Origin of the sequence: Pseudarthrobacter sp. J1738, assembly GCF_050490315.1 — a bacterium.
GTDB lineage: Bacteria > Actinomycetota > Actinomycetes > Actinomycetales > Micrococcaceae > JBNPEO01.
Map to the genome: position 1 here is coordinate 57,672 of NZ_JBNPEO010000007.1, position 57,671 is coordinate 115,342.

Below are 57,671 nucleotides of genomic sequence, written 5' to 3' on the forward strand. Positions count from 1 at the left end.
GCTCGCGTGCTTCTTTTTCTTCGAGCCGGAAGGTATCAACGTTGGCTAGAATCGGTTCTTCATTCAGGTAGTAGCGGATCAGATCCGGAACATAGCTGTAAACAAGCTTGTCATCGGCAACACCGTTACCCACCGCGTTAGCGATGGTCACGCCCCCGGCGCGCGCAGCATTCACTAGTCCGGGACAACCGAGCATGGAATCTGAACGGAACTGCAAAGGGTCCAAAAATTCGTCGTCAATGCGCTTGTAGATCACGTCAACGCGCTGTTCACCGGCGGTGGTCCGCATATAAACACGGTTGCCGCGGCAGACGAGGTCGCGCCCTTCAACCAATTCCACACCCATGTAACCGGCCAAGAGGGTGTGCTCAAAGTAGGCGCTGTTAAAAACACCCGGAGTCAACACCACAACAGTAGGGTCATCAACGCCCGCTGGGGCGGTCTTACGCAATGCCGAGAGAAGACGCCGCGGGTATTCCTCCACGGGCCGGATGCGCTGCTGTCCAAAGGCCTCTGGAAGTCCCTTGGCCATAGCTCGCCGGTTCTCCATCACGTAGCTCACACCGGAGGGAACACGGACATTGTCCTCGAGCACGCGGAATGTTCCAGCAGCGTCCCTCACCACGTCAATACCGGAGATGTGAACGCGGACTCCCCCAGACGGTTCAAAACCGTGGACCTGCCGGTGAAAATGGGCGCTAGTGGTGACGAGCTGCCGCGGGATAACCCCGTCGGAGACAACTTTCATGTTGCTATAGACGTCATTCAAAAATGCTTCCAGCGCGCGTACACGTTGCTTAACACCGGATTCGAGATCCACCCAGTCATCGGCCGGAATAATTCTGGGCACAATGTCCAAAGGAAAAGGCCGCTCTTCGCCGGCGAAGTCAAAGGTGACACCGCGGTCAAGGAAGGTGCGTGCCATTGAATCGGCGCGTGAGCTGACGTCGGCAAGGCTGAGTTCGCGAAGCGCCCCTGCCACTTGTCCGTAGGACTCTCGCGTTACTTGGCCCGGCGCAAACATTTCGTCGAAGGCACCGGTGCGGTCTACCGCTGTGGAGTAATCCTGAAATAGCTCTGACATGAAGAAAAGACAACCACCTTTTTCGTCTCTTTGCATCAAAGTCGGCTTTGTGGCGTGTTGTTTGTTCTACGGAAAGTCAGGTGATATTTAGATGCTGGGGCACCAAAAAATACTTAGGATCATCAACTGAGCTACTACGCAACATCGCTGGAACACAACGGCAACAAGATTGGTACATAAACGGGTGTTCACGCTTGGATAAAATCGGTGGACCTTCGGGCATTTGAGGCCAGCGTGGTTAAATAACGTGGTGTCTAATCAGAATCTTGCTCGTGACGTTGCCGCTACTCGTTCATCCGTGATCTCCACTCACAGCTATGACGTATCAATCGATATTCGTCAGGCTGAGGACCCCACCGTAGAAAGCTTCCACACCCAAAGTGTGATTACCTTTGATGCCGAGCCCGGCAGCAGCACGTTTCTGGATTTTATTGGCGCCGAAGTGCATAGCATTTTCCTCAACGGCAAGGGTGTGGACGTAGCCGCAGCCGTTCAAGACGCTCGCATTGAACTCAAAGACTTGCAGGCTGTTAACCAAGTAACGGTTATTGCGTCGGCTCTGTACAGCCGCTCGGGTGAAGGACTCCACCGGTTCGTGGACCCGGCAGACAATAAGACCTACTTGTACACACAATATGAGCCAGCCGATGCGCGCCGGGTTTTCCCCAACTTTGAACAGCCTGACCTCAAGGCCCGCTATACGTTCCACGTGATTGCCCCGAGCCATTGGGAGGTGGCCTCCAACGGTGAGGAAGTTCAGCGAACTTCGCTAAACTCAGCCCCGGACGTTAGCCGCTGGGACTTTGAAGAAACAAAACCCATGTCCACTTACATCACAACGCTCTTGGCTGGACCGTACTTCAAGGCCACGGACCTGTGGGTTGGCACGATGTCTGACGGTACGGAGTTGCAGGTTCCGCTGGGACTGTACTGCCGCGCGTCGTTCGCTAAATCTTTTGACACCGAAGAACTATTCCGCCTGACCAAAAGCGGGTTGACGTTCTTCAACGAACTCTTTGACTACCCCTACCCATGGGGCAAGTATGAACAAGCGTTTGTGCCCGAGTACAACCTTGGCGCCATGGAGAATCCGGGACTTGTCACCTTCACCGAGGACTACGTTTTCACCTCCCGTGCCACCGACGCTCAGTACCAGGGCCGAGCCAACACTCTGATGCACGAGATGGCGCACATGTGGTTCGGCGACCTTGTCACTATGTCCTGGTGGGATGACTTGTGGCTCAAGGAATCGTTCGCCGACTACATGGGAACTTTGGCAGTGGACCAGGCAACTGATTGGGATAGCGCCTGGGTGAACTTTGCCAACAAACGCAAAGCGTGGGCCTACCTCCAGGACCAGCTGCCCACTACCCACCCGATTGTTGCTGACATTGTTGACTTGGAAGCGGCGAAGCAAAACTTTGACGGAATCACGTACGCGAAGGGCGCTTCAGTTCTCAAGCAACTCGTGGCGTTTGTGGGTTTTGAGGCGTTTATTGCTGGGGCCCGCAGCTACTTCCGCGCCCATGAGTTCAGTAACACCACATTGACGGACTTGCTGGTTGAGCTCTCAAAGGCATCCGGCCGGGACCTAACACAGTGGGCGCAGCAGTGGTTGCAGACCTCCGGGATTTCCACCCTGAGTTTGGAGATGGACGTGAACGACGGCGTCATCACCGCAGCCGGAATCGTTCAGACGGCTACCGACCCGGTAACAGGACGCAAGGCAGAGAGACCCCACCGCCTGCGCATTGGCGTCTATAACTTTGATGAAACTGGGGCGTTGCTGCGCACCAAGAGCATTGAATTAGATGCAGCTGGCCCCGAAACTGCAGTGGATGCTCTGACCGGACAGGACGTTGCACCGCTACTGTTACTCAACGACGATGACCTAAGCTACGCCAAAATTCGTTTGGATGCTGCCTCTGAGGCCACAGTACGTTCGGCCATGGACCGGATTGAAGATCCCATGGCCCGTGCCCTCGCATGGAACGCACTGTGGGATTCTGCCCGTGATGGCGTCACACCCGCCGAACTCTATGTGGATGCGGTGACGCGTTTTGCGCATCACGAAACCGGGGTTGGGGTACTCCAAGCAGTGTTGGCTAACGCCCAGGTTGCCCTTGATAATTACGTTCCTGCAGCGCGACGACACGAGTTGCAGGACGCTTTTGCTGCTCATGCGCTGGCACAGCTTCAAGCTGCGGAGCCCAGCTCCGATGCCCAATTGGCGTGGGCACGTGCGCTGGGCTCTGTGAGCCGTTCCTCTGCAGTGGCTCTGAGCACCTTGCACGGCCTCCTAGACAGTTCGGCAGAGCTTCCGGGACTACTGGTAGATTCGCAGCTTCGCTGGCAGTTCTGGCACGCACTGGCCGCCCATGGCCAGGCCACCGAAGCTCAGCTTCAAGCTGAGGCAGCCCTGGACAAAACTGCCTCGGGCCAAGCTGGTCTTGCAACCGCGTTGGCAGCTCGTCCGGATTCATCCGTCAAAGCTGCGGCATGGGCAGAACTGGGAGCGTCCACTAGCCTGTCCAATAGCCTGCTGAGCGCCACGATTGCTGGCTTTATGACGTCAAGGAGCGAACTACTCGCACCGTATCAGGAACCGTACTTTGCGCAGCTTCGATCTGTGTGGGCTTCGTTGAGCATTGAACTGGCTAGCCGGATTGTTCGCGGTTTGTACCCGGCGCACCAGGATTTGGGTTCCGCTGCTAGCCCCGAGGAACACCCGGTCATTGTTGCTAGCGATGAGTGGCTTGCCGCCAACACCGATGCTCCACGAGCCCTGATTCGAATCATCGTAGAGCAGCGGAGCCACTTGCTCCGGGCGCTAACGGCTCAGGCCGCAGCTTAAGCGCTCTGGTCTAGAAACCCTGGCAGGTGTTCTTTAAGGGACTCGGTGTAGCCATTCCTCGGTGCCGAATTTTTCGATGACGCGTTGTTGCGCTGCAGAGAGCTCTGCTTCGGACAGAGTTGTTTCAGTAGCACCGTAGCGTTCCTTAAAGACTTCGATCATGGTGTTGATGATCTCTTCGCGAGGTAGGCCGGTTTGGCGGCGGAGCGGGTCTACGCGCTTCTTGGCGCTGCGTGTGCCCTTGTCGGAGAGTTTCTCTTTGCCGATGCGCAGGACCTCGACCATCTTGTCAGCGTCGATGTTGTAGCTCATCGTCACGTGGTGGAGCATGCCACCGTTGGCGAGACGCTTCTGGGCCGCTCCCCCGATTTTTCCTTGATCGGTGGCAATGTCATTAAGCGGAACATAGAACGCTTCTATCCCCAGCCGTTTGAGCGCAGCCATCACCCAGGCGTCAAGGAAAGCGTACGACTCTTCAAAACTGAGCCCGTCCACGAGCGTCTGCGGCAGGTAGAGCGAGTAGGTGATGCAGTTTCCTCCTTCCATAAACATGGCGCCACCGCCGGTAACACGACGCACCACAGAGATGTTGTGCTTCTGAACGCCTTCGGGGTGCAACTCATTCCGGTAGGACTGAAAGCTGCCGATCACAACCGAGGGCTCTTCCCAATCCCAGAACCTGAGCGTGGGCTGGTGTTCGCCGGCTCCTACGGCCTGAGTGAGTACTTCGTCGAGTGCAACGTTGATGTTGGTTGGCTGCACGGTGGGGCGGATAACTTCCCACTGGTGGTCAGCCCATGAGCTGGCATAGCCCAAGGCCCTGCGAATGGTGATGGCAACAGCCTCGGGTGAAAACCCAAAAAAATGTGCATCTGCAGGGAGAGAATCACTCACTGCTTTGGAGAGCTGGACGTTGCTGGAGTTACTGGGCAAGCGCTCAAGGGCTGCGTTGATGGTGTCGAGAGCTTCGTCCGGTTCTAGGAAGAAATCGCCGCTCAGCGATACCTTGCTGAGCTGACCGCCGTCGTCGTCTAGATCCACCACCACGAGCTTGCCGCCGGGTACCTTGTATTCGCCATGACGCATAACCATAGTTCAAGCCTAGGTCACTCGGCTGGGTGTTAAAACAAACAAACCCCGCACCTATGGTGCGGGGTTTGTAAGAAAAGCTTGAGGCGAAGGAATTACTTCTTGCCGAAGCCCTTGAAGCGAGCGTTGAAGCGCTCCACACGACCGGCGGAGTCCATGATGCGCTGCTTACCCGTGTAGAACGGGTGGGACTCGGAGGAAATTTCGACGTCGATTACCGGGTAGGTGTTGCCGTCTTCCCACTCGATGGTCTTGCTCGAGGAAACGGTGGAGCGGGTGAGGAACTTAACGCCAGAAGCCAAGTCATTGAAAACGACTGCTTCGTACTTCGGGTGTGTATCAGACTTCATAAGTGGACCTTTGTTCACGCAACTGGATTTGGCCAGCCGCCAGGTATGAATGGGATGGCCCGCAGGCCAGCTACTAATACTACCGGATGTAGACGTTGCTCGCGAACCAGTGAAGTAGGGCGCTTCGTCTCTTGGAGTCCTGATCGCGGCGCTTAGAACAGCTTTGGTTTCAACAACCCTCGCCGTGGGGATTCTGGATGCAGTTATCCGCATAGTTCTTGGTGATGGAACGCCAGACCTGGATGGTTTGAGGAGCACTTGTGGCAGAACCTCGGCCGGTGATGGGTAGCGGTGGACCACCGTTCACCGAGTACGTACCGGTAAAGGAGGTAGTGACACTGACGGGATAATTGCCCGTTGCCGTATAGACGTGGCTAGTCCGGGTTTTGGTTCCCCACTCGTCTTCCGGCAACGGTCCGCCGGAGACTGGCGTGGGACCAAGTGTGGAGCCATCGCCGTAGTTATAGGTGTACTCAACGGGTGTAGCTGTCAGGTGCACGGACTGGCCAAGCAAAGCGATGTTGAAGTCTTGTTTGCCCGCTTCCGCATAGACGTTTGTCTCGGCGCCTTTGAGAGTGTGCGGCGCGGGTTGAAGCGATACCTTGGAAGGTGAGAAAGGCAGCTTCTCAAAGGCGCTCGAGATTCGCGCAGCAATAAGCTTTAGCAATTCTTCAGGTCGGATGTCGTAAAGACATGACGCTTCCCCCTTTGAAGACCAATCTGTCCATGCAGGGTTAACGATCGATTTGGGCGCATACTTCCAAACGACCGGGACACCCGGTTTTTCATCGCCCGGTCTCTTTGGGCATTTCAGTTGATTTGGCAGGCACCCGACGTCGAGCTCATCCGTTTGACTTTGGCAGTGAAGATCCGCCTTGTATTGATACGGGTCAGCAGGAACGTAGCCAGGGGGCGCGGAGACTGGCAGATCGCTACCTGGATCAACCATCCAAATCGCTGCCTTCGCACCGCCTTCCTCATAAGCCGCACCACCTCGGATGTCAGAGTCCGCATGCGATGCAGGAATGGCCACCCCGAGCATCGACGCAGCAACGAACACTGCCAGGAGCCCGCGGGGTAGTCTCGATAACTTACTTAAGAAGGCCATAATCGTCGACTCGCCACGAGCCATTTTCGTAGGAAAGATCTAGACCGGACGCACTATTTGAGGCCGGCGAAGGTTTTGCGGCTACTGAGCCGTCTGGGTCGTAGTAGCCAACAGAAGCCTGGAGTATCTGCACCACTACCTTTTGGGTCGGGGAGCCGTCCGGTAGTTTCGCCGATACCGACGGGACGGTAATCTTTCCGCCCGTCATCCACCTCCCTAACTTTGAATTCGTCACAATGCCATCCGTAACAATGTCGCAGGCCTGACACGTCGACGCAGCCAGTGACCGCCAAGGCTTCGTAGCACCCGTCTCATATGCGTAGCTCAGGAGCGAGTACCAGTACTTCACGAACGCCTCGGCACCTTCTTTGGTGTTCGTCTTTCCCTCGGATGGCAGAACGGGCAACGGTACGTTCTGCGCTTTGCCCTTCGCGGTGGCGGGCTTGTACACGGCAGTAGCGGTAGGTGCCGCGGTCGGCGTCGTACTGGCAGTAGCAGCCGACGATGAGGAAGCCGAAGAAGCCGAGGAGCCCGAACCAGACGGCGACGGTGCCGGGCTATTGCAGCCAGCCAAGCCCATCATCAGTACAACAGCAGCCGCCCCGAGTGCCGTGCGCTTACTGGTCAATCCCTTGGTGAACGGTGCGAATGTGGTCATAAGAGGAGTCCCCCGGTCGTCGGCTCTGGCCTAGCTTCACTCAGCCTAATCAATTTGGAAAATCGATGTAGAAGTTATCCACAGGCTCCTTCGGTTGTAGCACGCCCTCGCCTAGGGCGAAAGTCACATGGCCTCCAAATGCCCCAATATGGGACAAACACGCAGCCTTAAAGCTCAAAGTTCGGAGATCAAATTCTCGGCCTCAGTTCCCAAAACGCCACGGCTGAGGCAGCAGCGACGTTGAGAGAATCCACGCCATTTCGCATAGGAATCTTGACAGCCAGGTCGGCAATGCTCAAGGTTTCCGCGCTCACCCCAGCGCCCTCCGTGCCCAAGACCAGGGCAAGCCGCTCCGGGCGACGAGCTGCGAGGTCATCCAGATCAATCGCATCGTCCGCGAGCTCCATTGCCGCAATAGTGAAGCCCCGCCGTCTAATAGCCGCTAAGTCAGCTTCCCAGTCCAGCAAGCGCAACCACGGCACCTGAAATACCGTCCCCATACTCACCCGAATACTGCGCCGGTACAAAGGGTCGCCACAGCGAGGGCTAACCAGCACAGCGTCAACGTCCAGCGCTGCAGCGGAGCGGAAGATAGCTCCCACGTTCGTGTGATCAACAATGTCTTCCAAGATGGCAATTCGCGAGGCATTGGCAAGAACATCATCCAGACTCAAAGCCTCGGGACGTTCCATGGCCGCCATGGCGCCCCGGTGCAAATGGAAGCCGGTTATCTCTTCGAGCAATCCGGGGCTCCCCATATAGGCGGGAACATCGGGGAACTGCTCAAAGAGATCCGTCAAATCCTCTTTCCACTTTTCCGCAAGAAAAAAGGAACGCGGAGTGTGGCCTGCGGCGATGGCGCGGCGTAAGACTCGCGAGGATTCTGCGATGTAAAGGCCCTCGCGTGGTTCACGAATTTTCCGCAAATGTACGTCAGTCAGCTGTGTGTAGTCACGAACACGTGGGTCATCGGCAGAGTCAAGATAGTGAAAAGGCACGTTTGATTATTTCATCCGCACGCCACGCTACGGCCAGCTCAGGCAAGCAACTTTGAAATCATGACCACAAGGGCCACCACGCCCAAAGAGAAGATGACCCCGCGCAGCACAGAAGGCTTCAACCTCTGTCCCACCTTAGAACCCACAATGCCGCCGATCAGGGAGCTGACAGCAATCAAAAGAACTACGTGCCAATTGATCCTGCCAAAGGCGAAAAGCAGGTAAGAGATGGCAGCCACCATGTTCACCGCTAGAACAAGAACATTCTTCATTGCGTTAGCGACTTGGATGGAACCAGCCATAAAAATGCCCAGGATGCCAACGAGCAGAATGCCTTGAGCAGCAACAAAATACCCGCCATAGACGCCTGCGAGGAACACCAACGTCACGAGGGCAACGCCGTATTTTCCCTGCTCGCTGACAACCTTGGGGTCATCCCTGCGCAGCTGAACCCACCGTTGGAGCCGTGGCTGAAAGAGAACCATTAAAAGTGCCACAACAATCAGAACTGGTGCAGCATATTGAAAAACAGTTTCAGGTAGGTGCAATAAGAGCCAAGCGCCGGTGATACCACCGAGAACAGACGCTGGCATCAGTTTCAACAAAACATTGCGCGTGCCAACGAGTTGTTTCCGGTATCCCCATGCGCCGGAGACGTTCCCGGCCACCAACCCCATGGCGTTGCTCACCGATGCTGAGACCGGGGCCACCCCAATGGCTACGAGCACGGGGAACGTTACAAGCGTTCCAGAGCCCACCACGCTGTTGATGGTTCCGGCCCAAAGGCCAGCGAAAAATACCAGTAAGGAGTGCCACAACTCCATTATTAGTTGCTGGCTGTGGCGGTGTAACGCCCGTTGTTCTCCACTAACGTCAGAGAAAGACCAAAAGTCTTACTCAAATTTTCTTGCGAGAGGGTCTGCGCTAACGGTCCTGCGGCGACAATTTCGCCGTCGCGCAGAAGCAGTGCGTGAGTGAATCCTGGCGGTACTTCTTCAAGGTGGTGCGTTACAAGCACCATCGCAGGCGCCAGCGGATCCTTGGCCAATTCGCTCAACTGATGGACCAAATCTTCACGACCGGCCAAGTCCAAGCCTGCGCCGGGCTCATCCAGGAGCAAAAGTTCAGGGTCCGTCATCAGCGCACGTGCAATCTGAACACGCTTACGTTCACCTTCGCTGAGGGTAAAAAACTTTCGGTTCAACATGGGGCCCATTCCCCAGTCGTTGAGCAAAGCGAACGCTCGACGCTCGTCGTCCTTCTCGTAGCCTTCTTGCCAACGGCCGGTCACGCCGTAAGCGGCAGTCACCACCACGTTCAGCACAGTTTCGTCGCCTGGGATGTTGTTGGCCAGTGCTGCTGAGGACAAACCGATACGGGGGCGCAATTCAAAAACGTCGACGGCGCCAAGCACCTCATCAAGGATGCCCACTTCGCCGGAAGAAGGGTGCAGCCGGGCCGCAGCAATTTGGAGAAGAGTGGTTTTACCTGCACCGTTGGGCCCAAGCACTACCCAGCGTTCGCCTTCGTTGACTTGCCAGTTGATCTCCGCCAACAATTTTTTCGATCCACGAACAACGTTGACGCCAGCCAGTTCCAAAACATCACTCATAACAGAAGACACTAGGTTAAAACTCGGTTCTTTTGATAACCGCAACGCTCGCTAAGATTGCAGCCATGCCCTCTGTGCTCACCGCTCTCGTTTATGGCCCGTCCGTCTCCCCCGCTGACATTGATCAGATTCAAGCTGTTCTTATGGCTTCCGGGGCCACTGTTGAACCGGAAAAGCATCAGAGAACAGAGTTTTTTGACCTCGTAAGCATGGAACTCAAGCACCCCCAAGACGAGGCAACAGCACTCGCAGCGCTGCGTTCCGCCGTCGCACCTTCCGTAACTGGCGACGTTGATGTTGCCTTGGTGGCAAACACCTTGCGTCAATCTGAGCGGAAACTTTTGATCATGGATGTGGACTCCACACTGATCCAACAAGAAGTGATCGAACTCATTGCCGCCTACGCCGGCAAACGGGAAGAGGTTGCCGCAGTCACCGAAGCTGCCATGCGAGGAGAGCTTGATTTTGCGGAGAGCTTGCGAGCCCGGGTTGCCGTTTTGGCGGGCCTGCCTGAAAGTGTGCTGGATCAAGTCCGCCATGAAGTGGTATTGAGTCGTGGGGCCAGGAGCCTGGTTGAAGCATTCCATCAGGCTGGTCATGTGGTGGCACTAGTTTCGGGCGGCTTCAGCCAAATTTTGGCACCGATCGCCGCAGACCTGGGCATCACAAATTACTTAGCGAATGACCTTGAGATCGTTGACAGTCAGCTAACCGGGCAGGTCAGTGGAGCCATCGTTGACCGCGCTACCAAAGCACGGATGTTGCGGGAGTACTCAATAGCGGCTGGTATTGCGGCCGAGAACACCATTGCCGTTGGTGACGGCGCCAATGATTTGGATATGCTTGCGGCCGCGGGACTGGGGGTTGCGTTTAACGCTAAACCCGCTGTCCGCGCGGCCGCCGATGCTGCCATCAACATCCCTGACTTGGATGTTGTTCGTTACCTAGCTGGCGTCTGAGTTGCTCTCATCGCTGTTTGCTTTTTCGGCTTCAGCGGCGGCTGCAGCTTCGCGGTAATCGTTTCCGCCGACGTATTCCGTGTGACCGGATTCAACGTCTGCCGTAACCATTGCGGCTACCTCGGCGGCGAATTCCTGAACTGAATACAACTTGCCGGCCTGTGCGCGGCGAGCTTCGATTGCACCCGGGTTGGAGCGGTCCAGCAGTGTTGCCGTGACGGTTCCTTCGATCATGTCGCCGGAGACCACAACTAGCGAGATGCCCTTGTCCTCAAGGTTGGGCACCAGCTCACGCAGTGCGTCTTCACCTGCACGCTTGCTGCGGGCCACAGGCTCGTATTCCGGCATGGTGGGGACGCTGTTGATGAAGTGCGCCTGGTGGCTTGTAACAAACACCACTCGTGAGCCTTCCTGCATCAGCGGCACAGCAGCGTTAAGCATGTTGATCTGTGCATCACGGTTCAGCTTGAGTGCGTAATCCTCACCCATACCAGTTTCCATACCGCCAGACGCGTTCAGCACCAGCACGTCAAAAGAACCGAAGTTCTCCATAGCGGCACTTGCCAGAGCCTGAACACCCTCTTGGGTGGTGAGGTCTGCACCAACAGCAGCAGCGCGGCCGCCAGCGGCCTGAATTTCGGCAACAACTTTGTTGGCGCGCGGTGCCTTCTGCCGGTAATTAACGACGACGGCAGCGCCTTCACCGGCGAGGATCTTGGCAATATCGGCGCCAATTCCGCGAGATGATCCAGTGACAATTGCTGTTTTGTTATCGAGCAGTCCCATGTGGGCTCCTTCGTGTTGGCTTGAAAAGTTTTGGATTGTATTGAGCTAGTTTTTGAAATCAGTGACCCATACCAAGGCCACCGTCAACCGGGATCACAGCACCGGAAATGTACGAAGCCTCATCGCTTGAGATCCACCGCACCACCTTGGCCACCTCTTCAGCTTCGGCGTAGCGGCCAGCGGGAATTGTGGAGAGGTACTGCTTCTGAGTTTCCTCAGGTAGCTCGGCAGTCATATCAGTACGAATGAAGCCTGGAGCAACCACGTTTGCGGTGATCCCACGGGAACCGAGCTCGCGAGTCAACGACCGGGCGATTCCTAGGAGCCCGGCCTTGGAAGCGGAGTAATTGATTTGGCCGGGTGCTCCATACAACCCGGAAACGGACGAGATCAACACAACCCTTCCCTTGCGCATACGGATCATGCCCTTGGAAGCGCGCTTAATCACTCGAAATGCACCGCTGAGATTCGTGTCGATCACCGAGGTGAAGTCATCCTCGCTCATGCGCAGCAGGAGAGTGTCCTTGGTGATGCCAGCGTTGGCCACCAATACCTCTACAGGGCCATGAGCAGCCTCAACCTCAGTGAACGCAGCGTCCAATGACGCTTGGTCCGTAACGTCAGCTTGAACGCCCAGAATGCCTTCGGGTAATTCGCTGGGGCTGCGGAAGGTCACAGCAACCTTGTCACCGTTGGCCAAAAACTCTTTGGCAATGGCTAGCCCGATCCCTCGGTTGCCGCCAGTGATCAATACACTCCGGCCCGTTTGCTGTGCCTCTGACATACCTGTCTCCAACTCTTGTGTTCATGGTGCCCACCGAAACCTATGCCCTTGGCATGGTCCCAGCAGAAAAGTCTTTCGCACTGAATCCTATCTGCCCACGGGTTTTTGGCCTCAAGGTCACTGGTGAGAGAATGAACATGTCCTTTGGAGTGTGAATTTTTAGTCGTGAGTCCGCAACACAGCAGGTTCAACAAGAGCAGTGGCAATTCTGGCAACCCAGAAATTGCTGTCCACACAATTACCGACGCCGGCACAGCCCATTCCGAGGAAATGCGCCAACGAATGATTCGTTACGCACTTGCCATGGGAATCCGTATCGTTTGCCTCGGCCTGATCTTTGTGGTGGACGGCTGGTTCAAGATTCTGATGGTAGCTGGCGCCGTGTTTTTGCCATGGTTCGCCGTGGTTATTGCCAACGGTGGAGACAAAGCCGAGGTGCTTAGCGACTCCCTCCTTGACGCGGTTCCACAGCGGGAACTCGATTCCCCACTGACCCCCACTGCAACATCTTTTACGGACGAGCCCATACCCACTCCCGAGACGCTCATTGGTGAAATTGTGCCCAGCGACGACCAGCCCACGGATAAGACCACCGATAAGATCACGGATAAGACCACGGGGAAGTCCGGGCTATGAACCTCTTCGACATGCTGCCTCCGAGCGGCCAGCCCAAGTCATCCGTTTCAGCGGGCAGAACGGCCGTTGAAGATCAACGTTGCTCACGCAAAGGCTGCAAGGCTGCGGCCGATTGGCAACTCTTGTGGAATAACCCCAAGATTCACACACCTGAGCGTCGTAAGATTTGGCTGGCATGCCAGGATCACCGCGCATGGCTCGAAGATTATTTGCAAACCCGGGGGCTATGGAAGGAAACAATTCCTGTGACCCCGCAAGAGTCGAAGGCCTGAATGTACCGCTTTCTTTTTTCCAGCAAGTGGGTGGGCTACTTTGTGCTTGCTCTGATCTTCGCCACAGCCTGTGTCTTTTTGGGCCGTTGGCAAATGGACCGGCGCGCCGAGACGCTTGCCGGAATTGAACGTATTACCCAGAACTATTCGGCAACTCCTATCGAGTTCAGCGCCGCTAAAGAGCAGTTCAAGCAGTTAGATCCCGCCCGGGAATGGACTCAAGTTAAATTGCAGGGTCACTATGACGTTGCCGGCACCCGCGTGGTGCGCAACCGTCCGCTCAATGGCCAGCCTGGCTACGAAGTAGTGGTGCCATTTAAGACCGCTGACGGCAACACAGTGATTGTGGACCGTGGGTGGTTGCCCATCGGTAACCGTGAGGCTGGCCGCCCGGACTCGATTCCAGCACCGCCCTCAGGCGAGGTTACCGTCGTCGTACGTTTGAAACCCGGCGAGCCGGCACTCAACCGCGGCGCACCAGCTGGCCAAATCGCTTCAATTGACCTGCCAGATTACGCCCGCCAACTGGGCTACCCGGTACTCACCGGAGCCTACGGGCAGCTGGCTAGCGAATCCCCTGCAGTTGCGCAGATGCCTTCACCGTTCCCCATGCCATCCGTGGATGAGGGAACGCACTTGTCCTATTCCTTGCAGTGGTTCGCTTTTGGTGTGCTGATGTTTGTTGCCTTTGGTTATGCGGCGCGTCAGCAAGTCAAAAACGCAGCACTGGATGCACTGGACGCTGAAGAAGCAGCCAATGGCGAGGCTGGGTACGTCCATGAGGCGCGTGCATCACGGAACTGGAATTCAAAGCCGTCATCTGCCCGTAAAGGAAAACGCCCCACGGCCGAGGAAGAAGAAGATGCTCTCCTCGACGCGCAGGGGTTCTAAAAGTTCCTGAAAGCGGCCTTTAGGCCAGGGTGATGAGATCCAGGTAATCCTGGTTCCAGTGGTCTTCCACACCGTCCGGTAAGAGGACCACACGCTCTGGGTTAAGGGCTTCAACAGCGCCTTCATCGTGGCTAACCAGTACGACGGCGCCACTATAGTTCCGCAGCGCGCCCAAGATCTCGGCGCGGCTGGCCGGGTCCAAGTTGTTAGTAGGCTCATCGAGCAGTAGTACGTTTGCGCTCGAGGCCACAATGGTGGCCAGTGCCAAACGCGTTTTCTCACCACCGGAGAGAACGCCAGCGGGTTTGTCTACGTCGTCTCCGGAAAACAAGAAGGAACCGAGGATGCCTCGCACCTCCGAGTCTTGCATATCCGGCGCCGAGGAGCGCATGTTCTCAAGCACGGAACGGTTTACGTCCAGAGTGTCATGTTCCTGAGCGTAGTAGCCGATCTTTAGGCCGTGACCAGCAACCACCTTGCCGGTGTCCGGCTTGTCCACCCCTGCAAGCATGCGCAGCAAAGTGGTTTTACCGGCACCATTGAGTCCCAAGATGACCACCTTGGAACCGCGGTCAATCGCAAGATCCACGTTGGTAAAGATCTCAAGCGAACCGTAGGTTTTGCTCAAGCCTTCAGCGGTGAGAGGTGTTTTGCCACAGGGTGAAGGATCAGGGAAGCGCAACGCTGCAACGCGATCGTTTTCCCGGACTGCTTCCAAACCGCTGAGTAGACGCTCGGCGCGCTTGGCCATGTTCTGCGCGGCAACAGCCTTGGTGGCTTTGGCACGCATCTTGTTTGCCTGGTCAAAGAGGACCTGAGCCTTCTTCTCCGCGTTGGCGCGTTCGCGACGGCGCGCACGTTCGTCAGTCTCGCGCTGGAGCAAATAACGCTTCCAGTCCATGTTGTAAAAGTCGATCTGAGCGCGGTTAGCGTCCAGGAGGAAAACCTTGTTAACAGTGGCTTCAAGGAGCTCAGTATCGTGGCTGATCACAATCAGACCACCTTGGTGATTCTTGAGGAAATCACGCAACCAAGCGATGGAGTCAGCATCAAGGTGGTTAGTTGGTTCATCAAGAAGCATTGTCTCAGCATCCGAGTACAAAATCCGTGCCAATTCCACACGGCGACGCTGACCACCAGAGAGCGTCTTCAGCGGCTGGTTCAGGATCCTGTCCGGCAGAGCAAGGTTAGAGCAAATGGCTGCGGCTTCAGCCTCGGCAGCGTATCCACCAGCCGAGAGGAACTCTGATTCCAGACGGTCGTAGGCGTTCATGGCCTTGCGCTGGACTGCCTCATCCTCGCTGGCCATTTCCTCTTGTGCAACCCGCAGTTTGGCCACCGCAACATCCAAGCCACGGGCTGCCAAAATACGATCCCGGGCCAGCTGCTCCATGTCAGGCGTACGTGGGTCCTGCGGCAAGTAGCCAATTTCGCCGGAACGAGTGACTTTTCCTGCCGCGGGAAGACCTTCACCAGCAAGCACCCTGGTTAATGTGGTCTTACCGGCACCGTTACGGCCCACCAGACCAATCTTGTCGCCTTTGTCGATCCGGAAGCTGACCTGATCCATCAGCAGCCGGGCGCCGGCGCGCAATTCAAGATCTTGGACAGTAATCACTACAGAACGAGCCTTTCAAAGGGATGGTGCCGGAGGACGGCCTGTACAAGTCTACCGGCCACATGTGTCTGTTCACTCCAGACTGGGGACCATCCCTTAGTAGTTGTTCTACAAAGTGCGTTGTGTCATAGCCACATAACCTCGTGTTTAGAACGTTTTTACCCCATGAACACAGTTTTTTTGGACAGGACTTCCGTGACCGATTCCACTTCTCGTGCCAAAGACTTGGCGCTTATCGCTGTCTTTGCTGCCATCGTTGCCGCCTCAGTTGCCGTTCCGGGCATCCCCCTGGGGGGAGTAGGTGTGCCCATCACTCTGCAGACCTTTGCCGTGTTGTTAACGGGAATGGTCTTGGGCGGACCGCGGGCTTTTGCCGCCGTGTGTCTTTATGTTTTGCTGGGACTGGCAGGGGTGCCAATTTTCAGTATGGGCCGCGCAGGTTTAGGCGTTCTAGCAGGCCCGTCGGCTGGCTACATCATCGCTTTCCCCTTTGCGGCTGCTCTGGCCGGATTCTTTGCCAGCTATGTTCTCCGCCGCGGCCTCACCCCTAGGGTGCTGTGGCTCTTCGCCTGCGGCATTCTCAGCAGCATCCTTTTGATCCACACTTTGGGTTCTCTAGGGATCGCTATCAATACCAAAGCGACTCTTGGCCAGGCATTTCTTTCCGACCTTGTTTTTTACCCGGGCGATGTGATCAAAAACATTCTCGCCGCAGTGGTTGCCACAGCACTGCACAGGGCTTTCCCGGATGTATTGGTCCAGCCTTCGTTGCGGAAAAGCAAGCAACACCGTAATGGCGAAAACGCCAGGCTTGCTCAGGACGCCCAGTAATCTATGCCGAAAATTTCCTTTGAGGACATCTCGCTGAGTATTCCGCTGGACCCTGCGTCCAACAAAAGACCAGCAGCCTCAGATGTTTACGCGGGGTATAAAACCGTTTTGTCCAAGATTTCACTGGAACTGAGCAATTCTAGGACGGCCGTGATTGGGGCCAATGGTTCCGGCAAATCAACGCTCCTGCGTATGGTCAACGGCTTGGTACTGCCAACGTCCGGGCGGGTGATGGTGGATTCCTTGGACACACAACGGCACGGGCGCGCCATACGGGAAGTTGTTGGTTTTGTTTTCACCGATCCTCTGTCTCAACTGGTGATGCCCACTGGGCGTGAAGATATCGAATTATCTCTACGGAAAAAGCACCGCCACATTGACGATAGGCGTGAACAAGCAAAGGCCGTTCTGGAGCGTTTTGGGCTCAACCGGCTCGCCGATCAGAGCGTGTATGAACTTTCCGGAGGTGAACGCCAGCTCATGGCGCTAGCCTCAGTGTTGGCCACCGAACCTGAGGTGGTTGTTTTGGACGAACCATCCACACTTCTAGACCTACGCAACCGTGAGCTACTTCGCCGAACACTGTCCGCGCTCCCCCAACAACTCATCGTTTCCACTCACGATTTGGAGCTCGCTACTGATATGGATCGGGTTCTGGTGGTTGAGAACGGAACCATAGTGTTCGACGGCGACCCTTCAGCAGGCGTGAACCACTACCGTGACTTGTGTGGTGCCGGATGAACCCCCGCTCTCTAGCTATAGGCAACTACGTTCCTGGCACGTCTTGGTTGCACAGAGCACCGTTGTGGGCGAAGGTCTTGGGCTGCGTGGCGGCCGGGTTGTGCACTTTTGTGGTGCGGGATCCCTTGATCAGCGGCGGACTAGTGCTGCTTGCTCTGCTAGCGTTTCTGAGTTCCGGGATGGGGCTACGTAGTTTAGGGCGCTTAGTTGTGACCTCTGGGGTGGTGCTGGTGTTGATTGGTGTGATCCAGTGGTGGCAGATCGGCTTAGCCGCGGCTGCCACCATAGTGCTGAACATTTTTCTGTGTGTGGTGTGCGCTGCGATTTTGACAGCAACAACGCCTTTGACAGTGCTGATTGATGGGTTGGTCTCCGCTGCGAAGCCGTTTCAACGCCTCGGTGCAGACCCAGAAAGGTTCGCCCTGGCCGTTGCGATTATGCTCCGCAGCATCCCCTACCTACTAGGAACGTTTGCCCAGGTGCGGGATGCAGCTCGTGCTCGGGGGCTTGAACGCAGCCCGCGTGCTCTTCTGCTTCCCACCTTTATTACTGCTGTGGCTTACGCACGGCGTACTGGCGAAGCACTCGCCGCCCGGGGTCTGGGTGACTAGCAGTTTGGGTGACTAGATCGCAGCGAGATCCAGTGCGTACTGAAAGTGGGCGGCCACTCCCAATCCACCTGCCCCGCTCATCAACGCGAGTGCTTCCTGACCGTTTATACGGTTGTGGTGGAGCTGGGACATTAATCGCACTACAAGGATGGCTCCTGATGCACCGTAGGCGTGGCCTAGGGCAAGAGCGCCACCGCTACGGTTGGCCTGCGAAGGATCAAGGCCCAGTTCATACAAACAAGCAAGTGTCTGAGCGGCAAATGCCTCGTTGAACTCGATCAGAGAACCAGCCGGCCAATGACTTTCGTCCTCTATTCCCCCACTGACCCTAAGTTTCTTGGCGGCTGCAGCTGCGCCTAGGCCCAGTAGTTCCGGGCTAACTCCGGCACTTGCAGCCTCAACAAAGACCATGCCGGAACTGATCCCAAATTGTTGAGCTTGTGCAAGGGACATCATCAGAACGCCAGCAGCAGCGTCGGCATCAAAACATGAGTTCCCTGCTGTTACCGTCCCGCCTGAAACAAAAGCGGGCGGAAAACGACTGAGAATTCCAGCGGTGAGACTCGCTCGTGGACCGTCGTCATGCGCGAGGCACCACTGACCCTGGGTAGTTTCTCCCGCGAACGTACCGCGAGTGATCGATTCAAGAGCGTGCTGATGGCTCCTCAAAGCGAATTCGTCTTGGGACTGCCGCGAGATTTTCGAAAATACTGCAACGTTCTCCGCAGCAATGCCCATGTCTGGATCCCCGCTTCCATCGGCGGCAAGTGGTGCAAATTGTGCCCGCGAATACGGCGTCAAAGAATTGTCTGCTCCGCGTGTGGCACGAAGTGGAGCAGTTGAGATGCTCTCGCCGCCACCAGCCAGGTAGATTTCCCCAGCGCCAGCTTGAATGTACCGGGCAGCCATAACGATCGCGTCCAGCCCGGAGGTGCACTGCCGGTCTACCGTGAGAGCAGGAACTGATGGAGGTATCCCGGCTTCTAAAAGTGACAGCCTGGCCGGGTTACCGCTGCCGCCCACAGCATTGCCCATAAGGACTTCTGTGATGCTCGTGCCGGGAATGTCAGTGGTGTTGAGGAGTCCTTCCCACACGGCTGCCATAAGCTCGTGGACCTTGACGTTCCGCAGTTGGCCGCCGGCGCGGCAGATGGGAGTGCGTAGTCCGGCCACCACTACAGGGATTCGCTGCGGGTCCCCAGCTAAAGGTTGCTGAACAGCAGCAGGGAACCGCGTCACAGCATCAGCCGCAGGAATGGTGAGTGGCTAGCAACCCACTCGCGCAAAATAGCACGGCTGACTTTGCCTCGATCGGTCAACGGCAAGGTGCTCAGCGAATAAAACTGGAGTGGTTGTTTGGTCTTGTCCAGAACCGAATCGAGCCCAAGGCGCAGTTGCGCGGCACTCACGGCGCCGTGCGAAGGAACAATCGCAGCAATGATGCGTTCGCCGCGCATTTCATCCTTGACTGACGTCACAACGGCTGCTTCAACACCAGAAAGTGAGCACAGTGCCACTTCCACTTCTTGCGGATAAACATTGCGCCCAGCGGAGTTCATCATGTCTGATGATCGGCCCAAAAAGTGGAGACCATCCTCGCCTATGTAGCCTTTGTCCCCTACGGTGGCCCAGTCACCGTTTCGTCGGAAGGCTCGTCCATCATCGCCCCACAAATAACCGCCGCTGATCATTGGGCTACGCACCGCGATGCTGCCTTCAGTGCCAGGCGGTACTGGTGTCCCGTCGTCGTCCTGAATTCGAAGCTCAACACCGGGGAAAGGTTCGCCTAATAGCGACGCCGGCGCGGGGCCATCCCCCGCTGGGCCTGCCGGTGTTCGGGTACCGCTGACAAAGCTCAACTCTGCTGCACCGTAATACTCAAAGATGTCGGCGTTGGGTGCCCAGCGGCGTGCGGCATCCAGGGTGCGCGCATCAAGCTTGGCACCGGCACACACAATGGTGCGCAGAGAAGAAGCGTCAACAGAACCTTGAATGCCGCGCTCGCTCAAAAGGCGCAGAGGCGTGGGAGCTACAACAAGCCGGGTGATGCCGTCATAAACAATTGACGCATGCGCCTCGCCAACATCAAAGACATCGAGCCCAAAGAACGGTGAGCCAGCATAAAGGCACTCAGAAAGCGCATAAAGATTCAAGCTTGAATACAGTGGGCCCGGAGCGAGAGTCCTGTCACTGTCACGCAGACCAAAAAAGTTGATCGACGAGTCAAACGATGCCTGCCATGAACCGCGTGAACGCAAAAACCCTTTGGGGACCGAGGCAGTTCCGGACGTCAAACCAATCAAAAACGGGCTTCCCGCGGGACCATCTTCAAACGTTCCTGTGGGTGGATTCCCAGGAGAGCTACCATCCGCTGAGTCCCTGACCTCGGAAAGTTTGACGCGTATCTGTTCGGTCACTGTAGCCGGGCTTTTGGGGTCCAGAACAGCGCAAACACCACTTCCTGCTACCCCAGCGACCCAGCGGGCCACAAAGTCTAGGGAGTTCTCTGACTCAAGGATAGTCAGCGGCTCAGAACTCAGCCGCAGAGTGGCTTGCTCAACCAATTGCTCCCAGCTCCAACGAGAATCGCCAATGGCCACGGCTGGCGCGCTTGCACGCTCTTGGCTCCAGCGCCGGAGGCGGTTCAGGAAAGGCATTCCGCAATTTTAGCTGCAGAGTAACGCGCTCAGTGGGGCCCCACCGGCTATTGTGACTTTATGAGCTTCAATGACGGGGTCCAACTGGACCCAACCCAAGTGGAAGACCGACGCGGTGGTGGTGGCGGCATGGGCCGCGGGACAAAGATCGGCGGTGGCATTGGTGGCGGTATTCTGGTGCTTGTTTTGAGCCTGCTCGGTATTAACCCAGGGCTGCTAGACGGCCTCACTGGTTCTGGCGATTCCGGTCCGGTGGTACAAAACACCGGTGCTGGCAGTACCGCTGAGTGCAAAACCGGCGCCCAAGCCGATCAGCGCGTGGACTGCCGCATCACTGGCACGGTGAACAGCCTCAACGCCTTCTGGCCGGCCTACCTAGCGAAATACAACGTGAAGTACACGCAACCCAAGACAGTGATTTTTGACGGCCAAACCAACACCGGTTGTGGAGCGGCTACCTCAGATGTGGGACCTTTCTACTGCCCCACAGACGTCACTGCGTACTTTGATCCAGGCTTCTTTGACGAATTGGTCACCCGCTTTGGTTCCTCAGGTGGACCATTGGCTCAGGAGTACGTGGTGGCACATGAGTTTGGGCACCACGTTCAGGACATTCTGGGTGACTTGGGCGCGGCCCAGCAGGATCCTCAGGGCGCCCAGTCGGCTGCCGTTCGCACAGAACTCCAAGCAGATTGCTACGCGGGAATCTGGACGCGTTACGCAACCACTCAAAAAGACCCCAATACTGGCACCCCCTATTTGGAAGCGCTCACTAAGCAAGACCTCAACGACGCGCTCTCGGCAGCACAGGCAGTTGGTGACGACCGGATTCAGAAGGCAGCCACCGGCCAAACGAACCCGGAGTCGTGGACACACGGGTCAAGTGCTCAGCGCCAGCGTTGGTATTACCAGGGTTACAGCACTGGCGATATCAACAAGTGCAACACCTTCAGCACCACAACGCTCTAGGCAGGAAACTTAAACAAGTACGACGGCGGCCGGTGACCAAAGAATCTTTGGTCACAGGCCGCCGTCGTACTTTAACGCTGGTGACGCTTAGATGTTGAAGCCGAGGGCCCGCATCTGGTCTTTGCCGTCATCAGTGATCCGCTCCGGACCCCAAGGCGGCATCCATACCCAGTTCAGGCGCCAATCATCCACGATGGATTCAAGGGCCTTACCAACCTGCTCTTCAAGCACATCGGTCAAGGGGCATGCTGCAGTGGTGAGTGTCATGTCGATCAGCAGAGCGCCGTCTTCTTCGGAGTACTTGAGGCCATAGAGTAGGCCCAAGTCCACCACGTTGACACCGAGTTCGGGGTCAATCACGTCCTTTAGCGCTTCTTCAACGTCCTCAAGGGACGTCTGCGCTGCATTGACTTCAGTCATCTCAGTTCCTTAGGCCTGAGCCGCAGCAGCTTCGGGAACGCTCGCAGCGCCGGCACCGGGAAGGTAGCGGTCGTAGCCTTCGTCTTCCAAGCGGTCTGCGAGCTCGGGGCCACCCTGCTCTACAACCTTGCCGTCTACGAATACGTGGACGAACTCGGGCTTGATGTAGCGCAAGATGCGGGTGTAGTGGGTGATGAGCAAGGTGCCCATCTCGCCCTTGGAGTGAGCGCGGTTCACACCCTCCGAGACGATCTTGAGTGCGTCAACGTCCAAGCCAGAGTCAGTCTCGTCCAGAATGGCGAACTTGGGGCCGAAGAGCTCAAGCTGCAAGATCTCAACGCGCTTCTTCTCACCACCGGAGAAACCCTCGTTGACGTTGCGCTGTGCAAAGTCAGCGTCGATGCGCAACTTGTCCATGGCAGCCTTGACGTCCTTGGTCCAGGTACGAAGAGCCGGAGCCGTGCCATCGATAGCAGTCTTGGCGGTGCGCAAAAAGTTGGTCATGGAAACGCCAGGGACCTCAACCGGGTACTGCATGGCGAGGAACAGGCCAGCCCGGGCACGCTCGTCAACGCTCATTGCCAGAACGTCTTCGCCATCCAAAGTGATGGAACCGGAAGTGACGTTATAGCGCGGGTGTCCGGCGATGGTGGATGCCAAGGTGGACTTGCCCGAGCCGTTGGGGCCCATAATTGCGTGGGTTTCGCCCGTGTTGATGACGAGGCTAACGCCCTTGAGGATTTCTTTGGTGCCCTGCTCGACGTCAATGCTGACGTGCAGGTCCTTGATTTCAAGAGTAGACATGCTGTTCTTTCTTCTGGGTCAGTCGAAAAATATTGAAAACTTGGTGATCGCCTCTTCGGCGGTCACCTAGAAGTTCGTGAGCGGTGCGCCGTTGAGGACACTTGTAACGTCCACGTACACCTCGTCGTCGAGAATTTCGACGGCGAAAACAGGAACCGGATCATAGGCAGGAAGTTGCAGCGGAGCACCGCTTCGCAGATCGAACTGTGAACCGTGGCCCCAGCATTCAATCGTGCAACCTTCAACTTCACCCTCGGAGAGCGAAACATCTGCGTGCGAGCAAGTGTCGCCGATGGCATGGATCTGGCCCATGGAATCTTTGACGATTGCTACCGGGAAGTCATTGATCAGGATGCGCAACGCTTGCTTTACCTGAATCTCGCTTGCCTTGCAGACCAACTCACCGCTTGGCTTTTCGCCCATAATCGCAGTCCTTGCCTGTTCTAGTTTTCGCTTGCGGCGAGTTCGCGCTCTACGGCTTCGGTGAGTCGTTCTTCAAGCGCCGGGACGTGGATCTGCTGAATGATCTCGTTCAAGAAGCCGCGTACCACCAAGCGGCGTGCAACTTCCTCAGAGATACCGCGAGCCATGAGGTAGAACAAGTGCTCGTCGTCGAACCGACCGGTTGCACTTGCGTGTCCGGCACCTTCAATGAGACCCGTCTCAATTTCAAGGTTAGGTACCGAATCGGCGCGCGCCCCATCCGTCAGGACCAGGTTACGGTTTGCCTCGTAAGTATCAGTGCCTTCAGCTTCCTTACGGATGAGCACGTCGCCAACCCATACGGTGTGGGCGTTACGGCCCTGAAGAGCACCCTTGTACAAAACGTTGGACTTGCAGTTAGCCACTGCGTGATCAACGAACAAACGCTGTTCCAAGTGCTGGCCAGCATCAGCAAAGTACAGTCCGAAGAGCTGTGCCTCTGCGCCAGTACCAGTGAAACGAGCTGAAGGAGTCAGGCGAACCAGATCGCCGCCCAAGCTCACCACAATGTGCTTGAACTTGGCATCACGGCCTAGCTTGGCCTGCTGCGAAGACGCGTGAACAGCATCGTCTTCCCATTCCTGCAAGGAAATGACGGTCAGATCTGCACCGTCCTTAACCAGAATTTCCACGTTCTCGGACAAAACTGCCGAGCCATGGTGTTCAAGAACGATGGTGGCCTTGGAGAACTGCTCAGCAACAATCAGCAGGTGCGAAGCCGCGGGGTCAGTGCCGGCACCGGTAACCACCACGGAGACCTCGCCGCTGGCGACGTGCTCTTTAGGGATGGTGATGACGGTTGCCTGAGCGAAGTTTTCCCACGCATTGGCTGAGACACGGTCCTCCGGGATTGCCGCTGATCCAATGCGAGCGTCCGTGCGGTCAACCGTTTCCACGATGACACCCTCGGGTGCTGTTACCTCAACAACAGGTGCAGCACCTGTCAAAGCATCAGTGTGCAAACCACGCAGACGCTTCAACGGTGTAAAGCGCCAGTCTTCTTCCATACCAGTCAACGCCTTGAAGTCGTTGAGCTTGTAGGACGTCAGGCGGCCAGCGCGTGAGCTGTCCGGGATTCCAACGCCGCCACCGTGGGAGTGGCTCTTAGACGATGCGCCACCTAGAGGGCCTGCCACGGGGGCATTAGCCGCCGGTGCCGAAGCGTCCGCAGATTTGTCCACGTTGATCGGAGAAAGGCTCTCGCCTTCTTCGGTAAAACCGTCAATAAACGGCTGTGCTGAGGGGGCGCCGATGCGCGCCTTTTCTGTAGTGATTTCAGTCATCGCTAACCGACGGATCCTTCCATCTGAAGTTCAATGAGGCGGTTGAGCTCAAGGGCATACTCCATAGGCAGCTCACGAGCGATTGGCTCAATGAATCCACGTACGATCATGGCCATGGCCTCGTCCTCGGGCATACCGCGGGACATCAGGTAGAACAACTGCTCTTCACTGACGCGAGAAACTGTCGCCTCGTGGCCCATAACTACATCGTCTTCGCGAATGTCGATGTAGGGGTAGGTGTCAGAGCGAGAGATGGTGTCCACCAAGAGTGCGTCACAGCGGACGGTGTTTGCTGAGTGCTTGGCACCTTCGCGAACCTGAACCAAACCGCGGTAAGCAGCTCGGCCGCCACCGCGGGCTACCGACTTGGAAACGATCGAGCTCTTGGTATTCGGTGCAATGTGGACCATCTTGGAGCCCGTGTCCTGGTGTTGGCCTTCACCGGCGAATGCGATGGACAGGGTTTCACCCTTGGCGTGCTCGCCTACCAAGTAAACAGCCGGGTACTTCATGGTGACCTTGGAACCGATGTTTCCATCGATCCATTCCATGGTGGCGCCTTCTTCACAGATAGCACGCTTGGTTACCAGGTTGTACACGTTGTTAGACCAGTTCTGGATGGTTGTGTAGCGGACGCGTGCGCCCTTCTTCACAATGATTTCCACCACTGCAGAGTGCAACGAGTCCGAGGTGTAAATCGGAGCCGTGCAACCTTCAATGTAGTGAACGTAAGAGTCCTCATCAGCAATGATGAGCGTGCGTTCGAACTGTCCCATGTTTTCCGTGTTGATACGGAAGTACGCCTGCAGAGGGATGTCTACGTGTACGCCCTTAGGTACGTAGACAAAGGATCCGCCGGACCACACCGCGGTGTTGAGCGAAGCAAACTTGTTATCGCCTACCGGAATGACAGTGCCGAAGTACTCCTGGAAGATCTCCGGGTGTTCCTTCAACGCGGTATCGGTGTCCAAGAAGATAACACCCTGCTGTTCCAGATCTTCGCGAATCTGGTGGTAAACCACTTCAGACTCGTACTGTGCTGCAACACCAGAAACCAAACGGCTACGCTCAGCTTCCGGGATACCCAGCTTCTCGTAGGTGTTCCGGATGTCCTCAGGCAAGTCTTCCCATGTGGCTGCCTGCTTCTCGGTGGAGCGCACAAAGTACTTGATGTTGTCGAAGTCGATGCCGGAAAGGTCCGCACCCCAAGTGGGCATGGGCTTACGGTCGAAGTACTTCAAACCCTTGAGCCGCAGATCGAGCATCCACTGAGGCTCGCTCTTTTTGGACGAGATGTCCTTGACGACTTCGTCGCTAAGTCCACGCCGCGCGTTAGCACCGGCGTCGTTCTTATCGGCCCAGCCGTACTCGTAGGTTCCAATACCGTTTAGTTCGGGATTCTTCTCGAGAATCTCCGAAATCACCGTACCTTCCGCCACTGCTTTCTCTGCTAGTTGGTCCGTCATCACGGCCTTTCTTGCTGATGATTATTTACCTGATTAATCGCCGGAGACTGAAGCAGCACAGCTTGTTGCGCTCCTACGGGCCTTCCGGTGGGTATGTGGGTGGTGCAGACGTGTCCACCACCGGCCAATGTTGAAAGCCGACGAACATCTACACCCACGAGTCTTGCGAACACTTCAGTTTCTTTGTCGCAAAAAATGGGGAACTCAGCGGCCAGTTGCTGCACTGGGCAGTGTCCCTGGCATAGTTGCTCCGCCGCCAAACCGGCCGGCAATGAACCGTTAGCACCGATGCTGGTGGTGGAGGCTACAAAACCGTCGCCGTTAAGTGCTACAGCGAGTGCCTTGGCGCGGTCTCCGACTTCGCTTCCAGCAGCCTCCACGATGGGACGGTACCGCTCTTCCATTGCGGCGAAGCGCTCTTCTGCGAAGGCTTCAACAGCAGCTGGACCAGAGAGCTCGGCAAGGCGCTTGAGCGCAGTGCGGGCAATGTCCAAGTAGTCATCACCCAGGCCTGACTGGCCTTGCTGGCTCAAAACATAGTGGCGTGCGGGGCGCCCGGCTCGTGTGCCAACGCGGGAACGGGCGGAAGTCTTCACTTCAATAACGCCAGCCCTAGACAAGTGGTCTAAGTGGCGGCGAACAGCTGCGGGTGTGAAACCCAAGCGACGGCCAAGTTCGGCCGCGGTCACTGGACCATGTTCAAGAACAGCGATTCTGACCCGGTCTCTGGTCCGCTCCTCGGAGCTGGTGCGGTCCTCAGAGTCAGCTGACTCGGCGCCATATGGAGCGCTGGCTGCTACGCCGGCGCCCGCAGGGGCACTTAATTCAGGATCTACGGCAAGCGCAGATGCGGACTTCTTCACAGAATACACAACACAAGCATGTCCTAATTTAGTCCCGAACTCCAGTAAGGCTTGGCTGTGTAAGCGGTAAGGGGCACCACTACTACATCGCGTAGAATGTTTCTGTGGATTCTGAGGCCCCTCCCGTGCTTATTATCGACTCGCTCATTAAGGACGTTGGCCCGGTTCCCGCCCTCGATTCCAAAATGATGCGCGTGGTCGCTGGCTTGTCTATGCAAGCTCGCGCAGGTGAAGTAACGGCTCTACTTGGCGCCAATGGCGCGGGCAAAACAACCACCCTTGAATGCGCGCAAGGCCTGCAAAAACGTACCGGTGGCAGCATCACTGTTTTGGGACAAGACCCGGACACCGCCGGTGCCGAGCTGCGCGCCCGGATTGGTGTGATGCTCCAGGATGGTGGTCTCCCGCCAGCCGCGCACCCCATTCCACTCTTGCGTCACATCGCCTCGATGTACACCAACCCATGGCCGGTTGAAGATCTTGTAGAACGCCTTGGTATCAACGACTTCGCCCGAAGCAGCGTTCGCAGGCTTTCTGGCGGGCAGAAACAGCGCTTGGCCCTAGCAGCTGCGCTTGTTGGCCGTCCTGAACTGCTGTTCCTTGATGAGCCGAGCGCAGGGCTAGACCCACAATCACGCCAACTAGTTTTTGAACTGATCCGCGAGCTGCGGGATTCCGGCATGGGCATTGTCCTGACCACCCACTTAATGGATGACGCACAACGTCTGGCTGACTACGTGTACATTGTGGATGCTGGCCGGATCGTTGCCGAAGGCACTGTTTCCGAACTGCTCGCTCGTCAAGAAACAGGCCCAGGCTCCAGCACATCCCACCGGAGCTTGGAGTTTGCAGCGCCGCCGGCCATGGACTTCAGCACAGTTACGCGCTCAGACATTGGGCTGCAAGAAACCCGCCCAGGACACTACCTAGTTCGAGGCGAATTAACTCCCGCGGATTTGCTGCGCCTTGCAGAAGCGTGGGCCGCAGCAGGGGTTATGCCTACTTCCATTCGCTTAGACGCACGTGATCTTGAAGACGTGTTCCTCGATATTTCCGGGAAGAAATCATGAGCCTTACTTCGGCACCTCTAGGCACTAGTATCCAGACTCCGGCACCTCTGCCCGTCAGGATTTTGCGCCAAGGACTGTACGAAACCTCAACCATGCTCCGCAATGGTGAGCAATTGGTGCTTGCCGTTGTGATGCCGCTCTTGGCACTCTTCGCCTTGGTATTTACCCCCCTTCTGGACAACGTGGGTGTAGCTCGTGTGGACGTTGCCGTTCCTGGCATCTTGGCTCTGTGTGCGCTATCCACGGCCTTCACCGGGCAAGGAATCGCCACCGGTTTTGACCGGCGTTACGGCGTATTGCGGTTTCTCTCCACCACACCATTAGGCCGCCTTGGCTTAATGTGCGGAAAGATCCTTGCAGTCCTCGCGGTGCTTGCCCTGCAAGTCATCATCATTGGCCTTTGTGGTGCACTGATGGGCTGGCACCCCAACGGTTGGGGCTTGCTGATCGGCATCCCCGTTCTAGTGCTCGGCGCTGCTGCATTCACAGCCCTAGGGCTCTTGGTCGCCGGTACAGTGCGGCCCGAAGCAACACTGGCCATCACCAACCTCCTCTGGATCCTGCTGGGAGCAATGGGCGGAATGATTGTTCCCGGCAGCCATCTGCCTGGCCTACTCGGCGCAATGGTGCCATTTTTACCCTCCGGCGCTTTGGGCGACGCCTTGCGTGACGCACTTTTGCACGGTTCCCTCAACGCCGGCGCCGTCGTCGTACTGCTCCTCTGGACAGTCGGCGCTGGAATCGCGGCAGCCAAATGGTTCAAATGGAACTAGACATTATGTGACCTTCGGAATTTCCCAGCTCAGTTCATCAGCGGTACGAAAAACTAGAAGTACAGGTGACCATCATTTCTCCCCAGCCCACCCTCGGTCAGAAGATTTCCTCAAGACTGCCTCGTGAAGTGAACACCACGGTGCGCCGGCTTTCGGTGTTGTCCTTGATTGGGCAAACCGTACTCATTGGCACTGGTGGTGCTGTGCGTCTGACGTCATCCGGTCTTGGTTGCCCCACCTGGCCACGATGCACCGACGGTTCGCTTGTAAACACCCCAGAAATGGGTATTCACGGTGTTATCGAATTCGGCAACCGGACACTCACCTTTGTGTTGGCACTCATTGCCGGGCTCATGCTTGTTTATTTATGGAATCTCCGCAAAGAACGCAAAGACCTGTTTTTGCTGGCCGTTGGACTGCTGGCCAGCATCCCTGCCCAAGCGATCATTGGCGGTATCACTGTCCTCACTGGTTTAAACCCGTGGATCGTCGGGCTGCACTTTTTGGTCTCCATGGCCTTAGTAGTATTCGCAACGCTGCTGGTCAACCGCACTTACGGTAGAACCGGACAGGCAATGAATCGCAGACTCACGGCTGTCCCAGCAGTCATGGCACCGTTGATGCGAGTAGTGGCGGGATTCTCGGCGCTTGCGGTGATCCTCGGTGTTGTTGTTACGGGTGCCGGCCCGCACGCTGGTGACGCGAATGCGCCACGCAACGGCCTGGACTGGGACCTGGTGAGCCACTTCCACGCAGTTCCTGCATATGTGATCACCGCTGGAACACTTTTTGCCTTGTATGTGGTGCTCCGCCGTGGGATTCGCGGAGAGTTCCGCACCTCGGTGTTGATGCTTCTTGTGGTCACCGTTCTTCAGGCTGTTATCGGATTCACGCAGTACTTCAATGGGATTCCGGCGTTATTGGTGGGTATACACATGGTGTGCGCAGCGCTGCTGATGGCTGCAGCGACCAATGCCGCCGACTTAGCCCGCCATAGCCCGAAGAGCTAAAGTCTCCCGATGCGAAAAAGACTTTGGGTCCCCAGCCAGTGGCTGGGGACCCAAAGTCTTTTTGTTGTTCTTAGTACGGCGCGTGTACTGGAACGTCAGGTTGCTCTTGACTTGCTGGTCTGCCGGTACAGTCCGGCTAGTGGGAGACTATTGCTGAACCAATAAAGGGATCCACAGCGAGTGCAATAAACAGCAAGGTCAAGTAACTAATGGAACCGTGGAAGACCTTCATAGCCTTCTTGTTCTCGATATCTTCACGCTGTGCACGGGCGTAGAGCGCATGCGACTCGTACAAGAACCAGGCGCCGGCACCAAGCGCCACGATCGTGTAAACCCAACCCGCCCCACCTACCGGGATCATCAAGAGCGAGCAAGCCACCATGGCCCACGCGTAGAGAACCACCTGAACGGACACAACCTTTGCCCCGGCAATGGCGCCCAGCATGGGAACCTGAGCGTTGCGGTAGTCCTCGCCGTAACGCATGGACAGCGGCCAGTAGTGCGGCGGGGTCCAGAGAAAAATCACCATAAACAGTACGAAGGCGGGCCATTCCACGGTGTTGGTGACGGCAGCCCAAGCGATCAAAACTGGGAAACAACCCGCGGCGCCGCCCCACACAATGTTTTGGGCTGTGCGGCGCTTAAGAATCAGCGTGTAGATGACTACGTAGAAGAAGATAGCTGCTACGCCCAGAAGCGCGGCGAGCGGGTTGGCCCCGAACCAGAGGATGGCGATAGCTGCTATGCCCAGCGCCCAAGAGAAAATGAGGGCCTCGCGAGGCGTGACTTCGCCGGTGACCAACGGCCGGTTTTCTGTGCGGTGCATCAACTTGTCAATGTCGCGGTCAATGTAGCAATTGAATGCTCCGGCGCTGCCAGCAGCAAATGCCCCACCAACAAGGGTTGCCAAAATGAGCCCAATCGAGGGGAAGCCTCGCTGTGCATAAATCATGGTCGGCAAGGTACTAACCAGCAGTAACTCAATAACCCGGGGCTTGGTGAGCGCAAAATACGCGCGGACCTTTCGTCCCACAGACATTCCAGCAGAGACAGGGGCGACGCCGGCAGGCGTCTTAGTGGCACTCACTGTGGTTCTCACTCAGTTCTATGTCAAGAGGTTGGCGGCGCAGACCGCAGCCTTAAATATCATACCGCGCGCACTCTTGGGGGAAAGATTTCAAAACCTCACAGTCCCTGTTTGAAAGTGGTGAGATCTTTGGAATATCGCCGATAGTGAACGTTTCACCAGCACTTTTTACTTCATACTGGCGAATTTTCGTCCAACTGCTGGAATACACGATGTGCGCTTCTAATGTGTAGGGCTAAGCTGAATTGCAGAACAGCAGGCGGCATCCTATTCGACTCGCGAGTTGAAGGTTCTGGTGCCCGCCCTGGTCAACGATCAACGATTCAATGGTGAACGGCTGTCACGCGCCCAAAGCGGGACGCAGTGCCGAGTTCATACCTCGGTGTAGCGAGAATGTGGCAGTCCGTCAGCACAGAGAGGGGCTCGGTTTACGTGCCACACATGCAAGAGCAGGAATTGAACTGGACAGATCTGGACCAGCGCGCGGTTGACACCGTTCGCGTTCTGGCCGCGGACGCGGTTGAAAAGGTTGGCAACGGCCACCCAGGTACCGCAATGAGCTTGGCCCCGGCCGCTTACCTGCTGTTCCAGAAGTTCATGCGCCACGATCCTAAGAACCCGGATTGGTTGGGCCGTGACCGCTTTATCCTCTCCCCCGGTCACACGTCACTGACGCTCTACATTCAGCTTTTCCTCTCCGGATACGGTTTGGAGCTCAAGGACCTTGAAGCACTGCGTACTTGGGGCTCATTGACCCCCGGACACCCCGAATACAAGCACACTGCAGGTGTAGAGATCACCACCGGTCCCTTGGGCCAAGGCTTGGCTTCCTCGGTTGGGTTCGCATACTCGCAGCGCCGTATGCGCGGCCTCTACGACGCAGACGCAGCTGAAGGAACCAGCCCCTTTGATCACACCATCTGGGTTATCGCCTCTGACGGAGACCTTCAGGAAGGCGTCACCTCTGAAGCCTCCTCGCTCGCTGGTCACCAGCAATTGGGCAACCTCGTAGTGATCTACGACGAGAACCACATCTCGATCGAAGACGACACTGACATTGCCTTCACCGAAGACGTACTCAAGCGCTACGAAGCCTACGGCTGGCACACTCAGCGCGTGGACTGGACCCGCACCGGAGAGTACGTCGAAGACGTTCAGGAATTGCACGCCGCTCTCGCCGCAGCAAAGGCTGAGACCACTAAGCCGTCCATCATCTCCCTGCGCACCATCATCGGCTGGCCTGCACCGAAGAAGCAGAACACCGGCAAGATTCACGGTTCGGCACTTGGTGCTGACGAAGTAGCCGGGCTGAAGAAGGTTCTTGGCTTTGACCCGGAAAAGTCCTTCGAGGTTGACCCGGCAGTCCTGGACCACACCCGTCAGGCAATCGCCCGCGGTGCGGAACAGCACGCCGAATGGGACAAGTCCTTCGAAGCATGGAAGAGCTCCAACCCTGAAGGTGCCGCACTGCTTGAGCGCACCAAGGCCCACGAGCTCCCTGCCGAACTCGATGCCGCTTTGCCGGTCTTCGAAGCTGGCAAGGAAGTTTCCACTCGTGCCGCGTCCGGTAAGGTCCTGAACGCCATCGGCCCGGTACTCCCCGAGCTTTGGGGCGGTTCCGCTGACCTTGCAGAGTCCAACAACACCACCATTGAAGGATCAGCCTCCTTCATTCCGGTGTCCCGTCAGACGGATGCATGGTCCGGTAACCCGTACGGCCGTGTGCTGCACTTTGGTATTCGCGAGCACGCAGCAGCTTCCATCGTCAACGGCATCAGCTTGCACGGTGACACTCGCGCGTTCTCTGGCACCTTCTTGATCTTCTCTGACTACCAGCGCCCGGCTATCCGCCTCGGCGCGTTGATGGGGATCGGATCCCTGTACGTATGGACCCACGACTCCATCGGTTTGGGTGAAGACGGACCCACACACCAGCCGGTAGAACAGTTGGCGTCGCTGCGCGCAATCCCAGGTCTCGACGTCGTCCGTCCGGGTGATGCCAACGAGGTTTCGGTAGCGTGGAAGACCATGCTGGAGAACCACTCCAACCCTGCTGGCATCGTCTTGACGCGTCAGAACATCCCCACGTATGCACGTGGTGAAGGTGTTGCCGACGGCGAGACCTTCGGGTCCGCAGCCGGAACCGCAAAGGGAGCTTACGTTCTTGCCGAGGCAACTCGCGACGGCGCGAACGTCACCCCTGACGTCATCCTTTTGGGTACCGGTTCTGAAGTGCAGCTTGCCGTACAGGCTCGCGAAGCATTGGCTTCTGAAGGTATTGCAGCCCGTGTTGTTTCAGTTCCGTGTGTTGAGTGGTTCCAGAAGCAGGACGAGGCTTACCGCGAGTCGGTATTGCCCGCAGCAGTGCGTGCCCGCGTCTCGGTAGAGGCCGGACTGGCATTGGGCTGGAAGGAATTTGTAGGCGACGCTGGACGTTCCATTTCTCTGGAGCACTTCGGTGCTTCGGCGGACTACAAGCGACTCTTCCAAGAGTTTGGTATCACGGCTGAAGCCGTTGCTGCCGCCGCTAAAGACTCCATCGCCGCAGCCAACGCGTAATTCGCCACGAGATTTACAGCAGATAAAGAGGAGAAAAATGACTAGCACTCCAACCCAGCAGCTTTCTGACGCCGGGGTTTCAATTTGGCTCGACGACCTTTCCCGCCAGCGCCTGACCTCCGGCAGCTTGAAGAAACTCATCGAGGAAAAGAACGTCGTTGGTGTGACCACCAACCCGAGCATTTTCCAGGCTGCCATCAGCAAGGGCGAAGACTACGCAACTCAGATCACTGAGCTTGCCAAGGCTGGCGCCGACGTCGAGAAGGCGATTTTCGAAATTACGACGGCGGATGTCGCCGAGGCTTGTGAGCTCTTCGCCCCGATCTACTCGGCTACCGACGGTGTTGACGGCCGCGTGTCCATCGAAGTTGATCCGCGCAAGGCGTGGGACACCGCTGGCACCATCAAGGAAGCCAAGGAATTGTTCGAGAAGGTTGGTCAGGAAAACGTCCTGATCAAGATTCCGGCAACCCTCGAAGGCCTCGAAGCCATCACGGCTACTTTGGCGGAGGGCATCAGCGTGAACGTGACATTGATCTTCTCGCTCGAACGCTACCGTGCAGTTATCAACGCTTTCCAGCTTGGTTTGGAGCAGGCAAAGGAAAACGGTAAGGACCTGAGCAAAATTCACTCGGTCGCTTCGTTCTTTGTTTCTCGCGTTGACACCGAGATCGACAAGCGTCTCGATGCACTGGGCACCCCTGCAGCACTTGCTCTCAAGGGCAAGGCCGGCGTTGCTAATGCTCGCTTGGCTTACCAGGTTTACCAGGAGCTCTTCGCAACCGAGCGTTGGAGCGTTTTGGCCAACGCTGGCGCACGCGAACAGCGTCCGCTGTGGGCATCCACCGGTGTGAAGGATCCGGCTTACCCGGACACCTTGTACGTCACGGAACTTGTTGCAGCAGGTGTTGTAAACACCATGCCGGAAAAGACCTTGGACGCTACTTTTGATCACGCAGCCGTCACTGGCGACACGATCACTCGCGGCTACGACGACGCCAACGCTACGTTGAATGCTCTTGAAGAGTTGGGCATTTCTTACAACGAGGTTGTGGCTTTGCTAGAGACCGAGGGCTTGGACAAGTTTGTGGCCAGCTGGAAGGAACTGCTGGCCGACGTTGATTCGGTCCTAGCAGACGCACGGAAGGACGCTTAAGCATCATGAGCACAATCAGCTACGACGCCGCCGGCGCCGCTCTCGACGCGAAGAACCAACACGTACCAACCTTGGTTCAGGAAAAGATCGCAAGCAAGATTTTTGCTAAGGACGCCACCCTGTGGGGTCAAGATGCAGAATCAGAATCCGCCAAGCGACTGGGGTGGGTTGAAGCGCCTACCATTTCGGCCGCGCTGGTTCCCGAGATTTTGGCATTGCGCAGCGAGTTCGCTGCCGAGGGCGTCAACCATTTCGTGTTGTGCGGAATGGGTGGTTCGTCTTTGGCGCCCGAGGTAATGACGGCAACGGCCGGCGTCGCGCTGACTGTTCTTGATAGCACTGACCCGGAACAGGTCCAGGCGGCTATCCGCGACCGGCTTCAGAGCACCGCAATCGTGGTCTCATCGAAGTCTGGTTCAACGCTAGAAACCGATTCTCAGCGCAGGATTTTTGAGCAGGAATTCACCAAGGCTGGCATTGACGCGAAGTCTCGCGTTGTCGTGGTCACCGATCCCGGGTCTCCACTCGATGAGACTTCGCGGGCGGCTGGGTACCGTAAGGTATTCAACGCCGATCCCAACGTGGGTGGCCGATACTCGGCCCTGACCGCTTTTGGTCTGGTTCCCTCGGGCCTTGCTGGCGTTGATATCCAAGCGTTCCTTGACGAGGCAGAAGAAGCCGCGCAAGCTTTGCGGCAAGACTCTGCTGACAACGTTGGTTTGGCATTGGGTGCGGCTCTGGGTGGCACAAGCCCACTGCGCGACAAGATCGTGATCGTTGACAACGGTTCTGGAATTGTGGGCTTTGCCGATTGGGCAGAACAGTTGATTGCAGAATCAACCGGTAAGAGCGGCACAGGTCTGTTGCCTGTTGTTGCCGACGCATCCTCACCCGAACTGACATCTGGTGCAGGGGACGTTCTGGTAGCTCACTTGGTGGCTTCCGACTCTGAGCTCACGCTGACCGGTAACGAAGTCGCCATCGCTGGCGGCCTTCCTACCCAGATGATGGTGTGGGAATTCGCTACTGCTGTTGCTGGCCGGCTTTTGGGGATCAACCCCTTTGACCAGCCAGATGTCGAAGCAGCGAAGGCTGCAGCCCGCGGTTTGCTTGATGCACAGCCTGAGCCAGTTGCCGCTAACTTTGTGGATGGGGCCATTGAGGTTCGTGGAGGTGACTGGTTGGGTGAGTCCAGCACGGTTGCCCAAGCACTTGAAGCTACCTTAGGCCAGCTCGATGCCAATGGTTACTTGAGCGTCCAGGCCTACCTTGACCGAATTGCCTACCCGCAGCTGTCCGAGGTGCGCAATACGCTCGCAGCCACCACCGGACGTCCTGTGACGTTTGGCTGGGGCCCGCGTTTCTTGCACTCCACAGGTCAGTTCCACAAGGGTGGTCCCGCGATCGGTGTCTTTGTTCAAATCACAGCAGAGTCAACTGAGGACCTAGCTATTCCGGAGCGTCCGTTCACCTTTGGAGAGCTGATCTCCGCACAGGCTGCTGGCGATGCACAGGTTCTGGCCGACCACGGCCGCCCCGTGCTGCGTTTGCACTTGCGTGACCGTGCCGCCGGTGTACAGCAATTGCTGGACATCGTTGCAGCACTGGATTCATCTAAGTAATTTCTAGGGGCCGTCCCGGTGGGGCGGCCCCTCCCCTAATTAGTAAGGCTCCCAACACGTTATGCCACTCTCGGAGAACGGCAAGTGGTTCGGGGGTTCAGCGGCACGCAATCCATTGCGCGATCCGCGGGACCGTCGTCTCAACCGCATTGCCGGACCATCGTCCCTCGTCCTTTTCGGCGTTACCGGTGACCTAGCTCGTAAGAAGCTAATGCCGGCTGTTTATGATCTTGCCAATCGTGGTTTGTTGCCGCCCAGCTTTGCGTTGGTTGGTTTTGCGCGCAGGCAGTGGGAGAACGAGGATTTTGCCGCCGAAGTTAAAGAATCGGTGATGGCGCACTCGCGCACACCCTTTGACGAAACGGTGTGGGCACAGTTGTCTGAAGGTATTCGTTTTGTCCAGGGGGAATTCGATGACGACGAGGCTTTTGAACGCCTCAAGGACACCATCGCAGAACTCGACGAACAGCGCGGTACTCGCGGTAACCATGCGTTCTATCTCTCCATCCCGCCCAAGGCTTTTGAACTCGTGTGCAAGCAGTTGTCTGCACATGGTCTGGCCGCTGCAGAAGACGGCAAATGGCGCCGCGTTGTGATCGAGAAGCCTTTTGGCCACGATCTTGTATCTGCCCGGGCTTTGAACGACATTGTTGAGTCAGTGTTCCCGCCGGACTCGGTGTTCCGCATTGACCACTACTTGGGCAAGGAAACCGTTCAGAACATCCTCGCCTTGCGTTTTGCCAACCAGCTTTTTGAGCCGTTGTGGAACGCAAACTACGTTGATCACGTCCAAATCACCATGGCCGAAGACATTGGCACCGGTGGCCGGGCCGGATATTACGACGGCGTGGGTGCTGCCCGTGACGTCATTCAGAACCACTTGCTACAGCTTTTGGCCCTGACAGCCATGGAAGAACCCATCTCCTTTAACGCCGAAGACCTTCGCGCTGAAAAGGAAAAGGTACTCGCAGCTGTTAAGTTGCCTGAGGACTTGTCTCAGCACTCCGCACGCGGCCAGTTCGCCGGTGGCTTGCAGGGTGGGGAAGAAGTGCTTGGTTACCTTCAAGAAGAGGGTATCCCTGCTGACTCCACAACTGAGACCTTCGCTGCTATCCGTTTGGATATCAACACTCGCCGTTGGAACGGTGTGCCCTTCTACTTGCGTGCCGGCAAGCGTTTGGGCCGCCGCGTGACAGAAATCGCCGTTGTCTTTAAGCGTGCGCCTAACCTGCTGTTCCGTGACCACGGTGAAGACGATTTCGGTCAGAATGCCGTAGTGATTCGTGTGCAGCCTGACGAAGGTGCCACGATTCGTTTCGGTTCCAAGGTGCCGGGTACTCAGATGGAAGTCCGCGATGTCACCATGGACTTCGGCTACGGGCACTCCTTTACCGAATCCAGCCCGGAAGCTTACGAACGTCTGATTCTGGACGTTCTTTTGGGAGAGCCGCCGCTGTTCCCGCGTCACCAAGAAGTGGAATTGTCCTGGAAGATTTTGGACCCGTTTGAGGACTACTGGGCCAGCTTGGGTATTCAGCCTGAGCCTTACGCACCCGGCAGCTGGGGACCTGCCTCTGCTGATGAATTGTTGGCTCGCGATGGACGGAGCTGGAGAAGGCCATGATTGTAGATCTACCAAATACCACCACATCAAAAATCTCAAAGAAAATCATGTCCTTGCGCGAGCAAGGCGGCGTGATCGCTTTGGGTCGAGTAATGACCCTTGTGGTCATTACAAAGTCTGGGCTTGAAGAAGAAGCCATTGAAGCCGCCAACGACGCGAGCCGGGAACACCCTTGCCGCATCATTGTGATGGCTGACGCTGGTGCTGAAGCCGAGGACCGTCTTGATGCTCAGATCCGGGTTGGCGGTGACGCTGGTGCCTCTGAGGTGATTGTGTTGCGCGGCTACGGACGTCTGTCCCGCGAAAGCGAGTCTTTGGTTGCGGCCCTGTTACTGCCCGACGCACCGATTGTGGCCTGGTGGCCGCACGGAGCTCCGAAGAACGCAGGTGCAACGTCCATTGGGCGTATTGCCCATCGCCGCATAACCGACTCGGCCAATGAGCCCGAGCCGTTAGCAGCTTTGAGCAACATTTCTGAGACCTACCGTGCAGGTGACACAGACCTTGCCTGGACTCGTCTAACCAACTGGCGCATTCAGCTTGCAGCGGTTCTGGATCAAGTTGAAGAATCGCCCATCACTGCGATTACCGTTGAGGGTGCAAGCGATTCGCCCAGCACATTGTTGTTGGCTGCATGGTTGACGCTTGCGCTGAATGCACCGGTCACGATTGTGGCTGATCCTGCTGGTACAGGAATTCGGCGTGTACGTTTGAGTCGACCTGCCGGTGACGTACAGTTGTTCCGACCGGGTCTCAACGTTGCAGAACTGAGCCAGCCGGGCCAAGCCGTTCAGCGTATTTCGCTGCCGCGCCGAAGCCTGCGTGACTGTTTGGCAGAAGAACTGCGACGCCTGGACCCGGATGAAGTGTTCGGTGAGGTGATCACTTTGGGATTGCCACGGACTAACCAGAGGAGTGTCAAACCGAGTGAGCGTTGAGCCAAGAGTAAGTATTCATCCAAATTCCACAGTGCTGATGGCAGCAATCGCTGCACGTCTGATCACTAAACTGGTTGATGTCCAGGACAAATACGGTGAAGCTACTGTTGTCCTCACTGGTGGCACCGTGGGAATCGGCACCTTGCGTGCCGTGGCTGAATCGTCGGCAAGGCCGGCTGTGGACTGGTCAAAGGTCAATTTCTGGTGGGGCGACGAGCGTTTTGTGGCAGCTGACTCAGCTGACCGTAACGCTCGCCAAGCTCGTGAGGCTTTGCTGTCTCACATCGGTGTTGATGAGGCTCGTGTATTTGAACCTGGCTCAAGTGACGACTTTGACACAGCAGATGAAGCTGCAGCCGACTACTCAAGGCGTTTGGCCGAGGCCGCTGCTGCCGAGCATGCGCGTGACTACTCCGATGACCGTCCGGACGAGCCCGGCACGCTCCCCCGTTTTGACGTGCTGTTACTTGGTGTGGGGCCTGACGCCCACGTTGCTTCGTTGTTCCCTGAGATGGCGGGTATTCGCGAACGCGAGCGGACTGTTGTTGGGGTGGAGAATTCTCCCAAGCCCCCTGCTGGCCGTATTTCGTTGACCTTGCCGGCGATCAACAACGCACAGAACGTGTGGATGGTTGTAGCCGGTGAAGACAAGGCTGGAGCTGTTGGTTTAGCTCTTGCTGGCGCCAATCCATTCCAAGTACCAGCCGCTGGTCCCCGGGGCCATGCTCAGACTCTGTGGCTTATTGACGAAGCTGCTGCAGCTAAGGTGCCTGCTGCTCTTGTAAAAAAGGAACCATCGCACCACTAGAATGTTGTGAAAATAAAAGGGCGGTTGCCGGATGTTATCCGGCAACCGCCCTTTTAGTTTTGTCTAAATTTAGGCACCGTTGCCGTTGAAGCGCATCAGCAGACCGAGCCCTACGATGACTACGCCCCACGTAACACCCAAAACCACTGTAAAGCGGTTCAGGTTTTTCTCAGCAACGCCGGAAGAGCTCAGACCAGAGGACATACCGCCACCGAACATGTCCGACAAGCCACCACCGCGGCCTTTGTGAAGCAGGATGAGCAAGGTCAAGAGCAAGCTTGTGATGCCGAGCAAGATCTGAAGAATGATTTGAAGAACGTCCACGACGGCCTTTCAGCAGGAGTTGGGAACGGAAACCGTGCGTGAGACCTAGTTGGTCTGAACGTGGCTCTCGAACCTGACAATGTTAGCAAACTCAGCAGCATCGAGGCTCGCTCCGCCGACCAACACACCGTCAACATCCTCACCGCTGAGAATTGCGGCAACATTATTGGCCTTTACCGAACCACCGTAGAGCAGACGAGTCTTGGCGGCAACGTCTTCACCGAACAAGGTAGCCAACTCTGCACGGAGGGCTATGCACATTTCCTGAGCGTCCTCCGGGCCTGCAACCTCGCCAGTGCCGATAGCCCATACGGGCTCATAAGCCACAACGAGTTCACTCGCTTGCTCCGGGGTCAGCCCGTCAACGCCACCACGCAATTGTGCCAAGGTGTGTTCCACGTGAGTCCCTGCTTGGCGAATTTCCAAACCTTCACCAACGCACAGGACAGGAGTTACTTCATGGCGGAAGGCTGCCTTGACCTTGGCGTTGCACGTGGCATCGTCCTCGGCGTGAATGGTGCGTCGCTCACTGTGTCCTACCAGGACGTAGGAGCAACCGAGCTTTGACAAGAACTGACCGGAGATGTCACCGGTGTAGGCTCCTGAGTCCTCCGGGGAGAGGTCTTGGCCACCGTAAACAACCTTGAGCTCATCGCCCTGAACCAGGGTCTGTACTCCGCGCAGGTCAGTGAACGGCGGGAACACAGCAACTTCTGCACGGGAGTAATCGTGCTTGGCGTCGGACAGGGTCCAAGCCAACTTCTGCAACAAGGTGATGCCCTGGACGTGGTCCATGTTCATCTTCCAGTTGCCTGCGATCAGGGGCGTACGGTCAAAGTTACCGTTGGTGGACTTGGTCACTGCATCTCCATTACTGGGAATTGAACTGTGCGAATCAAGCTGTACAAAGCAGCCTGGGAAAATATATGAGTGGCCGCTTGGGCCACGTGGTTCAAGCGCTGCGCCGGAAAGCACTGGTGCTTCCCGGCGCAATGCCTAGAACCTGTGTGGACCGGGCCGGCTTTATCGGTCCAACACCACCGCTAGCGGTCCAGTACCGTCAGCCCTGGCAATTCCTTGCCTTCAAGGTACTCAAGACTTGCTCCACCACCGGTAGAGATGTGTCCGAACTGGCCGTCTTCAAACCCAAGGGTTCGAACTGCAGCAGCTGAATCGCCACCACCAACAACGGTGAAACCGCCCTTGGCGCTAAGTTCAGTCAGTGCCTGAGCAACGGCTTTGGTACCGCCAGCAAATGCTTCAAACTCGAACACACCCATGGGTCCGTTCCAGAACACCGTTTTGGCTTCACCAATCTGGCGAGCGAACTCGGCGGCAGACTGGGGACCGATGTCCAAGCCAATGCCCTTTGCCCCGAAGGAGCTGGACTCAATGGCGTCAGCGGCAACGGTCTCGTGGTCAGCGTCGGCAGCGAAGCCGGAAGCCACAATCACGTCAGTGGGAACCACAAACCGGCTTCCAGCAGCTTCGGCTCGCTTGAGGTATTCCTGGACCACTGGGATCTGGTCTTCTTCGAGCAGGCTAGAAGCAACCTTGTGACCGGATGCTGCCAAGAACGTAAAGAGCATGCCGCCACCGATAAGCAAGGTGTCCGCCTTGCCCAAGAGGTTGTCGATTACAGCAAGTTTGTCTGACACCTTTGAACCGCCCAGAACAACGACGTAGGGCCGCTCAGAGTCTTGGGTCAAACGCTTCAGAACATCTACCTCGGTCTTGACCAAGTCACCCTGGTAAGAGGGCAAAAGTGTTGCGACGTCGTAGACGCTAGCGTGCTTGCGGTGCACAGCGCCGAATGCGTCATCAACAAAGGCGCCGTTATCACCGGTCAGCGCACGGAGCTCGCCTGCGAAGGCGAGGCGATCGGCGTCGTCCTTGCTGGTTTCACGTGCATCAAATCGGACATTCTCGAGAACTAGCGCTTCACCGTCAGCTAAAGCAGCGGCGCCGGACTTAGCCGACTCCCCTACCGTGTCAGCAGCTAGAGAAACTGGGAAGCTTGCCAGCTCGGCCAGTCGATCCGCTGCAGGCTTGAGCGAGTACTTCTCCTCAGGGGCGCCCTTGGGGCGGCCCAAGTGAGCCGTAATCAAAACACGTGCGCCGGCGTCCGTGAGCTTCTGCAGTACCGGCAGAGAGGCCTTGATGCGGCCATCGTCAGTCACTGTAGAGCCGTCGAGCGGCACATTCAGGTCACTTCTGACCAGAATGTACCGCCCGCGGACACCTTCAGCGATGAGTTCGTTGAGGGTGTGAAATGTCATGAATCTACCCTAGCCCAGCTTGGATGCTACGAGCTCCGTGAGGTCAACGAGGCGGTTGGAGTAGCCCCACTCGTTGTCGTACCAGGAAACAACCTTAACCTGGTTGCCGATGACCTTGGTGAGGCCAGCGTCGAAGATCGAGGAAGCCGGGTCCGTAACGATGTCCGAGGAAACAATCGGGTCCTCGGTGTAGGTCAGGATGCCCTTGAGCTCAGCGGTCTCCGAAGCTGCCTTGATTGCTGCGTTTACTTCCTCGACCGTGACTTCGCGAGAAAGGGTTGCCGTCAGGTCAGTTGCAGAACCGGTGGGGACGGGAACGCGAATGGCGAAACCATCAAGCTTGCCCTTGAGCTCCGGAAGAACCAGACCAATAGCCTTGGCCGCACCAGTGGAGGTGGGAACCATGTTGATGGCTGCGGCGCGTGCACGGCGCAGGTCCTTATGCGGGCCATCCTGGAGGTTCTGATCGGCGGTGTAGGCGTGGATTGTGGTCATCAGACCACGTTCGATGCCAAATGCGTCATTGAGTGCCTTGGCCAACGGGCCCAGGCAGTTGGTGGTGCAAGAAGCGTTGGAAATGATGTTGTGAGCGGCGTTGTCGTACAGGCCGTCGTTAACACCCATCACGATGGTGATGTCCTCATCGCTGGCCGGAGCCGAGATCAGGACCTTCTTTGCGCCAGCGTTGATGTGCTTCTGAGCGTCAGCAGCCTTGGTGAAGAAGCCAGTGGACTCAACCACGATGTCTACACCCAGCTCGCCCCAAGGCAAGTTTGCGGGATCGCGCTCTGCCAAGACCTTGATGGTCTTGCCGTCTACAACAAGTGCACCATCCTTAACCTCAACGGTGGCAGCCAAGCGACCGGTTACGGAGTCGTACTTGAGCAAGTGAGCTAAAGTCTCGGGATCGGTAAGGTCATTCACCGCCACGATTTCGATGTCAGCGCCCTGCGCCAGTGCCGCGCGGAAGTAGTTGCGGCCGATGCGGCCGAAGCCGTTAATACCAATACGGGTCGTCACTTTTGAATCTCCTCGGTGCTATACAGCACGCCTAGATGAGTCGGAATATGGCGTCCGACTTACAGATCCCGCACGCCATTGGGCAGAGATTATTACCGTTCTGGAATTCAGCCAGCCACATTCTGAAGGCCTGCTGTCTTCCGTGATCCATCTTACGTTCAAGAACGCCTGCCCCGGCAAGTGCCGGGGCAGGCGTTTCAAAAATTGGGCTTCAATGACTCTTAGTGTGACGAATGTTACGTTGCCGTTTCGTCCAAATCACCGGTGCCCTTGGTGCTACAGGACGATGAGGCCCGTTGCGTTGTTGCGTGCAGCGTCGAAGCGCTTTGCCACATCGGCCCAGTTGGCGATGTTCCAGAATGCCTTGACGTAGTCAGCCTTGACGTTGACGTAGTCCAAGTAGAAGGCGTGCTCCCACATGTCCAACATCAGCAGCGGGGTGGTGCCAACGGCAACATTGCCCTGCTGATCGTAGAGCTGCTCGATGACCAGGTTGCCGCCGATTGGCTCGTAAGCCAAGAATGCCCAGCCGGAACCCTGCAGGCCAAGGGCTGCTGCGGTGAACTGTGCGCGGAAAGCATCGAAGGAGCCGAAAGCATCGTCGATGGCAGCTGCGAGCTCACCCTCAGGCTTGTCGCCACCATCCGGGGAGATGTTGTTCCAGAAAACGGAGTGGTTGATGTGACCACCGGTGTGGAAAGCAAGGTCCTTGGAAAGGCGGTTGATGTTCGCGAAGTCGTTCTTCTCGCGAGCCTCAGCCAACTGTGCCAGTGCATTGTTTGCGCCAGTTACATACGCCTGGTGGTGCTTGCTGTGGTGCAGTTCCATAATGCGAGCCGAGATGTTCGGCTCCAAAGCTGCATAATCGTAGGTGAGTTCTGGCAGTACGTATTCAGTCACGTAATCCTCCAATGTCTGGGACCATCGGGTCCTATTGATAACTCTCGGATTGTTCATCCACCAGCTCTCACCAGCGGAAACCTTTGTGGTGCCATCGCCATCGCATTCTCAACGCGATTTCACCAACTAATTCTCATAACCAGTAGTAGGCCTTGGTTATTTCCTTACCCTTTGATCCTAGGCACAAAGTTATTCATCTAGCATGTCTGCCGTCACACTTGCTTCGGTGCTCGGGATTCCCATATCAGCGGCGCGCTTGTCTGCCATCGCCAAAAGGCGCCGGATCCGGCCTGCGATAGCGTCCTTGGTCATGGGCGGGTCAGCAAGTCTGCCTAGTTCATCTAAGCTCGCTTGCTTGTGAGCCACCCGTAAGGCACCTGCATATTTCAGGTGATCAGGCACGTCGTCTCCCAGGATTTCTAGAGCACGTTCCACGCGGGCACCTGCCGCCACCGCTGCCTGAGCCGAGCGCCGAAGGTTTGCGTCGTCAAAATTAGCCAGCCGGTTTGCCGTTGCGCGAACTTCCTTGCGCATACGGCGCTCTTCCCAGACCATCAGTGCATCGTGTGCGCCCATTCGCACCAGGAGTGCAGCAATGGTGTCGCCGTCCCTGATCACTACCCGGTCCACACCGCGAACCTCGCGAGCCTTGGCCGCAATGTCTAGCCGGCGGGCGGCTCCTACAAGAGCCAGCGCCGCTTCCGGGCCGGGGCACGTTACTTCAAGGGCTGAAGAACGGCCAGGTTCTGTGAGCGATCCGTGCGCCAAAAACGCACCCCGCCACACTGCTTCAGCGTCTGCTGCGGAACCATTAACCACCACGGATGGCAGGCCACGGACGGGGCGGCCTCGCGAATCCAGCAATCCCGTCTGGCGGGCAAGAGCTTCGCCGTCGCGCACTACCCGGACCACGTAACGGTTGCCTCTGCGCAGGGCACCGCCGGAAACCACAATGATCTCGCTTTGGTGACCGTACACTTCGGCGATTGCCGCCCGTAGACGCCGGGCGGTGGACGCTAGATCCACTTCAGCCTCAATAACAATCCGGCCGGAGATGATATGCAGTCCCCCGGCAAAGCGGAGCATTGCCGAAACTTCAGCCTTACGTACCGAAGACTTCTTGACGTCGAGGCGGGACAGTTCTTCCTTGACGGATGCTGTTAATGCCATGGCATATTCCTAACTGTTCCCAAAGATGTCGTGATAGGCGGCGGCCAATCGCAATGGATCGTGCACAGGCCGCCCGTGCGAGCCACCTACTTTACCGAAGACCACCTCTGCCCCGAGCATTGCTGCCACTGCCTCAAAGTCTCCGCGGTCGCTCACGGCATTGGGATCGGCCAGAATCACGTCAAAACTCAGCTCGGGTGCATAGCGCTGAATAACCCGCAAGTGATCAGTCGCATTCATGCCTGAGGTTTCTTTGGTGTCCACGGCCAAATTCATGGTTAAGCAACGGCGAGCCGGGGTGTCAGCAAGAGCTTGGCGCATTTCTGGGAGCAAAAGGTGAGGCAACACTGAGGTGTACCAGGACCCCGGCCCGAGAACTACCCAGTCAGCTAGCTCAATAGCGCTGAGCGCCTCGTTACAGGCTGGTGCTGCTTCTGGAACGAGCCGCACATTTTCCAAGCGGCCAGCAACAGCGCACTTGGCCTGACCAACGATCGTGGTGAGGGTTTCGGTACCGTCCTCGGATGCCCTGAGGATGTCGCCCTCGATCGTCAGCGGCACACTGGCCATCGGCAGTACTTGTCCTCGGGCACCCAGGAGGGCGCCAGCCCATTTGAGGCCAGCAACTGTGTCACCGAGCAGTTCCCAGAGGGTAACAATGAGCAAGTTGCCCATAGCGTGGTTGTCCAGAGAACTAGGGACGCCGTTTTTGGTTGCGAATCGGTGTTGCATCACGTCGCGCCAAGTCCGGCCCCAGTCGGTGTCGTCGCATAATGCGGCCAATGCCATCCGCAGGTCGCCGGGAGGCAATACGTCGAGTTCCTCTCGCAGCTTGCCGGAGGACCCGCCGTCGTCCGCTACCGTGACGATAGCCGTCAGCTGGGAGGTCAGCAAACGTAAAGCGGACAGCGAGGCGGACAAGCCGTGACCGCCACCCAATGCCACCACCGCTGGTCCCTTGTCCTGTGAACCGCCCCGTAGTGTGCCTGCCGCCGGGATCAGGGGCAACGGTCCGGTAAACATACTCACTATTCGCGTCCCAAATCGCGGTGCCCCGTCGTCACAGTGACGCGCGGAAGTTGCGCAAGGCGCTTAGAAAGTTCGACGGCGACGGCCACCGAACGGTGTTTGCCACCTGTGCAGCCAACGGCAATGGTGGCGTAATGCTTGTTTTCGCGCCGGTACCCGTCTAGTACCGGCTCAAGCGCATGAACGTAGCGCTCAATGAAGTCAGATGCTCCAGCCGCTTGAAGGACAAAGTCGCTGACGTCTTGGTCCAAACCGGTGTGCGGGCGCAGCTGCGGGACCCAGTGGGGGTTAGGGATAAAACGAACGTCCGCAACATAGTTTGCGTCTACTGGTAAGCCGTATTTAAAACCGAAACTCATCACGTTGAGGCGTAAAGCTACGGGGCCAGTTTCGGCAAAAAGCTCCGTAACGGCTGTAGCTAGGCCGTGGACGTTAAGATCGCTGGTGTCCAAAACCAAATCTGCGTTGGCTTTGATTTCCTGCAGCTGTTCACGTTCAGCAGCGATGCCATCGAGAATGCGGCCACCACCTTGGAGCGGGTGTGGCCGGCGCCCCTGTTCAAAGCGCCGGACCAAAACATCGTCTGACGCATCCAAAAACAGCACCCGGTAGTGAATGCCACTAGCTGCGAGTGTTCCCAGGGCATCTCGGATGGTGACGTCAAGACCCTTGGACCGAACGTCCACCACGGCGGCCAAGCGCGGAATAGAGGTGGGAGCGTGGGAGACGATCTCGGCGAGAGTTCCCAGCATTTGTGGCGGCAAGTTATCCACCACGTACCAGCCATGATCTTCAAGCGCGTCGGAGGTAGTGCTGCGGCCAGCTCCGGACATACCGGTAATCACCAGGAGCTCGGCTTCGGCGGGCTTAACGGGCGTCAGCCCGTCTTTTTGTCCCCCGGTACTTGCAGTCGACTCTGCCATTACGTCAGTTCCGTCCTCTTGACTCATTTAGTCCCCGAACGGGACAGTACAACAAAGCTTTGATGAAACCTGGACCTCGGACAAACACGCATCCCCGATTGTCTCTACCCTAGCTAAGAATCAATGATTTCGCCGGTTGTCATATTTACCGCAGGCGCTTGTTCCTCTGCGGTCTCCGCATGCAAATGCTGGTCAATGACCTTCGCGAGCGAGGGCCCAATTCCGGGAACACTGAGTAAATCATCAAAAGAGGCCTTACGAATCATTTTGACCGAACCGAAGTGCTTCAAAAGTGCTTTGCGCTTGGTCTCCCCTAGGCCAGGAATTGAATCCAAAACTGAAGCTGTCATGGCCTTGCCACGCTTTTGACGATGGAACGTAATAGCAAAGCGGTGGGCCTCATCACGGATGCGTTGCAGCAAGTACAGGCCCTGTGAAGCGCGGGGCAAAATGACCGGGAAGTCTGAATCTGGCAGCCAGACTTCCTCTAGACGTTTAGCCAGACCAACTACGTAGACATCGTCAATACCCAGTTCCGCGAGGGCTCTGGCCGCCGCATTCACCTGGGGCTGTCCACCGTCCACCACCACAAGGTTAGGCGGGTACGCGAACTTGGATCTAGCCGGGGCCGGTGCATCGTCGTCGATCTCGCCAGAGACAGGGGATTCAGCCGGAAGCGCAGTTTTGTCTGCAAGGTAGTGCTTAAAACGGCGGGTGAGAACATCATGCATAGCTGCCGTGTCATCTACTGCGGCGGCGCCGGTGATGGAGAACTTCCGGTAGTCGGACTTCTTGGGGATGCCGTCCTCAACCACCACCATCGATGCAACTACGTTGGTGCCCTGGACGTGGGAAATGTCGTAGCACTCGATCCGCAAAAGAGCTACGGGCAAATCTAAAGCCTCTTGGAGCTCTTGCAGGGCCAAGGAGCGGGTGGTGATATCCCCCGCACGCCGGCTCTTGTGTAGCCGCAGCGATTGTTCGGCGTTTTCCTTGACCGTCCCCATCAAAGCTGCCTTGTCTCCACGCTGCGGGACACGAATCTCAACGCGGGACCCTCGCAGGCCGGAGAGCCAGCCAGTGAGTTCTTCCATGTTGCTCGGTTCCAAGGGAACCAACACTTCGCGAGGGATACGGTCTTGATTGCCGCCTTCCTCGCCGTAAACCTGCTGAAGTAGGTGCTCGATGAGTTGGGCCGGGGTGGCATCTTCAACTTTTTCCACCACCCATCCGCGTTGGGCACGAATACGGCCACCACGAATATTGAAGACCTGAACGGCGGCTTCAAGTTCGTCGTCGTGGAAAGCAAAAACATCAGCATTGGTGTCATCGTTGAGGACCACAGCGTTACGTTCAAAGACCTTGCGTAATGCTGCAATGTCATCGCGGATGCGTGCCGCGTATTCGTAGTCGAGTTCGGCTACTGCGGCTTTCATCTGTTTCTCTAGCCGCGTGATGAATTGTTTGGCTTCACCGCCCATAAAGGAACAAAAGTCTTCGGCCAGCTGACGATGTTCGGCTTCGCTGACTCGGCCTACACACGGCGCTGCGCACTTGTCGATGTAACCCAATAAGCAGGGGCGGCCGCTTGCCTCGGCACGCCTGAGAACGCCAGCACTACAACTGCGCACTGGAAAAACGCGCAGTACGGTGTCCATGGTCTCGCGGATTGCTCCGGCCGTGTATGGACCAAAGTAGCGGGTGCCTTTCCGGCGCTCGCCGCGCATCACTTGAACGCGCGGAAACTTCTCCCCCATGGTCACGGCCAAGTACGGATAAGTTTTGTCGTCCCGGAAAACCACGTTAAAGCGGGGCTTAAATTCTTTGATCCAGGTGTACTCGAGCTGCAGTGACTCGAGCTCGCTGCCAACCACTGTCCATTCAACGCTCGAAGCGGCATGAACCATGGCATAGGTTTTTGGGGTCAGCCCAGCCGGATTGGCGAAGTATGAATTCAACCGCGACCGCAGCGACTTCGCCTTGCCTACGTAGATGACCCTGCCTTGCGGGTCACGGAAGCGGTAAACGCCCGGACCGGTGGGGATTTCGCCGGTCTTGGGACGATACGACGCCGGATCAGCCACCGCTAGTCGACGACCTTCGACTGGTTATACGAGGTAGACCGTTCCTGACCGGAAAGCTCAGCGATGGCATCCATAATCTCGTCAGTGACTTTACGGCGCGCCGGTAGCGAATGGTCAGGGCCAGTCTTGTCAAAGTACAGGGGCTCGCCCACCTTCATGGTGAAGTGATGAGGCTTAAAGCCTTTCTCGCCGGCCGGCTGCAAGCCTTCGGTGCCAATAAGTCCTACCGGAATCACCGGTGCGCCTGTGGTCAAGGCAAGCCAGCCCACACCGGTTCGGCCGCGGTAGAGAATCCCGTCCCGGGAACGAGTTCCCTCCGGGTAGATGCCAATACCTTTACCGGCGTCAAGAATGTCCAACAGCGTTTTGAGCGCCTGTACGCTCGCCGCCTGCTCGCCACGCTCCACGGGGATGGAACCAACGGATTCAAAAAAAGACTTCATGATTTTGCCTTTGACGCCACCAGTAGTGAAGTACTCCGCCTTGGCAAAAAAAGCTACGGAACGGGGCATAAGAGCCTGAACGATGACACTGTCAAAGAATGAGAGGTGGTTGGGGGCCACAATAAAGGGACCGTCCGTGGGTACGTTTTCAAGTCCAATTACAGTGGGGCGGCATGTAGTGGCGATCAGTCCACGTGTGGTCCAGCGAACTGCATCAAATAGCGCCATTAGTACTTACCTCGCTCAGAGTCGCCCGATAAACGGCGTCTAGTTCTTCAATTTTCATCCGGAGTTCTTCAGCGGTGGAAACTACGGCCGATACCCCTGCTTCCTCGAGCTCACCTTCTGGGGCGAAGCCCCAACGAACCCCAATACAATCCAGCCCGTTGGCCGAGGCCCCCACAACGTCCTGGTAGCGGTCTCCCACCATTACCGCCGCAGAGGATTCTAACTCTGCAAGGGCTGCACGCACGATCTCTGCTTTGCCGGGTGCCGAATTTGCGGATGCAGACTCATCGTCTGAGGAGCCGCGAATGGCAAGGAAATATTTGTCAATCCCATGATGCTCCAGCACAAGGTGTGCCATCGTCTGCGGCTTCTGCGTGGCCACAGCAACTTTCCGTCCGGACGCCGAAAGTACTTCCAAGAGTTCACGGACGCCGGGATACACCTTGCTCTTGGCAATGCCCGTGGAGCGATATTTCGCCCGGTACCGGAGAATCACTTCATTAATAAGATCCTTAGGAACAAGGGCTATGGTCTCCAAGGCATCACTGAGCTTGGGACCAACCATTGCGTCCAACTGAGGCTGATCAGGCACCGGTAATCCCAATGACGCTAGCGCTGAGGAGATCCCACCCGTTATACCTCCGGCGGGGTCCACAAGAGTGCCATCAAGATCGAAAATTACGGGCACCATTGTTTCAGTCACCGGGTTAGTTTCTCACGAGCTCACCATCGGCCGAAACTTTTAGGAAAGCACTTCAGCCAAGAAGTGCCCCGTAAAGCTCTCCTGGGACTTAGCAACTTGCTCAGGTGTTCCGGTGGCGATGATCCGGCCACCGCCGGAGCCACCGTTCGGGCCCAAGTCCACAATCCAATCCGCACTCTTAATGACGTCAAGATTGTGCTCGATGGTGATCACCGTGTTGCCTTTATCAACCAGGCCCTGCAACACCAGCAGCAACTTACGAATATCCTCAAAGTGCAGGCCAGTGGTGGGCTCGTCCAAGACATAAATACTGCGACCGTTGGAACGCTTTTGAAGTTCAGCCGCAAGTTTCACGCGCTGTGCTTCACCACCAGAAAGCGTGGTTGCAGGTTGGCCCAAGCGGACATAACCCAAGCCCACATCAACCAGCGTTTTGAGGTGCCGGGCAATCGGAGTAAATGCGGCGAAGAACTCAGCACCTTCTTCGATGGGCATGTTCAACACATCAGCAATCGACTTGCCCTTGTAAAGGACTTCAAGTGTCTCGCGGTTGTAGCGAGCGCCATGGCAGACCTCGCAAGGAACATAAACATCCGGAAGGAAGTTCATTTCGATCTTGAGGGTTCCATCGCCCGAACATGCTTCGCAGCGCCCGCCCTTGACGTTGAAGGAGAAGCGGCCGGGCAAATACCCGCGCACCTTAGATTCGTTCGTTTCAGCGAACAACTTACGAATGTTGTCAAAAACACCCGTATATGTTGCCGGGTTAGAGCGGGGTGTGCGTCCAATGGGGCTTTGATCAACGTGAACCACTTTGTCCAAGTGCTCCAAGCCTTCAATGGAACGGTGACGACCAGCCACCTGCCGGGCTCCGTTGAGTTTGTTAGCCAGAACCTTGTAGAGAATCTCGTTGACCAAGGTGGACTTACCCGAGCCGCTGACACCAGTAACGGCTGTCAACAATCCCAAGGGGAAGGCCGCGTCAACGTTGTTCAGGTTATTCTCGCGAGCCCCAATGACCTTGAGCTCACGCTTTTTGTCATACTTACGCCGCTTTTTAGGAGTTTCAATACTCTTACGGCCGGAAAGGTAATCACCGGTCAAGGAACCCGTATTGGCCAACAGATCCTGGTAAGTGCCCGAGTGCACCACCACACCGCCGTGTTCGCCAGCGCCGGGTCCAATGTCAACAACCCAGTCAGCTTCATGGATGGTGTCTTCGTCGTGCTCAACCACAATTAAAGTGTTGCCGAGGTCCCGCAAACGAGTGAGTGTTTCGATCAGTCGGCGGTTATCCCGCTGGTGCAGTCCAATAGACGGCTCATCCAAAACATACAAAACACCAACCAAGCCGGAACCGATTTGGGTTGCTAGCCGGATACGCTGTGCTTCGCCTCCAGACAATGTCCCGGAAGGACGCTCGAGGTTCAAGTAGTCCAAACCAACGTCCAGCAAAAAACGCAGCCGTGCTTGGATTTCTTTGAGTACTTGGTTGGCGATCTGCGCCTCACGCCCGGTCAGGACCAAAGTGTCTAAAAAGTGCGAGCACTCACGCATGGGCATCGCAGCAACTTCTGCGATCGACTTTCCGTTAATCAGGACAGACAAAGATGCCGGGTTCAACCGGGCACCACCACATGCTGGGCAAGGAATCTGTCGCATGTACTCTTCGTAACGGTCCCGTGCTGTGTCCGATTCCGTTTCACCGTGTTTGCGGTGGACGTACTCGATTACGCCTTCAAACCCGGTGCTGTACTTACGTTCACGGCCAAAGCGGTTGCGGTATTGAACAACTACTTTGTGATCTTTACCGTGCAGCACGGTCTTGCGGACTTCCGCTGGAAGCTTCTCCCACGCAATGTCCATGGAGAAGCCGAGCTCGTCAGCCAAGCCTTCAAGCAGACGGTTCCAGTACTCCTGTGTGGCAGCCCCGAGCGACCAAGGAGCCACCGCGCCATCCGCCAGTGATAGACCGGGGTTGGGAATAATCAGTTCCTCGTCAACCTCAAGCTTGGTGCCGATACCGCTGCACTCAGAGCAAGCGCCAAAGGGATTGTTAAAGGAGAAGGAGCGCGGCTCGATCTCATCGATCGCCAGAGGATGTTCGTTGGGGCACGCCAAGTTCTCCGAGAATGCCCGAACCCGATCAGGATCATCTGCCTCTAAGTCAACAAATTCAGCGAGCACACGGCCCTCCGCCAAGCCCAGTGCAGTTTCAACCGAATCTGTAAGCCGCTGACTGATGCCTTCTTTTACCACCAAACGGTCCACCACTACTTCGATGGTGTGCTTAAACTGCTTGCCAAGTTTCGGTGGCTCGGACAGTTGGATCAATTCACCATCAACCCGGGCCCGTGAATACCCCTTGGCCGTGAGTTCCTTAAAGAGATCCACAAATTCGCCCTTGCGAGCACGAACAACCGGTGCCAAAACTTGGAACCGTGTCCCTTCTTTAAGCTCAAGGAGCTGATCCACAATCTGTTGCGGAGTTTGCTTGATAACCGGTTCGCCACAGACTGGGCAGTGTGGGCGACCTACACGCGCCCAGAGAAGCCGCATGTAGTCATAAATTTCGGTAATGGTTCCCACCGTGGAACGAGGGTTTTTGCTCGTGGATTTCTGGTCAATAGAAACGGCCGGTGAAAGACCTTCAATGAAGTCCACGTCCGGTTTGTCTACTTGGCCCAAAAACTGGCGGGCATAGGCCGAAAGCGATTCGACGTAGCGTCGCTGCCCCTCAGCGAAGATGGTGTCGAACGCGAGGGAGGATTTACCTGATCCGGACAAGCCGGTGAAGACAATCATGGCGTCACGGGGCAAATCTAGGTCAACGTTGCGCAGGTTATGTTCCCGCGCCCCCTTGACAACCAACCGTGAGAGATCCGGCTTTCCCGCAGGGTGCGGCAGGTCGGCGGCGAGTTCTGTGGCGGTCAAGGACTGGGCTGCTTTATCCGAAGAGACATTAGGCACGCCCTAATGCTAATCGAAAACCTGTTCGAATTTCCACGCCCGGTCTAGTCACCGTATACGCCTCCTAGTATTTGCACGGCTTCGGCAAAGTTCAAGCCGTTGGACTTCGCCAGCAGCGCAAATTGTGTTGCCCCTGCACGGAGTCGTTCTGTCCGATCGTCCCTTGCCCGCAGCACTGTACCGTGTCTGCCGCGGGTCTCCACTACACCCGCCTCCTCAAGTTCCTTATACGCCCGCGCAACAGTATGTGGCGCTACGCCAATCTCAGCGGCGAGGGCGCGCACCGCCGGAAGCCGTGTGCCAGGTGGTAAGGAGCCGGCGTCGGATAATTCGAGGATGTGACTTCGCAACTGGTCAAAAAGCGGAACACTGCTTTGAGTATTGGGACGCCACAACCCGGGGAAATCGGGAATACCAGCTGCTGCGTTACTCACGAGGTTCCTCCACGTTGTTGACGGTATTGGGACTGTCCTGCCCGGAAAACTGCGATTGGTAAAGCGAGGCATATAGTTGCGAATTTTCCAGCAACTGTGCGTGAGTTCCCTGCTCCACGATCTTGCCATGATCCAAGACCAGAATGAGGTTTGCGTCGCGAACTGTTGCTAGCCGGTGGGCAATAACGAAGCTGGTTCGGTGCCGTTGCAACTCACCCGCTGCCTGCCTGATCTGTACCTCGGTACGGGTGTCCACTGAACTCGTGGCCTCATCCAAAATAAGAACCGCCGGATTCACCAAGTGAGCCCGGGCAATGGTGACCAACTGCTGCTGCCCACGGCTGATCCCCTCTCCGCCATCTCCCAGCAGGGTGCTATATCCGTCCGGCAGGGCCCGAACGAAGTGATCCACGTGAGCTGAGCGCGCGGCCTCAATCATGTCTTCTTCGCTCGCGTCCAGACGGCCGTACTGCACGTTGTCCCGGATACTGCCGGCGAACAGCCACGCATCTTGAAGGACCATTCCAAAGTGTGAACGCAGGTCATCTTGGTCCATCCGTGCAATGTCTATGCCGTCCACCGTGATTCGCCCTCTCACCGGCTCATAAAAGCCCATCAGTAGGTTCACAAGCGTTGTTTTGCCGGCGCCAGTGGGTCCAACAATGGCCACTGTCCAACCGGGCTCAGCTGTGAAGTTCACGTGTTCAATCAATGGCGAATCATGCTGGAAGGCGAAGCTGACATCGTGGAATTGCACTCGGCCACGCACGGGTGCGGGCGTGGCCTCAAGCGTGTTGTGGTGGTGGATTTCCTGGGCCTCAAGAACTTCGAAAATACGGCTGGCAGACGTCAACCCGGACTGGATCACCCCAGCCACTGAACTCATCTGCCCCATGGGTTGATTAAACAGTCTTGCGAACTGGATAAAGGCTTGAATGCCGCCAATGCTGATTCCCCCCACGGAGGCCTGCAGCGCACCCACCACTACAACGGCGATGTATGCCAAGTTGTTCACCACAAGCATCAGAGGAGCCAACGCGCCACTCACAAATTGGGCTTGGGCGGAGGCCCGCTCCAAGTTGCTGTTTGCCTGGTTGAATTTTGCGAGCTTGTCATTATTCATGCCGTGACTTTGCAATACTGCCAGCGCTGAATAGTCCTCCTCAACTTGTGCGTTGAGCTCGGCAGTGAGGCTCCATTGCTGGGCAAAGTACTTCTGTGAACGGCGGGTCAAAAGCCAAGCAACCACTAGAGACAGTGGCACTGAAAGCACTGTGACCAGCGCCAGCACGGGTGAGACGAGCAACATTACAGCCAGCACAGTGACCAGCATGATCACAGCTTGAATGATCTGAGTCAGCGTCTGATTGAGGGTCTGAGCCAAATTGTCCATGTCATCGCTGGCTTTGCTCAGCACCGTGCCACGGCTTTCACCATGAAAATAGCTCACCGGCAGGCGATGAAGCTTTGCTTCAACATCTTGGCGGAGCCGAAACATCAGCCTTTGAACTGCGCGAGCAGTCAGTGACCCTTGTAGCCAGCTGGCGCCGGAGGCCGCTATGTACATAACGGTAACTAAGGCCAATAGCCGGGCTAAGGGCGGAACATCTAGGCGCGCCCCACTGATTGCAGGAATCAGCAGGTCAGTGGCGTCGCCGAGCAATTTGGGAGCCAAAACGTTGAGCACCACAAACACCACTGTTGCCCCAATTCCGCCCAGTAGAAGGCGGCGATGAGGGCGCAGGCGCCGCAATAGTTTTCTGGCTGCTGCACGTAGAGGCAATTGCGTGGTCACTGGGCAGGCTCTGGTGCAAGACTAAGATCGTCGTTCTGCGAATCTGCTATCTCGCGATAATCTGCGCTGCTGAGTAACAACTCTTGGTGCGTTCCTCGCGCAACTATGGCACCGTCGTCGAGCACTAAGATCTGTTCGGCGTTTTGGACGCTACTCACCTTTTGGGCAACCCTTACGACGACGGCGCTGGCGGTATACCTTCGCATGGAACCTTGGATGCGGGCTTCGGTAGCAGAGTCTAAGGCTGAGAATGAGTCGTCGAAAAGGATCACTTGGGGCCTATGTGCGAACGCTCGGGCTAAGGCAATTCGTTGGCGCTGCCCACCCGAGAGATTCGCACCATCCTGGCTTATTCGTACTTCGAGCTGCTCTGGCATGGCGGCAACAAATTCAGCTGCTTGAGCGGCGTACAGAGCCTCCCAGACGTGCTCATCACTGAGCGAGGTGTTTCCAGCCCGAACGTTCTCCGCAATTGTCCCGTTAAACAGAACGGCGGCTTGGGGTATATAAGCAATCCGATCTCGAAGCTCGGCTAGGGTCACTTGTGGGAGCGGCAGTCCTCCCAGTTTCACGCACCCGGAGCTTGGGTCTAGTAGCCGAGGAATGAGCTGAAGAAGAAGAGATTTTCCGCTGCCCGTGGCGCCTAGGATCGCCGTAGTGGTGCCCGGTTTTGCGGTGAAACTGATATTGCTGAGGACCTGGTCTTGGGCTCCTTCGAAGCGGACGCCAACGGAGACAAACTCTAGGTCTTGGGGACCACGAGACGAGAATAATTGGGGCTGCTGCGGGTCAAGGATACTGGGTTGGGTGTTGAGTACTTGGCTGATGCGTTCGGCGCTTGCAGCTGCCCGTGGCGCCCAGGATAAAACAAACATCACGGACATAATCGCCACAAGAATCTGCATGATGTAGCTGATAAACGCTGTGAGGGCCCCAAGCTCCATTTGACCGTCGGCAATCCGCTGGGCACCGAACCAAATAACGGCTACCGAACCAAGGTTTACCACCACCATAATTGCCGGAATCATAAAGGCAATCCATTGCGCTGAGCTGAGGCTATTGCGGGTCAGGGCAACGTTGGCCTTTGTAAAGCGCTGGATCTCAAAGTCCTGCCGAACAAAGGCTCGGATAACACTCGTACCCATAATTTGTTCGCGGATCATGGCATTAACCCCGTCCAGGAGCACTTGGCCTTCGCGGTAAAGCGGCACTAACCGTCTGACAACGAGAGTCATAATGATGATCAGAGCTGGCACAATCACCAGAATGACGGCCGAGAGCGGCATGTCCTGCCGCATAGCCAACAGGATTCCGCCGATTCCAGTAATCGGCGCGCTAAGGACCAGCGAAAAAATCATGACGGCCAGAGTTTGAATCTGTTGGACGTCATGACCGGTACGGGTCATCAAGGTGGCCACGCCAAACTTGGAGAAGTCAGCCACGCTCAGATTTTGAACGTGAGCAAATACTTCTCCCCGTAATTCACGCCCTACTCCCATCGCAACGTTGGCCCCAAGGTAACCTGCAGCCAGCGCCGCGAGCACTTGGACTACAGAGACGCCAAGCATCAAGGCACCAAGTTGCAGAATTAGCCCACGGTCTCCGCCCACGATCCCTCGATCGATAATTTGGGCGTTGATGGTGGGCAAAATGAGCGCCCCAAGCGTTTGCACCGTCTGCAGAAGGATGATTCCGGACACTGCTGGCCATCGTTGGATCAGGCGCTGGAGCAAAAGGCGCATCAACACCTGGCGGCTCCTATCCTGAGCTAGTTGGTCAGCGCTGCAGGTAAATGCCAATCGCTACCAAACGGCTAGTACCCCCGTAGCTACGCTCTGTGCATTCTAAACACACTTTCTTGCCACCGCTTGTCACATTTGTGACGAAACTGTTGA

At 56.8% G+C, this 57,671-nt stretch carries 53 protein-coding genes (1 of these 53 only partly in view); 18 read left to right on the forward strand and 35 right to left on the reverse strand.

What is annotated here, in order from left to right; all coding sequences use genetic code 11:
• Window positions 1–1,084: the 5' portion of a circularly permuted type 2 ATP-grasp protein gene (locus tag ACQR35_RS10345; RefSeq protein WP_430269978.1), read on the reverse strand. Its footprint begins 473 nt before the window's first position; the window shows 1,084 of its 1,557 coding nt (coding positions 1–1,084); it begins with the start codon at window positions 1,082–1,084; its stop codon lies beyond the left edge, outside the window.
• 250 nt (window positions 1,085–1,334) lie between these two features.
• Here ACQR35_RS10345 and pepN point away from each other — a divergent pair, with 250 nt between their 5' ends.
• Window positions 1,335–3,938 (forward strand): aminopeptidase N, encoded by a 2,604-nt coding sequence (gene pepN / locus ACQR35_RS10350; protein ID WP_430269979.1) that lies wholly within the window; start codon window positions 1,335–1,337, stop codon window positions 3,936–3,938.
• Window positions 3,939–3,971: 33 nt separating this feature from the next.
• Here the strand turns inward: pepN and ACQR35_RS10355 are convergent, their stop codons facing one another.
• From ACQR35_RS10355 to ACQR35_RS10385, 7 genes are all read right to left on the reverse strand, one after another.
• Window positions 3,972–5,030 (reverse strand): lipoate--protein ligase family protein, encoded by a 1,059-nt coding sequence (locus ACQR35_RS10355; RefSeq protein ID WP_430269980.1) that lies wholly within the window; start codon window positions 5,028–5,030, stop codon window positions 3,972–3,974.
• A gap of 92 nt (window positions 5,031–5,122) precedes the next feature.
• Window positions 5,123–5,377, reverse strand: coding sequence for a type B 50S ribosomal protein L31 (locus ACQR35_RS10360; RefSeq protein ID WP_430267109.1), 255 nt, complete (start codon window positions 5,375–5,377; stop codon window positions 5,123–5,125).
• 169 nt (window positions 5,378–5,546) lie between these two features.
• Window positions 5,547–6,044, reverse strand: a complete 498-nt coding sequence (locus ACQR35_RS10365; protein WP_430269981.1) for a PKD domain-containing protein — start codon at window positions 6,042–6,044, stop codon at window positions 5,547–5,549.
• 424 nt (window positions 6,045–6,468) lie between these two features.
• Window positions 6,469–7,143, reverse strand: a complete 675-nt coding sequence (locus ACQR35_RS10370) for a DUF6318 family protein (RefSeq protein WP_430269982.1) — start codon at window positions 7,141–7,143, stop codon at window positions 6,469–6,471.
• A 188-nt stretch (window positions 7,144–7,331) separates the two neighbouring features.
• Window positions 7,332–8,141, reverse strand: a complete 810-nt coding sequence (locus ACQR35_RS10375) for a TrmH family RNA methyltransferase (protein WP_430269983.1) — start codon at window positions 8,139–8,141, stop codon at window positions 7,332–7,334.
• Between the two features lie 38 nt (window positions 8,142–8,179).
• Window positions 8,180–8,965, reverse strand: a complete 786-nt coding sequence (locus tag ACQR35_RS10380) for a sulfite exporter TauE/SafE family protein (RefSeq protein ID WP_430269984.1) — start codon at window positions 8,963–8,965, stop codon at window positions 8,180–8,182.
• Between the two features lie 2 nt (window positions 8,966–8,967).
• Window positions 8,968–9,753, reverse strand: coding sequence for an ABC transporter ATP-binding protein (locus ACQR35_RS10385; RefSeq protein WP_430269985.1), 786 nt, complete (start codon window positions 9,751–9,753; stop codon window positions 8,968–8,970).
• 65 nt (window positions 9,754–9,818) lie between these two features.
• Between ACQR35_RS10385 and serB the strand changes: the two genes are divergently transcribed.
• Window positions 9,819–10,712: a phosphoserine phosphatase SerB gene (gene serB / locus ACQR35_RS10390; protein WP_430269986.1), complete on the forward strand. Its 894-nt coding sequence runs from the start codon at window positions 9,819–9,821 to the stop codon at window positions 10,710–10,712.
• Here serB and ACQR35_RS10395 read toward each other — a convergent pair.
• Together ACQR35_RS10395 and ACQR35_RS10400 are read right to left on the reverse strand one after the other, a co-directional pair.
• On the reverse strand, window positions 10,698–11,498 hold the full coding sequence (locus ACQR35_RS10395) for an SDR family oxidoreductase (protein ID WP_430269987.1): 801 nt from the start codon (window positions 11,496–11,498) through the stop codon (window positions 10,698–10,700). The two genes, serB and ACQR35_RS10395, sit on opposite strands and share 15 nt — an antisense overlap.
• 58 nt (window positions 11,499–11,556) lie before the next feature.
• Window positions 11,557–12,282: a beta-ketoacyl-ACP reductase gene (locus tag ACQR35_RS10400; protein WP_430267101.1), complete on the reverse strand. Its 726-nt coding sequence runs from the start codon at window positions 12,280–12,282 to the stop codon at window positions 11,557–11,559.
• A 165-nt stretch (window positions 12,283–12,447) separates the two neighbouring features.
• Here ACQR35_RS10400 and ACQR35_RS10405 point away from each other — a divergent pair, with 165 nt between their 5' ends.
• The 3 genes from ACQR35_RS10405 to ACQR35_RS10415 are packed head-to-tail and all read left to right on the forward strand — an operon-like array spanning window position 12,448 to window position 14,081.
• Window positions 12,448–12,918: a DUF3099 domain-containing protein gene (locus ACQR35_RS10405; protein WP_430267100.1), complete on the forward strand. Its 471-nt coding sequence runs from the start codon at window positions 12,448–12,450 to the stop codon at window positions 12,916–12,918.
• Entirely contained in the window at window positions 12,915–13,190 is a 276-nt protein-coding gene (locus tag ACQR35_RS10410) for a hypothetical protein (RefSeq protein WP_430267099.1), read from the forward strand. Before ACQR35_RS10405 ends, ACQR35_RS10410 begins: the two co-directional genes overlap by 4 nt.
• Window positions 13,191–14,081: an SURF1 family cytochrome oxidase biogenesis protein gene (locus ACQR35_RS10415; protein ID WP_430269988.1), complete on the forward strand. Its 891-nt coding sequence runs from the start codon at window positions 13,191–13,193 to the stop codon at window positions 14,079–14,081.
• A gap of 19 nt (window positions 14,082–14,100) precedes the next feature.
• Here ACQR35_RS10415 and ACQR35_RS10420 read toward each other — a convergent pair whose 3' ends face one another.
• Entirely contained in the window at window positions 14,101–15,699 is a 1,599-nt protein-coding gene (locus ACQR35_RS10420; protein WP_430267097.1) for an ABC-F family ATP-binding cassette domain-containing protein, read from the reverse strand.
• Window positions 15,700–15,864: 165 nt separating this feature from the next.
• Between ACQR35_RS10420 and ACQR35_RS10425 the strand changes: the two genes are divergently transcribed.
• The 3 genes from ACQR35_RS10425 to ACQR35_RS10435 are packed head-to-tail and all read left to right on the forward strand — an operon-like array spanning window position 15,865 to window position 17,882.
• The gene (locus tag ACQR35_RS10425; RefSeq protein WP_430267096.1) at window positions 15,865–16,530 is read left to right on the forward strand and encodes a biotin transporter BioY; all 666 of its coding nucleotides are present in this window, start codon (window positions 15,865–15,867) and stop codon (window positions 16,528–16,530) included.
• 3 nt (window positions 16,531–16,533) lie between these two features.
• Window positions 16,534–17,271 carry an energy-coupling factor ABC transporter ATP-binding protein gene (locus tag ACQR35_RS10430; RefSeq protein ID WP_430269989.1) on the forward strand — a complete coding sequence of 246 codons (738 nt, stop codon included), beginning with the start codon at window positions 16,534–16,536 and terminating at the stop codon, window positions 17,269–17,271.
• Window positions 17,268–17,882 carry an energy-coupling factor transporter transmembrane component T family protein gene (locus ACQR35_RS10435; RefSeq protein ID WP_430267094.1) on the forward strand — a complete coding sequence of 205 codons (615 nt, stop codon included), beginning with the start codon at window positions 17,268–17,270 and terminating at the stop codon, window positions 17,880–17,882. Before ACQR35_RS10430 ends, ACQR35_RS10435 begins: the two co-directional genes overlap by 4 nt.
• A 12-nt stretch (window positions 17,883–17,894) precedes the next feature.
• On the opposite strand, the gene ACQR35_RS10440 is transcribed toward ACQR35_RS10435, so the two are convergent.
• Both ACQR35_RS10440 and ACQR35_RS10445 read right to left on the reverse strand, forming a co-directional pair.
• Complete coding sequence (locus ACQR35_RS10440; RefSeq protein ID WP_430269990.1) at window positions 17,895–19,121, reverse strand: thiolase family protein; 1,227 nt, start codon at window positions 19,119–19,121, stop codon at window positions 17,895–17,897.
• Entirely contained in the window at window positions 19,118–20,539 is a 1,422-nt protein-coding gene (locus tag ACQR35_RS10445; RefSeq protein ID WP_430269991.1) for a class I adenylate-forming enzyme family protein, read from the reverse strand. Before ACQR35_RS10445 ends, ACQR35_RS10440 begins: the two co-directional genes overlap by 4 nt.
• A gap of 60 nt (window positions 20,540–20,599) precedes the next feature.
• Here ACQR35_RS10445 and ypfJ point away from each other — a divergent pair, with 60 nt between their 5' ends.
• Window positions 20,600–21,508 (forward strand): KPN_02809 family neutral zinc metallopeptidase, encoded by a 909-nt coding sequence (gene ypfJ / locus ACQR35_RS10450; protein WP_430267091.1) that lies wholly within the window; start codon window positions 20,600–20,602, stop codon window positions 21,506–21,508.
• A gap of 87 nt (window positions 21,509–21,595) precedes the next feature.
• On the opposite strand, the gene ACQR35_RS10455 is transcribed toward ypfJ, so the two are convergent.
• The 6 genes from ACQR35_RS10455 to ACQR35_RS10480 form a co-directional block, all read right to left on the reverse strand.
• A complete protein-coding gene (locus ACQR35_RS10455) occupies window positions 21,596–21,928 on the reverse strand; it encodes a metal-sulfur cluster assembly factor (protein ID WP_430267090.1) in 333 nt (110 codons plus the stop codon).
• 9 nt (window positions 21,929–21,937) lie between these two features.
• A complete protein-coding gene (gene sufC, locus ACQR35_RS10460) occupies window positions 21,938–22,732 on the reverse strand; it encodes a Fe-S cluster assembly ATPase SufC (RefSeq protein ID WP_430267089.1) in 795 nt (264 codons plus the stop codon).
• A gap of 66 nt (window positions 22,733–22,798) precedes the next feature.
• Entirely contained in the window at window positions 22,799–23,155 is a 357-nt protein-coding gene (locus tag ACQR35_RS10465; protein WP_430267088.1) for a non-heme iron oxygenase ferredoxin subunit, read from the reverse strand.
• A 20-nt stretch (window positions 23,156–23,175) separates the two neighbouring features.
• On the reverse strand, window positions 23,176–24,498 hold the full coding sequence (gene sufD / locus ACQR35_RS10470) for a Fe-S cluster assembly protein SufD (RefSeq protein ID WP_430267087.1): 1,323 nt from the start codon (window positions 24,496–24,498) through the stop codon (window positions 23,176–23,178).
• 2 nt (window positions 24,499–24,500) lie between these two features.
• The gene (sufB, locus tag ACQR35_RS10475) at window positions 24,501–25,964 is read right to left on the reverse strand and encodes a Fe-S cluster assembly protein SufB (protein ID WP_430267086.1); all 1,464 of its coding nucleotides are present in this window, start codon (window positions 25,962–25,964) and stop codon (window positions 24,501–24,503) included.
• Window positions 25,964–26,836 (reverse strand): helix-turn-helix transcriptional regulator, encoded by an 873-nt coding sequence (locus ACQR35_RS10480; protein WP_430269992.1) that lies wholly within the window; start codon window positions 26,834–26,836, stop codon window positions 25,964–25,966. The genes sufB and ACQR35_RS10480 overlap by 1 nt, the downstream gene beginning before the upstream one ends.
• A gap of 95 nt (window positions 26,837–26,931) precedes the next feature.
• On the opposite strand from ACQR35_RS10480, the gene ACQR35_RS10485 reads away from it, so the two are divergent.
• From ACQR35_RS10485 to ACQR35_RS10495, 3 genes are all read left to right on the forward strand, one after another.
• Window positions 26,932–27,897, forward strand: a complete 966-nt coding sequence (locus ACQR35_RS10485; RefSeq protein WP_430269993.1) for an ABC transporter ATP-binding protein — start codon at window positions 26,932–26,934, stop codon at window positions 27,895–27,897.
• Window positions 27,894–28,670: an ABC transporter permease gene (locus ACQR35_RS10490; protein ID WP_430269994.1), complete on the forward strand. Its 777-nt coding sequence runs from the start codon at window positions 27,894–27,896 to the stop codon at window positions 28,668–28,670. The genes ACQR35_RS10485 and ACQR35_RS10490 overlap by 4 nt, the downstream gene beginning before the upstream one ends.
• Window positions 28,671–28,735: 65 nt before the next feature.
• Window positions 28,736–29,680, forward strand: coding sequence for a COX15/CtaA family protein (locus tag ACQR35_RS10495; protein WP_430269995.1), 945 nt, complete (start codon window positions 28,736–28,738; stop codon window positions 29,678–29,680).
• A gap of 136 nt (window positions 29,681–29,816) precedes the next feature.
• Here ACQR35_RS10495 and ACQR35_RS10500 read toward each other — a convergent pair whose 3' ends face one another.
• Entirely contained in the window at window positions 29,817–30,719 is a 903-nt protein-coding gene (locus tag ACQR35_RS10500) for a heme o synthase (protein WP_430267283.1), read from the reverse strand.
• Window positions 30,720–31,208: 489 nt separating this feature from the next.
• Between ACQR35_RS10500 and tkt the strand changes: the two genes are divergently transcribed.
• The 6 genes from tkt to pgl all read left to right on the forward strand — a co-directional run bounded on the left by tkt (window position 31,209) and on the right by pgl (window position 39,474).
• On the forward strand, window positions 31,209–33,326 hold the full coding sequence (tkt, locus tag ACQR35_RS10505; RefSeq protein WP_430269996.1) for a transketolase: 2,118 nt from the start codon (window positions 31,209–31,211) through the stop codon (window positions 33,324–33,326).
• 37 nt (window positions 33,327–33,363) lie between these two features.
• Complete coding sequence (gene tal, locus ACQR35_RS10510; protein WP_430267080.1) at window positions 33,364–34,482, forward strand: transaldolase; 1,119 nt, start codon at window positions 33,364–33,366, stop codon at window positions 34,480–34,482.
• A gap of 5 nt (window positions 34,483–34,487) precedes the next feature.
• Window positions 34,488–36,104: a glucose-6-phosphate isomerase gene (locus ACQR35_RS10515; protein ID WP_430269997.1), complete on the forward strand. Its 1,617-nt coding sequence runs from the start codon at window positions 34,488–34,490 to the stop codon at window positions 36,102–36,104.
• Between the two features lie 61 nt (window positions 36,105–36,165).
• The gene (gene zwf / locus ACQR35_RS10520) at window positions 36,166–37,728 is read left to right on the forward strand and encodes a glucose-6-phosphate dehydrogenase (RefSeq protein WP_430269998.1); all 1,563 of its coding nucleotides are present in this window, start codon (window positions 36,166–36,168) and stop codon (window positions 37,726–37,728) included.
• The gene (locus ACQR35_RS10525) at window positions 37,725–38,666 is read left to right on the forward strand and encodes a glucose-6-phosphate dehydrogenase assembly protein OpcA (RefSeq protein WP_430267077.1); all 942 of its coding nucleotides are present in this window, start codon (window positions 37,725–37,727) and stop codon (window positions 38,664–38,666) included. Before zwf ends, ACQR35_RS10525 begins: the two co-directional genes overlap by 4 nt.
• Window positions 38,656–39,474 carry a 6-phosphogluconolactonase gene (gene pgl / locus ACQR35_RS10530; RefSeq protein WP_430267076.1) on the forward strand — a complete coding sequence of 273 codons (819 nt, stop codon included), beginning with the start codon at window positions 38,656–38,658 and terminating at the stop codon, window positions 39,472–39,474. Before ACQR35_RS10525 ends, pgl begins: the two co-directional genes overlap by 11 nt.
• 69 nt (window positions 39,475–39,543) lie before the next feature.
• Here the strand turns inward: pgl and secG are convergent, their stop codons facing one another.
• The 15 genes from secG to ACQR35_RS10605 form a co-directional block, all read right to left on the reverse strand.
• Window positions 39,544–39,798 carry a preprotein translocase subunit SecG gene (gene secG / locus ACQR35_RS10535; protein WP_430267075.1) on the reverse strand — a complete coding sequence of 85 codons (255 nt, stop codon included), beginning with the start codon at window positions 39,796–39,798 and terminating at the stop codon, window positions 39,544–39,546.
• Between the two features lie 45 nt (window positions 39,799–39,843).
• Complete coding sequence (gene tpiA / locus ACQR35_RS10540; protein WP_430267074.1) at window positions 39,844–40,659, reverse strand: triose-phosphate isomerase; 816 nt, start codon at window positions 40,657–40,659, stop codon at window positions 39,844–39,846.
• A 182-nt stretch (window positions 40,660–40,841) separates the two neighbouring features.
• Window positions 40,842–42,077, reverse strand: coding sequence for a phosphoglycerate kinase (locus tag ACQR35_RS10545; RefSeq protein WP_430267073.1), 1,236 nt, complete (start codon window positions 42,075–42,077; stop codon window positions 40,842–40,844).
• A gap of 9 nt (window positions 42,078–42,086) precedes the next feature.
• Complete coding sequence (gap, locus tag ACQR35_RS10550) at window positions 42,087–43,097, reverse strand: type I glyceraldehyde-3-phosphate dehydrogenase (RefSeq protein ID WP_430269999.1); 1,011 nt, start codon at window positions 43,095–43,097, stop codon at window positions 42,087–42,089.
• 276 nt (window positions 43,098–43,373) lie between these two features.
• Window positions 43,374–43,997 (reverse strand): superoxide dismutase, encoded by a 624-nt coding sequence (locus ACQR35_RS10555; protein ID WP_430270000.1) that lies wholly within the window; start codon window positions 43,995–43,997, stop codon window positions 43,374–43,376.
• A gap of 189 nt (window positions 43,998–44,186) precedes the next feature.
• A complete protein-coding gene (whiA, locus tag ACQR35_RS10560) occupies window positions 44,187–45,167 on the reverse strand; it encodes a DNA-binding protein WhiA (RefSeq protein WP_430267070.1) in 981 nt (326 codons plus the stop codon).
• A 9-nt stretch (window positions 45,168–45,176) separates the two neighbouring features.
• The gene (locus tag ACQR35_RS10565; RefSeq protein ID WP_430267069.1) at window positions 45,177–46,196 is read right to left on the reverse strand and encodes a gluconeogenesis factor YvcK family protein; all 1,020 of its coding nucleotides are present in this window, start codon (window positions 46,194–46,196) and stop codon (window positions 45,177–45,179) included.
• Complete coding sequence (gene rapZ / locus ACQR35_RS10570; protein ID WP_430267282.1) at window positions 46,196–47,119, reverse strand: RNase adapter RapZ; 924 nt, start codon at window positions 47,117–47,119, stop codon at window positions 46,196–46,198. Before rapZ ends, ACQR35_RS10565 begins: the two co-directional genes overlap by 1 nt.
• 113 nt (window positions 47,120–47,232) lie before the next feature.
• Window positions 47,233–49,203, reverse strand: a complete 1,971-nt coding sequence (gene uvrC, locus ACQR35_RS10575; RefSeq protein WP_430267068.1) for an excinuclease ABC subunit UvrC — start codon at window positions 49,201–49,203, stop codon at window positions 47,233–47,235.
• Window positions 49,204–49,205: 2 nt separating this feature from the next.
• Complete coding sequence (locus ACQR35_RS10580; protein ID WP_430267067.1) at window positions 49,206–49,874, reverse strand: lysophospholipid acyltransferase family protein; 669 nt, start codon at window positions 49,872–49,874, stop codon at window positions 49,206–49,208.
• Window positions 49,861–50,577, reverse strand: a complete 717-nt coding sequence (locus ACQR35_RS10585; protein WP_430270001.1) for an HAD hydrolase-like protein — start codon at window positions 50,575–50,577, stop codon at window positions 49,861–49,863. Before ACQR35_RS10585 ends, ACQR35_RS10580 begins: the two co-directional genes overlap by 14 nt.
• A gap of 39 nt (window positions 50,578–50,616) precedes the next feature.
• Entirely contained in the window at window positions 50,617–53,511 is a 2,895-nt protein-coding gene (gene uvrA, locus ACQR35_RS10590; RefSeq protein ID WP_430267281.1) for an excinuclease ABC subunit UvrA, read from the reverse strand.
• 80 nt (window positions 53,512–53,591) lie between these two features.
• A complete protein-coding gene (locus ACQR35_RS10595) occupies window positions 53,592–53,981 on the reverse strand; it encodes a GntR family transcriptional regulator (protein ID WP_430267065.1) in 390 nt (129 codons plus the stop codon).
• Window positions 53,974–55,776: an ABC transporter ATP-binding protein gene (locus ACQR35_RS10600; RefSeq protein ID WP_430267064.1), complete on the reverse strand. Its 1,803-nt coding sequence runs from the start codon at window positions 55,774–55,776 to the stop codon at window positions 53,974–53,976. The genes ACQR35_RS10595 and ACQR35_RS10600 overlap by 8 nt, the downstream gene beginning before the upstream one ends.
• The gene (locus tag ACQR35_RS10605) at window positions 55,773–57,518 is read right to left on the reverse strand and encodes an ABC transporter ATP-binding protein (protein WP_430267280.1); all 1,746 of its coding nucleotides are present in this window, start codon (window positions 57,516–57,518) and stop codon (window positions 55,773–55,775) included. The genes ACQR35_RS10600 and ACQR35_RS10605 overlap by 4 nt, the downstream gene beginning before the upstream one ends.
• Window positions 57,519–57,671: the final 153 nt, after the last annotated feature.

What these genes read in the sequence shown, in the direction of transcription:
- ACQR35_RS10355 (WP_430269980.1), bottom strand. Translation starts at nt 5,030, where the DNA reads ATGGTTATGCGTCATGGCGAATACAAGGTACCCGGCGGCAAGCTCGTG.
- ACQR35_RS10360 (WP_430267109.1), bottom strand. Translation starts at nt 5,377, where the DNA reads ATGAAGTCTGATACACACCCGAAGTACGAAGCAGTCGTTTTCAATGAC.
- ACQR35_RS10370 (WP_430269982.1), bottom strand. Translation starts at nt 7,143, where the DNA reads ATGACCACATTCGCACCGTTCACCAAGGGATTGACCAGTAAGCGCACG.
- ACQR35_RS10380 (WP_430269984.1), bottom strand. Translation starts at nt 8,965, where the DNA reads ATGGAGTTGTGGCACTCCTTACTGGTATTTTTCGCTGGCCTTTGGGCC.
- ACQR35_RS10385 (WP_430269985.1), bottom strand. Translation starts at nt 9,753, where the DNA reads ATGAGTGATGTTTTGGAACTGGCTGGCGTCAACGTTGTTCGTGGATCG.
- serB (WP_430269986.1), top strand. Translation starts at nt 9,819, where the DNA reads ATGCCCTCTGTGCTCACCGCTCTCGTTTATGGCCCGTCCGTCTCCCCC.
- ACQR35_RS10395 (WP_430269987.1), bottom strand. Translation starts at nt 11,498, where the DNA reads ATGGGACTGCTCGATAACAAAACAGCAATTGTCACTGGATCATCTCGC.
- ACQR35_RS10400 (WP_430267101.1), bottom strand. Translation starts at nt 12,282, where the DNA reads ATGTCAGAGGCACAGCAAACGGGCCGGAGTGTATTGATCACTGGCGGC.
- ACQR35_RS10410 (WP_430267099.1), top strand. Translation starts at nt 12,915, where the DNA reads ATGAACCTCTTCGACATGCTGCCTCCGAGCGGCCAGCCCAAGTCATCC.
- ACQR35_RS10415 (WP_430269988.1), top strand. Translation starts at nt 13,191, where the DNA reads ATGTACCGCTTTCTTTTTTCCAGCAAGTGGGTGGGCTACTTTGTGCTT.
- ACQR35_RS10425 (WP_430267096.1), top strand. Translation starts at nt 15,865, where the DNA reads ATGAACACAGTTTTTTTGGACAGGACTTCCGTGACCGATTCCACTTCT.
- ACQR35_RS10430 (WP_430269989.1), top strand. Translation starts at nt 16,534, where the DNA reads ATGCCGAAAATTTCCTTTGAGGACATCTCGCTGAGTATTCCGCTGGAC.
- ACQR35_RS10435 (WP_430267094.1), top strand. Translation starts at nt 17,268, where the DNA reads ATGAACCCCCGCTCTCTAGCTATAGGCAACTACGTTCCTGGCACGTCT.
- ACQR35_RS10445 (WP_430269991.1), bottom strand. Translation starts at nt 20,539, where the DNA reads ATGCCTTTCCTGAACCGCCTCCGGCGCTGGAGCCAAGAGCGTGCAAGC.
- ypfJ (WP_430267091.1), top strand. Translation starts at nt 20,600, where the DNA reads ATGAGCTTCAATGACGGGGTCCAACTGGACCCAACCCAAGTGGAAGAC.
- ACQR35_RS10455 (WP_430267090.1), bottom strand. Translation starts at nt 21,928, where the DNA reads ATGACTGAAGTCAATGCAGCGCAGACGTCCCTTGAGGACGTTGAAGAA.
- sufC (WP_430267089.1), bottom strand. Translation starts at nt 22,732, where the DNA reads ATGTCTACTCTTGAAATCAAGGACCTGCACGTCAGCATTGACGTCGAG.
- ACQR35_RS10465 (WP_430267088.1), bottom strand. Translation starts at nt 23,155, where the DNA reads ATGGGCGAAAAGCCAAGCGGTGAGTTGGTCTGCAAGGCAAGCGAGATT.
- sufD (WP_430267087.1), bottom strand. Translation starts at nt 24,498, where the DNA reads ATGACTGAAATCACTACAGAAAAGGCGCGCATCGGCGCCCCCTCAGCA.
- sufB (WP_430267086.1), bottom strand. Translation starts at nt 25,964, where the DNA reads ATGACGGACCAACTAGCAGAGAAAGCAGTGGCGGAAGGTACGGTGATT.
- ACQR35_RS10490 (WP_430269994.1), top strand. Translation starts at nt 27,894, where the DNA reads ATGAGCCTTACTTCGGCACCTCTAGGCACTAGTATCCAGACTCCGGCA.
- ACQR35_RS10500 (WP_430267283.1), bottom strand. Translation starts at nt 30,719, where the DNA reads ATGTCTGTGGGACGAAAGGTCCGCGCGTATTTTGCGCTCACCAAGCCC.
- tkt (WP_430269996.1), top strand. Translation starts at nt 31,209, where the DNA reads ATGCAAGAGCAGGAATTGAACTGGACAGATCTGGACCAGCGCGCGGTT.
- tal (WP_430267080.1), top strand. Translation starts at nt 33,364, where the DNA reads ATGACTAGCACTCCAACCCAGCAGCTTTCTGACGCCGGGGTTTCAATT.
- ACQR35_RS10515 (WP_430269997.1), top strand. Translation starts at nt 34,488, where the DNA reads ATGAGCACAATCAGCTACGACGCCGCCGGCGCCGCTCTCGACGCGAAG.
- zwf (WP_430269998.1), top strand. Translation starts at nt 36,166, where the DNA reads ATGCCACTCTCGGAGAACGGCAAGTGGTTCGGGGGTTCAGCGGCACGC.
- ACQR35_RS10525 (WP_430267077.1), top strand. Translation starts at nt 37,725, where the DNA reads ATGATTGTAGATCTACCAAATACCACCACATCAAAAATCTCAAAGAAA.
- ACQR35_RS10545 (WP_430267073.1), bottom strand. Translation starts at nt 42,077, where the DNA reads ATGACATTTCACACCCTCAACGAACTCATCGCTGAAGGTGTCCGCGGG.
- whiA (WP_430267070.1), bottom strand. Translation starts at nt 45,167, where the DNA reads ATGGCATTAACAGCATCCGTCAAGGAAGAACTGTCCCGCCTCGACGTC.
- rapZ (WP_430267282.1), bottom strand. Translation starts at nt 47,119, where the DNA reads ATGGCAGAGTCGACTGCAAGTACCGGGGGACAAAAAGACGGGCTGACG.
- ACQR35_RS10580 (WP_430267067.1), bottom strand. Translation starts at nt 49,874, where the DNA reads ATGGCGCTATTTGATGCAGTTCGCTGGACCACACGTGGACTGATCGCC.
- ACQR35_RS10605 (WP_430267280.1), bottom strand. Translation starts at nt 57,518, where the DNA reads ATGCGCCTTTTGCTCCAGCGCCTGATCCAACGATGGCCAGCAGTGTCC.